This window comes from Pseudomonadota bacterium (assembly GCA_022572885.1).
In the GTDB taxonomy this organism is placed as follows: domain Bacteria; phylum Pseudomonadota; class Gammaproteobacteria; order Steroidobacterales; family MnTg04; genus MnTg04.
The window spans coordinates 1-57,671 of record JACZVC010000008.1; the positions used below are offsets into that span (position 1 = coordinate 1).

45 protein-coding genes, 2 tRNA genes and 2 pseudogenes (1 of these 49 running past the window's edge) are annotated in these 57,671 nt (G+C 54.4%); 18 read left to right on the plus strand and 31 right to left on the minus strand.

Annotated features, from left to right (window positions below):
- The coding region (gene deoD, locus IIA05_04260; GenBank protein ID MCH9026318.1) for a purine-nucleoside phosphorylase at positions 1-201 on the minus strand (201 nt) is incomplete at its 3' end.
- A gap of 343 nt (positions 202-544) precedes the next feature.
- On the opposite strand from deoD, the gene IIA05_04265 reads away from it, so the two are divergent.
- Together IIA05_04265 and IIA05_04270 are read left to right on the plus strand one after the other, a co-directional pair.
- The gene (locus IIA05_04265; protein MCH9026319.1) at positions 545-2,893 is read left to right on the plus strand and encodes a TonB-dependent receptor; all 2,349 of its coding nucleotides are present in this window, start codon (positions 545-547) and stop codon (positions 2,891-2,893) included.
- Positions 2,894-3,051: 158 nt separating this feature from the next.
- Positions 3,052-4,449, plus strand: a complete 1,398-nt coding sequence (locus IIA05_04270; protein MCH9026320.1) for an amidohydrolase — start codon at positions 3,052-3,054, stop codon at positions 4,447-4,449.
- Here the strand turns inward: IIA05_04270 and IIA05_04275 are convergent.
- A complete protein-coding gene (locus IIA05_04275) occupies positions 4,446-5,660 on the minus strand; it encodes a phosphopentomutase (GenBank protein MCH9026321.1) in 1,215 nt (404 codons plus the stop codon). The genes IIA05_04270 and IIA05_04275 overlap by 4 nt on opposite strands.
- Positions 5,661-5,693: 33 nt before the next feature.
- Entirely contained in the window at positions 5,694-6,923 is a 1,230-nt protein-coding gene (locus IIA05_04280; protein ID MCH9026322.1) for a NupC/NupG family nucleoside CNT transporter, read from the minus strand.
- Positions 6,924-7,033: 110 nt separating this feature from the next.
- Here IIA05_04280 and IIA05_04285 point away from each other — a divergent pair, with 110 nt between their 5' ends.
- Positions 7,034-7,213, plus strand: coding sequence for a DUF1427 family protein (locus tag IIA05_04285; GenBank protein MCH9026323.1), 180 nt, complete (start codon positions 7,034-7,036; stop codon positions 7,211-7,213).
- Entirely contained in the window at positions 7,210-7,371 is a 162-nt protein-coding gene (locus IIA05_04290; protein ID MCH9026324.1) for a DUF1427 family protein, read from the plus strand. Before IIA05_04285 ends, IIA05_04290 begins: the two co-directional genes overlap by 4 nt.
- A gap of 121 nt (positions 7,372-7,492) precedes the next feature.
- Here the strand turns inward: IIA05_04290 and IIA05_04295 are convergent, their stop codons facing one another.
- Positions 7,493-7,957 carry a cytochrome c5 family protein gene (locus IIA05_04295; GenBank protein ID MCH9026325.1) on the minus strand — a complete coding sequence of 155 codons (465 nt, stop codon included), beginning with the start codon at positions 7,955-7,957 and terminating at the stop codon, positions 7,493-7,495.
- 153 nt (positions 7,958-8,110) lie between these two features.
- A complete protein-coding gene (cyoE, locus tag IIA05_04300; GenBank protein ID MCH9026326.1) occupies positions 8,111-8,977 on the minus strand; it encodes a protoheme IX farnesyltransferase in 867 nt (288 codons plus the stop codon).
- Between the two features lie 118 nt (positions 8,978-9,095).
- Between cyoE and IIA05_04305 the strand changes: the two genes are divergently transcribed.
- From IIA05_04305 to IIA05_04330, 6 genes are all read left to right on the plus strand, one after another.
- The gene (locus IIA05_04305) at positions 9,096-9,848 is read left to right on the plus strand and encodes a hypothetical protein (protein MCH9026327.1); all 753 of its coding nucleotides are present in this window, start codon (positions 9,096-9,098) and stop codon (positions 9,846-9,848) included.
- A 33-nt stretch (positions 9,849-9,881) separates the two neighbouring features.
- A complete protein-coding gene (gene coxB, locus IIA05_04310) occupies positions 9,882-11,234 on the plus strand; it encodes a cytochrome c oxidase subunit II (GenBank protein ID MCH9026328.1) in 1,353 nt (450 codons plus the stop codon).
- A gap of 73 nt (positions 11,235-11,307) precedes the next feature.
- Complete coding sequence (locus IIA05_04315) at positions 11,308-13,056, plus strand: cbb3-type cytochrome c oxidase subunit I (protein MCH9026329.1); 1,749 nt, start codon at positions 11,308-11,310, stop codon at positions 13,054-13,056.
- Between the two features lie 3 nt (positions 13,057-13,059).
- On the plus strand, positions 13,060-13,719 hold the full coding sequence (locus tag IIA05_04320) for a cytochrome c oxidase subunit 3 (protein ID MCH9026330.1): 660 nt from the start codon (positions 13,060-13,062) through the stop codon (positions 13,717-13,719).
- 14 nt (positions 13,720-13,733) lie between these two features.
- Complete coding sequence (locus IIA05_04325; GenBank protein MCH9026331.1) at positions 13,734-14,426, plus strand: heme-copper oxidase subunit III family protein; 693 nt, start codon at positions 13,734-13,736, stop codon at positions 14,424-14,426.
- 9 nt (positions 14,427-14,435) lie between these two features.
- Positions 14,436-14,753 carry a cytochrome C oxidase subunit IV family protein gene (locus IIA05_04330; GenBank protein MCH9026332.1) on the plus strand — a complete coding sequence of 106 codons (318 nt, stop codon included), beginning with the start codon at positions 14,436-14,438 and terminating at the stop codon, positions 14,751-14,753.
- A 31-nt stretch (positions 14,754-14,784) separates the two neighbouring features.
- Here the strand turns inward: IIA05_04330 and IIA05_04335 are convergent, their stop codons facing one another.
- Genes IIA05_04335 through IIA05_04345 form a run of 3 tightly spaced genes read right to left on the minus strand, consistent with a single transcriptional unit; the run spans position 14,785 to position 17,740 of the window.
- Entirely contained in the window at positions 14,785-15,474 is a 690-nt protein-coding gene (locus tag IIA05_04335; GenBank protein ID MCH9026333.1) for a copper oxidase, read from the minus strand.
- Positions 15,474-17,147: a multicopper oxidase domain-containing protein gene (locus IIA05_04340; protein ID MCH9026334.1), complete on the minus strand. Its 1,674-nt coding sequence runs from the start codon at positions 17,145-17,147 to the stop codon at positions 15,474-15,476. The genes IIA05_04335 and IIA05_04340 overlap by 1 nt, the downstream gene beginning before the upstream one ends.
- 5 nt (positions 17,148-17,152) lie before the next feature.
- Entirely contained in the window at positions 17,153-17,740 is a 588-nt protein-coding gene (locus IIA05_04345) for a hypothetical protein (GenBank protein ID MCH9026335.1), read from the minus strand.
- Between the two features lie 436 nt (positions 17,741-18,176).
- Here IIA05_04345 and IIA05_04350 point away from each other — a divergent pair, with 436 nt between their 5' ends.
- From IIA05_04350 to IIA05_04360, 3 genes are all read left to right on the plus strand, one after another.
- Positions 18,177-19,925 carry a pyrroloquinoline quinone-dependent dehydrogenase gene (locus tag IIA05_04350; GenBank protein MCH9026336.1) on the plus strand — a complete coding sequence of 583 codons (1,749 nt, stop codon included), beginning with the start codon at positions 18,177-18,179 and terminating at the stop codon, positions 19,923-19,925.
- A 90-nt stretch (positions 19,926-20,015) separates the two neighbouring features.
- Positions 20,016-20,092 (plus strand) — tRNA-Arg (locus IIA05_04355).
- Between the two features lie 600 nt (positions 20,093-20,692).
- Entirely contained in the window at positions 20,693-21,934 is a 1,242-nt protein-coding gene (locus IIA05_04360; GenBank protein ID MCH9026337.1) for a hypothetical protein, read from the plus strand.
- Positions 21,935-22,485: 551 nt separating this feature from the next.
- Here the strand turns inward: IIA05_04360 and IIA05_04365 are convergent.
- From IIA05_04365 to IIA05_04395, 7 genes are all read right to left on the minus strand, one after another.
- Positions 22,486-23,169 (minus strand): hypothetical protein, encoded by a 684-nt coding sequence (locus tag IIA05_04365; protein MCH9026338.1) that lies wholly within the window; start codon positions 23,167-23,169, stop codon positions 22,486-22,488.
- Positions 23,150-23,995 (minus strand): DNA-protecting protein DprA, encoded by an 846-nt coding sequence (locus IIA05_04370; protein MCH9026339.1) that lies wholly within the window; start codon positions 23,993-23,995, stop codon positions 23,150-23,152. The genes IIA05_04365 and IIA05_04370 overlap by 20 nt, the downstream gene beginning before the upstream one ends.
- A gap of 174 nt (positions 23,996-24,169) precedes the next feature.
- Positions 24,170-24,646 (minus strand): terminase small subunit, encoded by a 477-nt coding sequence (locus tag IIA05_04375; GenBank protein ID MCH9026340.1) that lies wholly within the window; start codon positions 24,644-24,646, stop codon positions 24,170-24,172.
- A gap of 724 nt (positions 24,647-25,370) precedes the next feature.
- Positions 25,371-25,988, minus strand: coding sequence for a hypothetical protein (locus IIA05_04380; GenBank protein ID MCH9026341.1), 618 nt, complete (start codon positions 25,986-25,988; stop codon positions 25,371-25,373).
- A gap of 551 nt (positions 25,989-26,539) precedes the next feature.
- On the minus strand, positions 26,540-27,397 hold the full coding sequence (locus IIA05_04385; GenBank protein MCH9026342.1) for a hypothetical protein: 858 nt from the start codon (positions 27,395-27,397) through the stop codon (positions 26,540-26,542).
- Between the two features lie 72 nt (positions 27,398-27,469).
- Entirely contained in the window at positions 27,470-28,297 is an 828-nt protein-coding gene (locus tag IIA05_04390) for a hypothetical protein (protein ID MCH9026343.1), read from the minus strand.
- Between the two features lie 2 nt (positions 28,298-28,299).
- Entirely contained in the window at positions 28,300-28,953 is a 654-nt protein-coding gene (locus IIA05_04395; GenBank protein MCH9026344.1) for a hypothetical protein, read from the minus strand.
- Between the two features lie 230 nt (positions 28,954-29,183).
- On the opposite strand from IIA05_04395, the gene IIA05_04400 reads away from it, so the two are divergent.
- Complete coding sequence (locus IIA05_04400; GenBank protein ID MCH9026345.1) at positions 29,184-33,515, plus strand: hypothetical protein; 4,332 nt, start codon at positions 29,184-29,186, stop codon at positions 33,513-33,515.
- Here IIA05_04400 and IIA05_04405 read toward each other — a convergent pair.
- Genes IIA05_04405 through IIA05_04420 form a run of 4 tightly spaced genes read right to left on the minus strand, consistent with a single transcriptional unit; the run spans position 33,512 to position 42,477 of the window.
- Entirely contained in the window at positions 33,512-37,567 is a 4,056-nt protein-coding gene (locus IIA05_04405; protein ID MCH9026346.1) for a DEAD/DEAH box helicase family protein, read from the minus strand. The genes IIA05_04400 and IIA05_04405 overlap by 4 nt on opposite strands.
- Complete coding sequence (locus IIA05_04410; protein MCH9026347.1) at positions 37,560-38,960, minus strand: restriction endonuclease subunit S; 1,401 nt, start codon at positions 38,958-38,960, stop codon at positions 37,560-37,562. Before IIA05_04410 ends, IIA05_04405 begins: the two co-directional genes overlap by 8 nt.
- The gene (locus IIA05_04415) at positions 38,960-40,081 is read right to left on the minus strand and encodes a DUF4062 domain-containing protein (GenBank protein ID MCH9026348.1); all 1,122 of its coding nucleotides are present in this window, start codon (positions 40,079-40,081) and stop codon (positions 38,960-38,962) included. The genes IIA05_04410 and IIA05_04415 overlap by 1 nt, the downstream gene beginning before the upstream one ends.
- A gap of 2 nt (positions 40,082-40,083) precedes the next feature.
- Entirely contained in the window at positions 40,084-42,477 is a 2,394-nt protein-coding gene (locus IIA05_04420) for an SAM-dependent DNA methyltransferase (GenBank protein MCH9026349.1), read from the minus strand.
- 512 nt (positions 42,478-42,989) lie between these two features.
- Here IIA05_04420 and IIA05_04425 point away from each other — a divergent pair.
- Together IIA05_04425 and IIA05_04430 are read left to right on the plus strand one after the other, a co-directional pair.
- A pseudogene (locus IIA05_04425) lies at positions 42,990-43,217 on the plus strand (hypothetical protein).
- A gap of 23 nt (positions 43,218-43,240) precedes the next feature.
- The gene (locus IIA05_04430; protein ID MCH9026350.1) at positions 43,241-44,323 is read left to right on the plus strand and encodes a tyrosine-type recombinase/integrase; all 1,083 of its coding nucleotides are present in this window, start codon (positions 43,241-43,243) and stop codon (positions 44,321-44,323) included.
- 67 nt (positions 44,324-44,390) lie between these two features.
- Here IIA05_04430 and IIA05_04435 read toward each other — a convergent pair.
- Positions 44,391-44,466, minus strand: a tRNA-Phe gene (locus tag IIA05_04435).
- Positions 44,467-44,719: 253 nt separating this feature from the next.
- On the opposite strand from IIA05_04435, the gene IIA05_04440 reads away from it, so the two are divergent.
- Positions 44,720-46,000, plus strand: coding sequence for an ergothioneine biosynthesis protein EgtB (locus tag IIA05_04440; GenBank protein MCH9026351.1), 1,281 nt, complete (start codon positions 44,720-44,722; stop codon positions 45,998-46,000).
- Positions 45,997-46,971, plus strand: coding sequence for an L-histidine N(alpha)-methyltransferase (gene egtD / locus IIA05_04445; protein MCH9026352.1), 975 nt, complete (start codon positions 45,997-45,999; stop codon positions 46,969-46,971). Before IIA05_04440 ends, egtD begins: the two co-directional genes overlap by 4 nt.
- Positions 46,972-46,983: 12 nt before the next feature.
- On the opposite strand, the gene IIA05_04450 is transcribed toward egtD, so the two are convergent.
- The 11 genes and pseudogenes from IIA05_04450 to IIA05_04500 all read right to left on the minus strand — a co-directional run.
- The gene (locus tag IIA05_04450; GenBank protein ID MCH9026353.1) at positions 46,984-47,265 is read right to left on the minus strand and encodes an oxidative damage protection protein; all 282 of its coding nucleotides are present in this window, start codon (positions 47,263-47,265) and stop codon (positions 46,984-46,986) included.
- Positions 47,265-48,344: an A/G-specific adenine glycosylase gene (gene mutY, locus IIA05_04455; GenBank protein MCH9026354.1), complete on the minus strand. Its 1,080-nt coding sequence runs from the start codon at positions 48,342-48,344 to the stop codon at positions 47,265-47,267. The genes IIA05_04450 and mutY overlap by 1 nt, the downstream gene beginning before the upstream one ends.
- Entirely contained in the window at positions 48,334-48,951 is a 618-nt protein-coding gene (locus IIA05_04460; GenBank protein ID MCH9026355.1) for an SRPBCC family protein, read from the minus strand. Before IIA05_04460 ends, mutY begins: the two co-directional genes overlap by 11 nt.
- The gene (locus IIA05_04465) at positions 48,948-51,116 is read right to left on the minus strand and encodes an AsmA family protein (GenBank protein ID MCH9026356.1); all 2,169 of its coding nucleotides are present in this window, start codon (positions 51,114-51,116) and stop codon (positions 48,948-48,950) included. Before IIA05_04465 ends, IIA05_04460 begins: the two co-directional genes overlap by 4 nt.
- Before the next feature lie 151 nt (positions 51,117-51,267).
- Positions 51,268-53,088 (minus strand): hypothetical protein, encoded by a 1,821-nt coding sequence (locus IIA05_04470; protein ID MCH9026357.1) that lies wholly within the window; start codon positions 53,086-53,088, stop codon positions 51,268-51,270.
- Between the two features lie 86 nt (positions 53,089-53,174).
- Entirely contained in the window at positions 53,175-54,059 is an 885-nt protein-coding gene (locus tag IIA05_04475; GenBank protein ID MCH9026358.1) for a DUF4097 family beta strand repeat protein, read from the minus strand.
- Complete coding sequence (locus tag IIA05_04480) at positions 54,056-54,658, minus strand: hypothetical protein (protein ID MCH9026359.1); 603 nt, start codon at positions 54,656-54,658, stop codon at positions 54,056-54,058. Before IIA05_04480 ends, IIA05_04475 begins: the two co-directional genes overlap by 4 nt.
- A gap of 1 nt (position 54,659) precedes the next feature.
- Positions 54,660-55,196 carry a sigma-70 family RNA polymerase sigma factor gene (locus IIA05_04485; protein ID MCH9026360.1) on the minus strand — a complete coding sequence of 179 codons (537 nt, stop codon included), beginning with the start codon at positions 55,194-55,196 and terminating at the stop codon, positions 54,660-54,662.
- A gap of 139 nt (positions 55,197-55,335) precedes the next feature.
- Positions 55,336-56,550, minus strand: coding sequence for an EAL domain-containing response regulator (locus IIA05_04490; protein MCH9026361.1), 1,215 nt, complete (start codon positions 56,548-56,550; stop codon positions 55,336-55,338).
- Positions 56,551-56,695: 145 nt separating this feature from the next.
- Positions 56,696-57,343 (minus strand): annotated as a pseudogene (locus tag IIA05_04495) (response regulator transcription factor).
- On the minus strand, positions 57,339-57,671 hold the 3' portion of the coding sequence (locus IIA05_04500; protein ID MCH9026362.1) for a PAS domain S-box protein. 936 nt of this gene lie beyond the right edge of the window; the window shows 333 of its 1,269 coding nt (coding positions 937-1,269); its start codon lies off the right edge, out of view — the gene reads right to left on this strand; its stop codon occupies positions 57,339-57,341. The pseudogene IIA05_04495 and the gene IIA05_04500 overlap by 5 nt, the downstream one beginning before the upstream one ends.

The following is a 57,671-nucleotide window of genomic DNA, read 5'->3' on the forward strand; positions in this document are numbered from 1 at the left end:
TATGCCCATGCCATGGGCCATGACCGATACATCCATCCCCTGGTATTTACCGGTGAAACCCCACATGTTGCGTACGTCGTTGACCCGGCGGGCATCGTCGAGGAAGTTTTCGGCGATATATTTTGCCCGCAAAGGATCGCCCGGCATCAGGATGGTCGGCGCAAAGTCGCCGGGCTCGGCATTAATGTGTTTGGTTGCCATGTTGAACCGATCTCAGGGTGAATGGGTTGCTCCTGTCCTGCGCTTCGCCGAAAACGAGACTAAGGGTCTGAATTTCATAATAAAACACCCTCGCAGACCAGAATCGCAGGGCAGCCAATTGTACACAAAGACGCTTTTGTTTGTAGCGGGCGCGCCTGAGGGCTTTGCGGGTCGTGGTCACAACGGGCAAAGTCACGCCGGCCTGTATCTTGCAACAGGCTTGAATCCGGTAATTTCCTTCACCCGGGAAGGCTGATACCGGGTTTTCCAAGTTGCGCTATCCGGCGTTTTTGCTATGCTGTGAGTACCAAAAAGAACATCCATTTTCAGGGGAAAAATAATGATCAGGGCAATCAGAAGATCAGTTTTCTGCGTGTTTGTTTCTGCTGTGGCGGTGAGTTTTGCCAGCAGCCCGGCCGTTGCTCAGGATGAGGAAGGAGGCGCTACCGAGCGCTTGCTGCCGGAGGTCGTGGTTACCGCACAAAAACGCGAGCAAAACATCCAGGATGTGCCGATTTCGGTATCGACGCTGAGCGGCGATGAGCTTGCTGCAATCAATTCAGCGGGCGCGGATATTCGGGCTTTATCGAACCGGGTACCCAGCCTGCAGATCGAGTCGTCATTCGGGCGGACCTTTCCACGCTTTTATATACGCGGTCTGGGTAATACCGATTTCGACCTGAACTCTTCGCAGCCGGTTTCGCTGGTCTATGACGAGGTGGTCCTGGAAAACCCGATCGTCAAGGGTTTCCCGATGTTCGACATGGATCGCGTCGAAGTGCTGCGCGGCCCGCAGGGCACGTTGTTCGGACGAAATACGCCGGCCGGCATCGTCAAGTTCGAATCGGTCAAGCCCTCCCAGGACCAGGACGGGTATGCGCGGTTTTCCTATGGAACCGATGCCCAGATAGACTTCGAAGGAGCTTTTGGGGGAGCGTTATCGGACACCACGTCGGCCCGTATCTCAGTCCTTTACACCGAACGTGACGACTGGGTAGATAACACCTTTACCGGCCAGTCCGACGCACTCGGCGGTTACGATGAACTGGCGGTTCGCGCCCAGTTGCTGATCGAGCCGAGCGATGATTTCAGCGCGCTGCTCAATGTGCATTCGCGCAACCTGAACGGTACGGCACGTCTGTTCCGCGCCAATATTATTAACCCCGGAACAAACGACCTGGTCTCCGGGTTTACCCCCGACACCGGGTTTGACCGCGACTCAATCAGCATCGATGGCGAGAACTTCCAGGACCTGGACGCCTTCGGCGCATCGGCGAAGCTGGTATGGGATCTTGGGACGACCACGCTGACCTCGGTCACCGGTTACGAGAGCGTCGAATTGTTTAGCCGCGGCGACATCGATGGCGGTTTTGGCGCGTCTTTCTTACCATCATCCGGCCCCGGCTTTATTCCGTTTTCCGCGGAAAGCGCTGACGGTATCCCGAATCTGGACCAGTTCAGCCAGGAATTCCGGCTCTCAAGCAACGATTGGGACAAGGGAGTCTGGCAGGCCGGCTTCTATTATTTTACTGAAGACATCGATATTGAGAGCTTTTCCTACGATACCTTGTTTGGGGGTGTCGACTGCTCGCAATTCGGTGAGACCTTTTGCGATGGCTACGCAACGCAGTCGCAGGAAACCGACGCCTGGGCGATATTTGCTTCGGTTGATCTCGCGATCTCTGATGTTTGGTCGGTCGCCGGTGGACTGCGTTACTCGGATGACCAAAAAGACTTCGTGGCCCAACGGTTTCTACCCCTGGGCTTCAACGCCGCCATGTTCGGAACCATGCCGACCGGTCCGATTCCACGAAAAACGGATGACAACGTGATCACCTGGGATATCAGCACGACCTATGCTGTCAATGATCATGTCAACTTTTACAGCAGGCTCGCAAAAGGCTTCCGTGCACCGAGCATCCAGGGCCGCGTATTGTTTAACAACGATATCGACGGTACCGACCCGGCCATCGATGGTGTTTCGGTGGCGAAAAGCGAAGAAATCATCTCGATTGAGGCCGGGTTCAAGACCGAATCGGTTGATGGCCGTATGCGCTTCAACATCAACGGCTTTTATTTCGTGGTCGACGACCAGCAGGTTACGGCCGTCGGTGGCGCAATCAACATCAATACCTTGTTCAATGTCGATAAGACGATCGGCTATGGGTTTGAGGGCGATCTGCAATTTGTGCCGAATGACAACTGGAGTTTCAGTGCCGGCATCAGCTACAACAACACCGAGATCGATGACCCGAACCTGACCGTTACTCCTTGTGGCGCACCGTTTATTCTTTGTACGGTTCTCGATCCGTTGGTCGCAGGACCGGGCGGGAGCATGCTTGCGGCTATCGATGGCAACAGCCTGCCACAGGCGCCCGAGTGGGTAATCAGCGGGACCGCACGGTATTCGGCTCCGATGGCGAACGGCGAATTCTATGTCCTGCTCGACGGTTCGTATCGCAGCGACATAATTTTCACCCTGTATGAATCGGCGGAATTCAGCAGCGATTCTCTGGTGAATCTGGGCTTGCGTGCGGGATACGTCGTCAACGACGGCCAATATGAGTTTGCTGTCTTTGGCCGCAACATCACCGACGAAGTGGAACTGGTTGGCGGCATCGACTTTAATAACCTGACCGGTTTCGTCAACGCTCCGCGGACCTGGGGTGTGGAGGTTATTACGCGCTTCTAGTCAATTATCAAGTAGTAGACGATGGCAAAAGGCCCGGCCCGAACAGCCGGGCCTTTTTTTGATTCCATCGCGTGCTTTTGCTTGCAACGGCAACCGGTATAATTGAGCAGGTGTCAACCAATGAAAAGAGTGAATAGACCATGAAAGGAAAGAATCAAATGCCGGCAATTTTTCTGTTTCTTTTGGCGGTGCTCACAATACCGACTGCCTGTGCCAGCGATTCGCAAAAGGTCGACCTGATCATCAGGGGTGACCACGTCCTGACCATGGACCCTGATCAGACGGTGATCACCGACGGCGCCGTGGCAGTCAACGACGGCATCATCGTCGCCATCGGTCCGGCCGAGGGGATCATGGCCAGCTACCAGGCCAAAGAGCTGCTGGATGGCACCGGCAAGATCGTGATGCCGGGCCTGATCAACGGGCACTCTCATGCCGCAATGACCTTGCTCAGGGGCATTGCCGACGACCTCGAACTGATGGAGTGGCTGACCCAATATATTTTCCCGGCCGAAAACCGCTTCGTCGATGCAGCATTCGTTCGTCTCGGTACCGAGCTGGCCTGCTGGGAGATGTTGCGCGGCGGTACCACGACGTTCGTGGACATGTATTACTTCCCGGACAGCGTTGCCGAGGCCGTGGAGACCTGCGGAATGCGAGCGGTCATCGTGCCATCGACGATAGATCAGAAAAGCCCGGACGCCGAGAACGGCGAGCAGTCCTTGCGCCAGGCGGTCGATTTCGTGCAGCGGTGGCGGGGCAGGAACAACCGGATTATTCCGATTATCGGCACCCATTCCGTCTATACAGTCTCACCCGAGAATCTCGTGCAGGTGCGGGCCGAGGCCAAAAAGCTCGGCGTTGCGGTCGGCATCCACCTGGAGGAGTCGCCATTCGAGATCGATATCACCCGGGAAAATCACGATATGACCCCGGTCGAATTGCTCGATTCGCTGGGGTTTTTCGATGGCCCCACCATAGGCGCGCACGTGGTCTGGCCCAGCGAGACGGATATTGCGGTGCTGGTGGAAAAGAATATCGGCGTCATTCATAACCCCACGTCGAATATGAAGACTTCAGCAGGCGTTTCCCCGGTGGTCGAGATGCTGGCGGCCGGTGTTAAAGTCGGTCTGGGCACCGACGGCGCCGCCAGCAACAACGATCTCGATATGTGGGAGGAAATGCGCCTGGCCGCTTTCCTGCAAAAAGTCAGCACCATGGACCCGAAAGCCTTGCCGGCGTCCGCGGTCTTGCAGATGGCCACCAGCGGCGGTGCGCAGGCGATCGGGCTGGGCGCTGAAATCGGTTCGCTGACGGTCGGCCGCAGAGCGGACCTGATCCAGGTCAGCTTTGCCGATGTCCACTTCGTGCCCACTTACGATATCGTTTCTCACCTGGTCTACGTAGCTGACGAGCAGGATGTCGAATCAGTCATCGTCGATGGCAAAATTGTCGTCAAAGACAAGCAGGTTCTGACCGTAGATACAAAGCGCGTCCGCGCCGAAGCCAATGCGCTGGCCGCAAGAATACAGGCGGCCCTGGCGGCAAATCCCTAGCCCAGAAAACTGGCGCCATACTCCATCGGGGAAAGATCGAAGTACGCGGCCAGGCTTTGCCCGATATCGGCAAAGGTCTCCCGGCGGCCCAAAGAGCCTGGCTGCACAGCGTTGCCATAGACCAGTACCGGTATATGCTCACGGGTATGGTTAGTGCCCGGCCAGGTCGGGTCGCAGCCGTGGTCGGCGCTGATGATCAGCAGGTCCTCGTCGCCCAATACGGCGAACAAGTCCGGCAGCCGTGAATCGAAATACTCGAGCGCGTTCGCATAACCGAGCACATCCCGCCGGTGGCCGTAGAGCATGTCGAAGTCCACGAAATTGGTGAACACGATGGACCGGTCGGGAGCCGAGGCGAGCGCGGCCAGCGTGGTATCGAATAAGGCGGCATTGCCGTTGGCCTTGAGCTTTTGGGTGATCCCCCGGTGCGCAAAAATATCTGCTATTTTGCCGACGCTGATGACTTCGCCGCCGGATTCCACCAATTTATCCAGGACCGTCGGCGCCGGTGGCGGCACGGAAAAATCACGGCGATTACCGGTACGCTCAAAACTGTCTTTGTCATCGCCGACGAAGGGTCGTGCTATCACTCGCCCGATGTTGTAGTCGTCCACCAGTTTCCGGGCGATTTTTGACAATGCCAGCAATCGATCGAGACCGAAAGACTCCTCATGGCAGGCGATCTGGAACACGCTGTCGGTCGAGGCATAAACGATCGGTTTGCCCGTTCGCATATGTTCCGTGCCCAATTCCGCGATAATCACGGTGCCCGATGCGTGACAGTTGCCCAAAACACCGGGTAGGTCAGCCTGTTCGATCAGTTTTTCCAGCAGTTCGGGCGGAAAAGTATGCTCGCGTTCCGTGAAATACCCCCAGTCGAACAACACCGGCACGCCGGCCATTTCCCAGTGCCCGCTCGGCGTGTCCTTACCGGTGCTCAGTTCGGCCGCATGGCCATAGGCGCCAATGATTTCGATATCGCGGTCGAGGCCGGCCGGAAATTCGCCGCAACTTTCCTTGCTTGCGTGCAGCAGGCCCAGGCGCGAAAGATTGGGCAGGACCAGTGCTCCGCGCGAGTCGCCGGCCAACCCGCGGGCGCAATGTTCCGCGATATGGCCGAAGGTATTGGCACCGCTGTCGCCGAAGCTTTCAGCATCCTCGGTCTCGCCGATGCCGAAAGAATCCATAATCAGGATGATGGCTCTTTTCATTTTCGTGACCCGCGGTCCTGAACCGTTGTCAGGTCACATCCCTTGCAGCGACAGGAAGAAACCGGCGAGCGCGGCATTCATCAGGTTTGCCAGCATGCCTGCGACAACCGCCATTAAACCCAGCCGGGCAATATCGTGGCGGCGTTTCGGCACGATACTCCCGAGCCCGCCCATCAGTATGGCGATGGACGACAGGTTGGCGAAGCCGCACAGGGCAAACGTCACAATGGCTTGGGTGTGTACGGACAAAGTGTCCTTGATCTGCACAAAGTTCACATAGGCATAGAATTCGTTGATGACAAATTTCTGCCCGATCAGGTTTCCTGCTACGACCGCCTCCGACCATGGCACGCCGAGTACGAAGGCAAGCGGCGCGAATAACTGGCCAAGGAAAAATTGTAGGGTGATGTCCTGATAGCCAAACAAACCGGCGACGCCGGAAATCAGGCCATTGAGCAATGCGATCATCGCCACGAAGGCCAGCAGCATCGCGCCCACATTCAGTGCCAGTTTAAGCCCGATCAGTGCGCCGCTGCCGACCGCATCGAAAATGTTGACCGGTTTATCCTCGTCTTTCTCGGGTTCGATCTTCGCATCTGCTGCCCGATCATCCGTTTCCGGCTTGATGATCTTGGCCATCAACAGGCCGCCAGGCGCCGCCATGAAGCTGGCCGTGATCAGGTAATTGAGATCGACGCCCATGGACGCGTAGGCCGCCATGACGGCACCGGCAATGGTGGCGCAGCCGCCGGTCATCACGGCGAACAACTCGGACTCCGACATGTTGGCGAGATATGGCTTGACCACCAGGGGCGCTTCGGTGTGGCCGACAAAAATATTGGATGCCGCCGACATGGATTCGGTACGACTGGTCTGCAGCAGGCGATGAAGACCGCCGCCGACAAAGGCGACTACTTTTTGCATGATCCCCAGGTAATAAAGCGTCGACATCAATGCCGAAAAGAAAACGATTACCGGTAAGACATTCAGTGCAATCGTAAAACCCAGGCTTTCTTTTGCCCGTGTCCCAAAAACAAATTCAGTGCCCGCGTTCCCATAATCGATGACATGCTGCACACCAGATACCACGCCACTGAGTAAATCCCTGCCCGCGGGAAAATACAGAATCAGCGCAGCGATGGTCGCCTGCAAGGAGAAAGCGAGCACGATCGTTCGATAATTGATTTTCTTGCGGTTATTGGAAAGCAGCATCGCTAGCGCGATGAGAACCATCATTCCGACCAGGCTCATGAGTATCGGCATTGGAGAATCTCTGTAACGCAGGGTCATGGTAATTTACTATCAATTGCCACGCGTTTGCACTCAGTGTGTGAATTTATAGGAAAAAAAGGCGTTTCGCCGGGAGAGAAGCAATGAAAATGGTGATCGGATCCTTATTGGCGTTTGCAATCGGAGCCCTGTGCAAGGTCACAGGCGTACCGGTGCCGGCGCCGCCGGCCATTATGGGTGCGCTGCTGGTGTTCTCGATGACCAGTGGCTATGTGCTGGCCGGGCGCTATGCCCGCGCCAGGCAAGAAGGAGACCCGTCATGATTCCATCCGCTATCGGTCTGATCCTGGGCATGGGTATCGGGATCGCTTGCTACTGGTTCGATATTCCGCCCCCGGCGCCGCCAAAGCTTGCCGGCGCACTGCTGGTGATTGCGATGACCGCGGGATTTGTTGCTACCGATTTGTTGATCGGTGGGTGAAGTAGTCCGGACTGGCAGAGACTTTCGATAGCCAGGCCTGGCGGGATTGGCTGAGAATTCCATGTATCGTCCAGGCAGAAAAAAGGCGCCAGCGGCGCCTTTTTTGCAATCCACCGCGAGCTCAATGATACAGGCGCGCCATGTAATCCACGGCCGCTTTGACATCATCGTCGCTCAGGCTCATCGCGCCACCCTTTGGCGGCATCATCCCGGTATCGCCCTGGTAGCCATTAATCGCATGCTCGTACAATGTCGGCAGGCCCTGGTCTATACGCGGTGCCCAGGCGTCGTGGTCACCGACTTTCGGCGCGCCGGCAATGCCGATACCATGACAGGCGATGCAACTGGTGTTGTAAATATCTTCACCGGACGTTGCAGCGGCAACCGGTTCCGGCTCCCGCGCCACGGCCCCATCGGACTGGCCGGCGATGGCAACCCGGGCGACCGGCGCAATACGCTTGGCCAGTTCTGCCTGGTAAGTCGGATCTTCCATCACGAAAACATTTTGGGTTTCCTCAATAATTGCCTGCGCCACAAAAAAAATAACAAAAGTGAATACAACCAGCAGGCCGAGAACCAAACCCATTTTATCGAAGAATTTGCGGTCGTGGCTCACAGCGCTGCTCCTGATTCCGGTGCGTAAATGGGCGCGCGAAGTATACTGGCAAGGCCGGCCGCTATAAAGGAAGGCGCTTGATATCGCCCGGTTTAATCATCCGCGCGCCACTGCATGTGGCGTTTATGCGAGAAAGAGCCTATCCAGAATGGCCGCCGTGAGCAGTAGACCCAACTGCACGATCGATGCGGCGAATGTTCGCCAACTTTGCGAAACACTGGGTTGGATCACGAGGCGTATGCTTGCAGCAATGAAAAACGTGCCGCCAGCGGCGGCGCCCAATAAGTAGATCCACCCCAAACCGAACCACACAAGTGTAAGGGATAATGTCACCATGGCCACCGTATGGGCGAGAATCGCCCGAGTTGCGGTGCTTTCGGTGACTACCACCGGCAACATCGGAATTTCCGCTGCCGCATAGTCCTTTTTACAGGCGAGGGCTAACGCCCAGAAATGTGGTGGTGTCCATAAGAACAGCACGGTTGCCAGTATGATTGGAGCTGGCGCGAGGGAGGAATCCACCGCGGCTGCGCCCGCCATAACCGCAAAACTGCCCGAGAGACCCCCAATCACGATATTGAGCCAGGTGCGGCGCTTCAGCCACACGGTGTAAACCACACCATAGGTGAAAGCACCGAGAAATATGTACGCGCCAGCGATTATGTTGGTTGCCAGCGTCGCTGCCACCAGCCCCACGAACAAGACCAAACCAATCGATCCCAGCCAGTAGCCATCGGCCTTAAATCGCCCGGTCACGAACGGTCGCTGCTGGGTCCGCGTCATCTGCGCGTCGATATCGCGCTCGTACAGCTGGTTGAACGCTCCAGCGCTGGCCGAGGACAACAGCACCCCGAGCCCGAGTACCAGTACCTGCCAAGGGGACAACCCGCTACCCGGGCTGACGGCAATGCCTGCAAGCGCGCATGCCATGATCAAGAACCCCAGTCGTACCTTTGCGGTGGCGTAAATCAGCTTTAGCGTTTGAATCATCGAAAAATCAATGTTATGGCGAAAGTGCTGGGACGTTACCAGAGCATCGCGACATTATAACTCAAACGGGAAATACGCAGAGATTCCACTTTGGAGGCGGATACTTGCGGTGTGGCCGGTGGCCATGCACCGGATTGGCAAGGAGCCGCAATCCGGCCGCGGCGAGTCACGGAACATTACGACAACCGGCGAGGGTGAGGCTGCTCAAGCAATCGAAATCCGCTGGCTGCGGCGCCACGGTCCTGCGCATAAGGTCAGGGTACGTGGTTTATCGCACCGTGTGCTAGTATTTCATCGAGTTGGCCGATCTGCCAGCTCGGGGGGGGAAATGATGAAATGTTTGTATTACCTCGCGCCCACGCTGGTCAGTAGCCACAACATTTCTGATGATTTACATGAGGCTGGCATTGATGACTGGTTCTTTCACATTCTAAGTAAAGACGAAGCCGGGCTAAAAAAAGAAAAATTACATTCCAGTAACTATATCGAAACATTAGATATTATTCGCGACGGAGTGATAGGCGCGAATCTGGGCTTTATCATCGGAGCAATAGTTGCCGCTGTGTTTATGTACTTCGAGCCATTTGGCCCGGACAGGCCAACTTACATTTATTTTATTTTTGCCGCTTTTGTAACACTGTTTGGTGCCTGGGTAGGTGGTTTGACGGGTATCGACAACGAGAACGCCAAGCTGCGCAGATTCCACGACGACATCGAAGCCGGCAAATATCTGATTTTAATTTACGCCCGGAAAATGCACGAAGAGACGATCAGAGCAATGATGGGTAATAAGCATACGGAAGCTTCGCTGGTCGGGGTTGACACGCATTTCATCAATCCGTTTAGTCGCGTGCGGCGCCGCCGGAAATAATGAATTCTTGGCCCACATGAAAGGCGCTAGGGTATGGCATTAGCAATTGTTCTGGCTTTACTGGTTATCGGGTCTGTCATATTCCACTTCTGGAGCCCATGGTGGTTTACACCGGTAGCGTCGAACTGGGGATCGATAGACGACACAGTAGAAATCACCTTTTGGATCACCGGGATTGTCTTTGTCGCGATCAATTTATTTTTGGCCTACGCGGTTTTCCGCTACCGCAAAAAGAAGGGGTCGAAGGCACACTACGAACCGGAAAATACCAAGCTTGAGATCTGGCTTACGGTAATTACCACTGTCGGGGTGGTTATATTGCTGGCGCCGGGCCTGATTGTCTGGGCAAAATTTGTCAACGTCCCCGAAGGTGCGGCGGAGGTTGAGGTCATTGGTCAACAGTGGCATTGGAGCTATCGTTTTCCAGGAGTAGACGGCGAGTTCGGCACTATCGATCCTAAGCTTTATAGCTTCGATAACCCCTTCGGCATGAATCCTGACGATCCCAACGGTCAGGACGATATTTTGGTATCGAGTCAGGAAGTACACTTGCCGATAGACGAGCCGGTTAAAATTCTGCTCCGTTCCAAAGACGTGCTGCATAACTTCACCGTGGCGCAATTCCGGGTCAAGATGGATATGGTGCCGGGTCTGGTCACTTACATGTGGTTTACCCCCACTCGAACCGGAACATTCGACGTGCTTTGCGAAGAATTGTGTGGTGTGGCGCATTACGCCATGCGTGGGCGAGTCGTGGTGGATGAAGCGGACGCGTTCCAAGCGTGGCTGAGCGGCCACCCCACCTACGCCGAGACCCTGATTAAGACACCGGCTGATGCCCATGCGGGCCAGGCCTTGTATGCGGTGTGCAGCGCTTGCCATGGACCAGACGGGGGCGGCAATGCAGCGTTGAACGCACCGAAATTGGCCGGTCAACATGCTTGGTACCTCGAGCGTCAATTGAACAACTACAAAGCGGGCGCCCGCGGCACGCACGAAGACGATGTTTTTGGCAGGCAGATGGCGCCCATGGCCGCAACTTTGGTTGATGACGCCGCGATTGCGAACGTAATCGCCTATATCGATACGCTTCCGGATGATGCCGCCCCGGCCACCGTGACCGGGGATGCCAGGAGGGGCAAAAAACTTTATATGACCTGTGCCGCCTGTCACGCGCCTGATGCGAGCGGTATTTGGTCGCAGAAAGCTCCTCGCTTAGCCGGTATGAGTGACTGGTATATGAGCAATCAAATCAAGAACTTCAAACAAGGTATACGTGGCACCCATCTAAAAGACACCTATGGCGGGCAGATGGCGTTGATGGCGAGGATGTTGCGTAACGAAAAGGACATAAATGATGTCATTGCCTACATCAATACTTTGTGACGGCCGCCGGGAATGGAATGATGATATTCCGATCAGCAACGCGCATTGAGAAAATAGACTAGAGGTTTTTCTGATGGAACATGTAGCAATCGCCGACCAGGTGCACGAGCTTCACCACCCGAAAAGCTGGTTTACAACCTATATCTGGAGCCAGGACCACAAGGTCATTGCCGTTCAGTACACCATCACCGCAGTCAGCGTCGGTTTGGTCGCCCTGGGCATGTCGTTATTGATGCGTCTGCAACTGGGGTTCCCAGACACCTTCTCTTTGATTGCGCCATACGAGTATTACCAGTATGTAACCATGCACGGCATGATCATGGTCATATACCTGCTCACCGCACTGTTTCTCGGAGGCTTTGGGAACTACCTGATCCCGCTGATGCTGGGTGCCCGCGACATGGTTTTCCCGTACTTAAACATGCTGAGTTTCTGGGTGTATTTGCTCGCGGTCATCGTTTTAATGGCGAGTTTTTTCATACCGGGCGGACCAACCGGCGCCGGTTGGACCCTGTACCCGCCACAGGCCATTTTGACAGGCACGCCGGGCGCCGACGGCGGCATTTTCCTGATGCTTGTTTCTCTTGCGATTTTCATTATTGCGTTCACCATGGGCGGGCTGAACTACGTGGTGACTGTGCTGCAGGCGCGTACCCGCGGCATGACCCTGATGCGCATGCCGCTAACCATTTGGGCAATTTTCACCGCCACCGTTCTTGGCCTCCTCGCGTTCCCGGCTTTATTCGTCAGCGCGGTAATGATGTCGTTTGATATGAAGCTTGGCACCAGCTTTTTTATGCCCGCGATTTTGTCCATGGGTGAAACGCTCGATCACGACGGTGGCAGCCCGATATTGTTTCAACACTTGTTCTGGTTTTTTGGTCATCCCGAGGTTTACATCGTCGCGTTGCCAGCCTTCGGTCTGGTTTCGGATGTGCTCAGTTGCCATGCCAGGAAAAATATATTTGGTTATCGGATGATGGTATGGGCGATCCTGGCGATCGGCAGCATCAGCTTTGTCGTGTGGGCCCACCACATGTACGTCAGTGGTATGAACCCCTATTTTGGCTTCTTCTTTGCGACCACGACACTAATTATCGCGATCCCGACGGCCATCAAGGTATACAACTGGGTGCTGACCCTTTGGCGGGGGAACATCCACCTCACCGTCCCGATGCTGTTTGCGATCGCCTTCATTTTTACCTTTATTCACGGCGGACTGACTGGCCTGTTTCTGGGTAACGTGATTGTGGATATCCCGCTTTCAGATACCTATTTCGTTGTGGCTCATTTTCATATGGTAATGGGTGTGTCGCCGGTGCTGGTTGTATTCGCCGCGCTCTACCATTGGTTTCCAAAAATCACCGGAAAGATGTTTAACAAAACTCTGGGCATGATCCATTTCTGGCTAACTTTCCTCGGCACTTATGCGATCTACCTGCCGATGCACTATCTTGGCTTTTTGGGCGTGCCACGCCGCTACTACGCCCTGGGAAGCACCGACTTTATCCCCGAGTCGGTCCAAACGCTGAATGCAGGCATTACCGTGGCGGCCTTGATCGTTGGCACGGCCCAGCTCGTGTTTATCGTCAATATGATCTGGAGCCTGAGCAAAGGCAAGAAAGCCGAGTCCAATCCGTGGGGAGCTACGACTCTGGAATGGCAGACCCCCGATACCCCTCCCAAGCACGGTAACTGGGGTCCCACACTGCCGGTGGTTCATCGCTGGGCTTACGATTACAGCGTACCTGGTGCCAAGCGGGACTTCATTCCGCAAAACGAGCCCGATGAAGAAGCGGGCACGAGCGGTAGCCGGGACTGAGTTGTGATTGTCACACTAGCGTTCCTGGTGGTAGTCGCCATCATCGTCGTGTGGTGGTTGCTGCCGCAAAACCTGACCGCCAAACCATGGCTGGCGCATGGCCCCATCGAGGACCCCGGACCGGAACGCGATTTCGCAACGGCAAAAATCGGTCTGTGGGTGTTCCTTGCGGTAGTCAGTTCAGTGTTCGCCTTGTTCGTCAGCGCCTATTCGATACGCATGGAGCTTGCCGATTGGAATCCGCTGCCGGATCCCAGATTGTTGTGGATCAATACGGGCGTGTTGTTATTGAGCAGCGCTGCCTTTCAACTTGCACGTAACGCTACTCAAAGAGAACAACTGCACGGCGTGAGGACCAGTCTCATAGCAGCGGGTATCCTTACATTTGCATTTCTGGCTGGGCAGCTATTGGCGTGGCGACAGTTAAACGCCAGCGGCTATTTCATATATGCTAACCCGGCCAATGCGTTCTTTTACTTGATTACCGCCCTGCATGGCTTGCACCTGCTGGGTGGTTTGTGGGTGTGGAGCAGGACCACTTACAAGGTATTTGGCGGTGCTGACGCGAGCAAAATAGCCCTAAGCGTGGAGCTGTGTACCATTTACTGGCACTATTTATTGTTGGTTTGGTTGGCGTTGTTTGGTTTGCTGTTGTCCACGTAGAAGGATAAACGCGTATGGCACAAGATGCCCTAACAAGTACAGGTGAATCTATCGCCGTGCCAGATGGCCTGGCTGGGGTAGCTTCCGATTGGTCCGCGGATAAGGAAGCCTTCGGTGTCCCTTGGGGCAAGGCGATGATGTGGATATTCCTGGTCAGCGATACCTTCATCTTTGCCAGCTTCCTGACCGGCTACATGACGGTGCGGATATCTACCACCGTGCCGTGGCCAAACACTAGCGAGGTCTTCGCTCTCACGATTGCCGGCCAGCATATTCCCCTCGTCCTGATCGCCATCATGACCTTCGTTTTGATTACCAGCAGCGGAACCATGGCCATGGCCGTTAATTTTGGTTACCGTGGCGATCGCAAAAAAACCGCCATGTTGATGATGGCCACCGCCGTTCTTGGCGCAATGTTTGTCAGCATGCAGGCATTCGAATGGACCAAACTGATCATGGAAGGCGTGCGGCCCTGGGGTAATCCCTTTGGGGCTGCGCAATTTGGTTCGACATTTTTTATGATTACCGGCTTCCACGGCCTGCATGTGTCAGTAGGGGTAATCTACCTGAGCATCGTCGCTTTTAAAGTCTGGAGGGGTGACTACGCGCGGAAAGGCAACTACCAGATTGTGGAAATCACGGGGCTTTACTGGCATTTCGTTGACCTGGTCTGGATATTTATCTTCGCACTCTTCTATCTGTGGTAGGGGGAAAACATGGCGCACGCAGAAGGGCAACAACATCCGATTAAGATTTATTTGTGGATCTGGCTATTGCTGTTTGTTCTCAGCGCGTTCTCCTATATGGTGGACTACCTGCAAATCCAGGGATATCTCCGCTGGACTTTGATCCTCATATTTATGTTTTTGAAGGCAGGCCTGATCGTCTCCGTCTTTATGCACATGGCCTGGGAGCGGCTTGCATTGGTCTACGCCATCCTGGTGCCGCCCCTTTGCTTGTTCGTATTGGTCGGCCTGATGGCCACCGAAGCTGACTATACTTTCCTGACGCGGCTGGCGTTCTTTGCGAAGTAAATCGTTAGTAACCCAGGTTGTGATCAGCCTGTCAAAAGATTCTCTTCCGCAACAACAGGAGCGTGGTCAGCACAAAGGCGGCGACGGCGGACAGGCCCACGTACCACTCGATTTCTTCAGGCACATAGGCGTCAGCAATGAAATTGCCGCTGACACCTGGAATACTCCACAGATCCCCACTGCCACGGCCAACTTTTAGCTGGCCTTTCATGCCTTTCTCCATGTGTTGTGCGACATCACAATGCACCAGGTAGGTCTGGTGATCGCTCGGCACGATGAACGTACCCGTTCGACTGTGACCACCGGCAGCTTCCAGGTGAAACATGCCGCCCGGGTAAAGATACCTGGGCAGACCGTGGATCATCCATTGGTGCCTTACTTGATCCTTGTTGACAAGAGTTATCGTCACCCGGCTGCAAGGTTCCACCAGGAATTCGTGCTGGCTAAAGCCATACACGGTCCCTGGATTATCGGTTGCGAATTCGGTGCCGGCGGAGACTGTAAATTCATAATCGGGGCCGAATTGCTTGCAGTCGCGAGGCAACACATCGGTGTTGCTGTTCATCACGACGCCGCCATTATCCAGGGTCATATTGTGCTGGTGAGCGGAGTGTTGCGCAGTCTGCGCTGGGCCGGGTTGCTGTGAAGCTCCCGCCGCCATTGCGACGCAGCCGAGGATTACCGCTAGAAACGCACTGCCGGTGTTTGCAGATCCCAGCATCACCAACGCTCAGGATGTCTGGACGCCACAAGGACCAGCGAGAAGACTGCACCGAGGGCGATGGCAAACCCCAGCAGCCGCACAATCATCCAGCCATCCATCCTGGGCTCAGAGAACAAACCCGGCGCGTAGCTCTCCCATACAGGTGTTTGTCTGCGGTAATACGCTTCGGTGAAGTAAGGCTGCCAATTCACGCCGTAAGTCTTCGGCCAGCCATCGTCCTGGAGGTAGTCCTCGTAAACGATTGCGCTGATATTGCCGCCGGGTCCTATACCATCAGTGGTAACCCCCCTGCTTTGATGGTCGTGAAATAGCCACACCCCACTGCCGTAGGAATTCAGGCCATCGTTTGTGGTCACCAAGCTTAGATCGAGGCGCTGTGCAGTGGCGATCCAGACCACGTCTCGGGTAATCCGTGAGGCGGGCTCGACGGCGATGCCGTCACGGTGGGTAATGGTGACGGTGTGCCCATGCGTATGTAAAGCAATCCCGTTACTGCCACCGTTGGCCACGCGGAGTTTAATGCGTTCATCGGGTCGTGCGATTACCAGGGATTCCCTGAAAGTGTAAGGAAAGGACCGGCCATTGAGCACGAAGTAGTCGCTGGTTGCATCGGTGACGTCGTAGCGTCGATGCATTGATTCGGTAATCAGGCGCGGGTCGTTGAAACGCTGAATGCGGTTATTGAGATCGCTGTCTATGTCCATATAATGCAGGTCGTACTCCCTGTCAAATTGTTCCTTGACGGCCTGCGAAGGCACGCGGACATGGCCAGCGCCTATATTCAGTGTTTGTAACCAGTTATTCGGACGGTTTTCTTCAACAACAAATAGTCCCTGTAGCCCCATCATGACATGGACATGGGGCTGCACATGGCAGTGATAAAATTTGGTACCCGCCGTGCGCGGATTTAGATCATAGGTTCGTGCCTGACCCGGCAAGACGGGCACTTCACTCGTAAAGGGCACGCCATCGTTGCCTTCGCCGGAAGCGTCACGGAAGGAATGATCCACGCCGTGAAAATGCAGGGTATGGGGCATGTAATGACCATTTTCCAAGGTTATCCGGACCTGATCGCCTTGCTCGATTCGAATTACCGGGGAAGGCAACCGTAGCAATGCACGTGCCTTTAGCGACTGAAAATTTTCCGTGTCCATACCAAAATGCTTGGGTACAAACACCCAGAAACCCGGCTTGATACCAGGCGCAATGGCGAATTGAGTCACCGGTTGTTGCAACTCCGGGGACCCGCCATTCAACTCCACGACTTCAAGCCGGATGTGAATTTCATCGGGATCGCCATCGCCATCCAGGTCACGCCCTTTCACCACCGCATCAGGCGTCAAGCCACTTTTCATCAGCGTCTGATGAGACACATTGTTGGTGCCACGCACGAATGCGGCGATCGCGTGGGGATTATCGGCAACACAGGTGGGTGAACGACGTATCTCAACGCCCTCGATGGTTTGCGCGTCCCGCCAGCCCAACACATCGGTGGGGCACGGCTCTTCCCCCGTCTCGCCCGCCGGCGGCCTCGATTCTGGCAGAGGTCTGTAACTACTTACTCCAAACCACTGGGCAAACTGAAGGCGCAGAGACTTCGGATACCACTGTGGCGGGAAACACAGCAGTGCGACCAGAACTGATATCAACAACCACCAACGAGTACGCATGGTTACTACCTCATACGAGCAGCCTTGGCGCGCCAGCGGGCGAAACCACCGCTCATAACCCAATAATTGATTTGCACAAGAATTACCAAACCGATAAACAGTGGCAGATATCCAAAGCCCGTGCCGCCTACTTCAAAAGGGAATACTGCCCGGTAGATTTTGCCTTTGGTCGGGTGCTTTGTTGTTACGATGCCGATGTAATTGCCTGGTTCTTCAAAGGTATATTCCACCGTAAATACTGCATTAGGCCGTTTTACGGGAGGTTGATAAAAGACCGTCTGACGTTCGAGGTATTCGCTTTGGGCAATATCCTCCCATTTCGCAAAACGACCGAGATCTTTTATATCCCGAATAATCCGGAAGTCCAGCGGCATCTCTTTCAGGCTGTTATGCAGGTAGTCAAGCACGAACACAGTGCCGGTTACATCTGGAATATCCTCACAATACTCCTTATTTGCCCTCGTTTCTGGCTGGTAGATGGTGAAGTGTGCCTGGAAGAAATCGATTTGAATGATGCACAAATCGTCCTCAGAAGAGACCCCTCCATGTGCTGCCGCTTTCAGGCAAAAACACAGCGCGCCCAGCAGGGGCAACCAGCGAGCGTTGTGCGAGGATAGTAGATTGCAGCGCATATAATTTACAGGCTCCATCGCCCTGAACCGCCGGCCTAAGGGAGCGGGGAATTTTTACTGGCATCTATAACTACATAACTTCACGCCGGCACCACTCTCAACCGGCGCCAATTTCATCACGAATATGGCGCGCGAATTATACCGGCAAGGCCGGCCGCCTTAAAGGGAGGCGCTTGATTTCGGCAGGTCCTGGGTTAGAGTGACTGAACGGTGGGAGGTAGATATGTGCCGATTACTGATCGTAGTTGTTTTTTTGTATGCCGGAGTCGCTAACACAGAAGGTAGCTGGCCATATTACGGTAATGACGCTGGTGGCAGTCGATACTCGCCTCTGACCCAAATCGACGCAGCTAGGCTCGACCAACTCGAGATCGCCTGGCAATTCCGTACTGGGGAAATGGGCCAGAACGCCAGGCAGGGAGACCGGCTCACCTTTCAGGCTACGCCAGTGCTTTGGGACGGCAAGCTCTTTCTAAGCACCGCTTTTGGTGAGGCAATTGCTGTCGACGCCGCAACTGGTAAAGAGGTCTGGCGTTTCAATTCCGACGTTCCGCGCGACATGCGTTTCGGGGAAGTTGCGTCGCGTGGGGTCACGATCTGGGAAGACGACATCACGAATCCATCTTCCGAATGCGCAGCCCGTGTCTTCATGGGAAATATCCTTGGCCAGCTTTATGCCCTGGACGCCAGGACCGGCTTGCCCTGTGAGGATTTTGGCGAACAGGGCATGGTTGACATGCGCCAGGGCGCGCGCTCAAAAAAAGCAGGAAACTACACGATAACCTCGCCACCTGCCTTGGCCGGGGAACGCCTGATCGTCGGCTCTGCGATCGGCGATAACAGTGCAGTTGATTTGGCGCGCGGTATCGTTCGTGCGCTGGATGTGCGCAGCGGAGAAGTGCTGTGGACCTGGGACCCGATTCCGACCGACCCCGATGATCCGGCGTTTTCGACATGGGAAACCGGAGTCAAAGAAACCGGTGGCGCCAATGCCTGGCCGCCGCTGTCCGTGGATCCCGAAAACGGGCTGGTTTTTGTTCCGACAGGATCGCCGTCGCCTGATTTTTACGGGGGCGAGCGCATTGGTGATGGTGTTTACGCCAATTCCATCGTGGCTTTGAGTATCGATAGCGGGGAAGTGGTCTGGTACCGCCAGCTTGTGCACCATGACGTCTGGGACTATGACCTGCCAGCCCAGCCGTTGCTGATTGACCTGCAAAAAGACGAACAAAACATTCCGGTTGTGGTGCAGACGACCAAGATGGGAATGGTGTTTGTCTTCAACCGAATCAATGGCGAGCCGGTATTTCCGATTGAAGAAAGAGCTGTCCCACAAGAAGGAGTAGAAGGCGAACATCTCTCACCCACCCAACCGTTTTCGTCACTGCCGCCACTGGTCAGCCACGAAGCGATTACCAAAGACGATGCCTGGGGCCTGTTGTTCTTTGACAAACGGTCTTGCGCCAGAAAACTTGAGCAATTCCGTTCCGAAGGAATATTTACCCCTCCCAGTTTGCAGGGAACGATGATGAATCCCGGCTATGCGGGTGGATCAAACTGGGGTGGGCTGGCCTGGGATCCGAATCAACAGATTATTGTCGCCACGGTCATGGAGCTACCATTGTGGGTCAGGTTGACACCCAGAGAAGAAGCGATACGACTTCAGGAGCTCGGCGAGCTTGACCGGGAAGGGTTGTCTCCCATGAGTGGCACACCCTATGTTATGAATCGCGGATTGGTTGAGTCACCGCTTGGCGTGCCCTGCACTAAACCCCCATGGGGAAGCCTCGTCGCGATGGACCTGGGCAAAGGCGAAATTATCTGGAAAAAACCACTGGGGACGATTGAAGATGTGGCGCCGGCCATCGTGCCGAATCTTGAGCTAGGGACACCCCTGATTGGTGGCGCCATCATTACTGCTTCCGGTCTGGTCTTTGTCGGGGCCGCGTCGGACAATTATCTGCGCGCGATTGACCTGAACACCGGTGAGGAGCTTTGGAAGGGACGACTGCCCGCCGGCGGCCAGGCGACGCCAATGACGTACGAGTTAAATGGGCGCCAGTTTGTGGTTATCGCCGCCGGTGGACACGGAGCGTATGGCACTACACGCGGCGATTACCTGGTGGCTTTCTCGCTGGGTGATTGAAAGTTCTGGCACTGGAAAGTGAGTGAATGCCTCTCGAATAGACGGGTCGAAAGAATCAGGGCTTGCTGGTATCCTTTGCGACCTTATTAAGCGCCCGTAGCTCAGTTGGATAGAGTACTGCCCTCCGAAGGCAGGGGTCACAGGTTCGAATCCTGTCGGGCGCGCCAATTAAAACAGCGGGTTAAGCTGCGTTTTGCAGCGTAAGAACACCTGATACGGAACACGTACGGAAATGCTTCCGGAGACCAGCTCTCTGCCTCAGTCGCCTGATTGGCGAACGGCCGGAGGGTATTACGCCCCTCACGGCGGTAACAGGGATTCAAGTCTCCTAGGGAGTACCATATTTATCAATCACTTAGCGAAAATTCTGTCCTTGAAAGAATGTTTTCCCAAACGGCTCCCAAAAGGAGAGACGCTATGTCTATCATTATCAATCTAAGGAAATTTGTATCGCGGTATGTACACGAGAACGCGGCTCCCGAGTTATACCTCGACACGATTCGCGTGAAATAGGGCGGGTTGGGGCGCTGCCAAGAATGTCCGCTTACTGTTGGTCGATAGCAAACAGTCGCCAAAAAGCTACCTTGGCCGACTAATCACACTTTACGAGCATCATATTCAATTTGGACCAGCGTAAAATCCAGAGTTGGGCGCTCAGTGGGCGCGGTAGAGCAGAGGATTGGATCGGGGGGAGCAATGACGAACGGGAAGGCCTACCTTGAGCTCTCAGGAGAGTGCACTTCTCATTGGTCGTCGTAGCCGTCGGTTTGGCGCTGACCATTGTAATGAGTCGACCCGCCGAGATCTCGCGGGCGATAGACGATTTCGAGAAGATTCAACGAGTCATTTCCTTGTGGAGCGGTACGTGGCTGCAGAATTATGCATTCGCGAAGTTTCCGGAACTCCAAGATGTTAGTTATCTGCCAACGGAGGCACAACTTAAGTTCAGTAGTCCTTGGTTAGGCAAACGTAGTGAGTCGCTCGCCGTGCCAGTTCGTTTAAAGATAATACCTGGCATCGTCGCTCGCTCAAGCTCCGGCGAACTCGGTGTATACGAGGGCCTAGGGTATTTCTCAACGCTCGCGTCTTTTCGCCGCCTGTGGGACGGTCTTGGCGAGAGTTTGGACCTTCTCTCACCATCCGAAGGATCCCTGATAGGAAGCAATTTCCAAGTCGCTCTCTGGGAACAAGAAGGAGACCAAGACATTGAAGAGATGCTGTATGGCGAAGTTGTAGAAGCGAGCGATACGGAGGTTGCGGGTGGTCCGTCGGAATTGATCTTGTCGATTACTCATGCTGGATACTCCACTCCCAGGATGCGGGGCTCACACAAACCGATGGTCAGCGGCGTCTACCTAGTTGCCAGTGTCACACGATGGGTCGACGCCGACGATCGCTGGATCTCCGCTCTGCTGGGTTCGAACGCTCCCGCATTTGGCGACGTACTCATTCCAATTCAGGCCTATCGGACCCGATCGATACACGGGCAGGCAGCGCTGAGCGAGTTCTTCGGCGTCGACTTCGAGCGTTATGGATCCTTTGCTGAAGCATTTCGCGAACTCGATGGCTTCACGAGCGAGATCGGGGATGTCCGGCTGGACAGCGTTGCGCGAGTGTTGGAGAATGAACGGAAACGGACGTCCGAGTCGTTCCAAGCCTTCGGTTTGAAGGTGCCGGCGGCGGAGCTATATAGATGGGGCTCGCCCCTGCTTGTCGTGATTCAACTCTATTTCCTTCTCCACCTGAACGCCTTGACGAGCGCGGTGGCTGCTAGCGAGAGGCGATCCGTGCCTTGGATCGGAATATACAACAATCGGTTGTCGCGAACGGTCACGGTCACATCGGCCGTGATGCTCCCGTTGGCGGTTGTCGTTGTACTCCAATTGGATGGTTGGTCCTCTCACTGGTTGGGATGGCTGTTGAATGGCACGCTAGTGGCCGCAAGCACAACTATTGGGGGCTTCACGGCAGCAGCCCTACACAAGATCCACCAAGAGTCAGCGTCGTAGGGAATCGGGCGGGACCTCTGCTCACAAGCTTGTGATTTCGCTCTTTCATGCGGTGCAGACCAGCTTAGGCTCCCCATATCTAAGCGATAACGCTAGGCCAGAGTCCAAATTAGCGCATGTCCGTTCAGCTTCGAAAGCGGAATTTTAGCGAGGTCCCTCGGTCCAGCCTGCAACCGAAGTCGGGATGCATCGCCCGTTCGCAACGGGCCGTGAACAAAATGATCCACATCGATTGATTGATATTTGCGGCGCGCCAACGCGTTACCGACTTTTTATCTACAACGCATATTGCTCAAATGAACGGATTTTAAGTCGTTCCTGCGCTGTTTTTCAGCGTTTCTAACGATACCAGAATCGTTATCTAACTTACTGACACAACAAGCAATTGGAGTGGTTTCCTACTTCTCTCTTGCCTTGGTTGTTTGAGGCTCGTTTTGGGTGAGTGTGGCCCAAATTTGGACCATTTCATTGAAAAGTTCAGTTCCGGTAGCTTGTCTGTAACGGAATTTTTGTGAATTATAAAAACTCAATGCGTCAAGCTCGTCAATTGGCTAAACCTCCTCGATGTCTTCGAATTCCGCTAACGGGTCGGCATGTATGCAGCGAGCAACGAAAATACCTAAGATATGCACCTTAGGTAGCTGGTGCTTGATGAGATTGGCGCAGCATTTGAAGTGCTTTCCTGTGGTGAGGACGTCGTCAAATAGTACGATTCCTTTTGACCGTACGTCTTTCGCATTGAGCAGGTCTATATCAATTTCTAAGATCTCGGACAGCCGGTTTGGACTTATTCGATCATGGTCGCGGTGATGGTCAGCGTTAACGCTTTCGGTCTGCCGTATCATCTGCCGAATATCGGCGTCGAAACCATCAAATGCCTCTGTGAGCGTCTGAGTCAATCGAGGGTCATAGTCGGCATGGCCTTCCGCCTTTGAGCACGGAATTGGCACCCAGGTGTATGACTCAATATCGTGCTGCTTGATAGATCTTCGGAGCCCTTGAGCGATCAACCTAATCGCTTGCTTCTTGTAACGTCTACGATAGATATTATTTGCAATTGCGGACGGTTTGGCCTTGAAATTGAAAATCAATTGGTTTGTAGGGCCGCCGCTATAACCTTGCCCACCGAAATACTCGCCAAAGTAAATACAGCGATCATCATCCGTTAAGTAGTAGTGACTACCTCGGCTGGTTTCGTCTATCCATGTTAACCGGCTAGGTAGCGAGGTGCTCATGGATTTCGTCGAACTCACGAACACGAATAGCGCCACGCTCTAAAAACTTAGCGGGCCAATCCAGTTTTGGATCGCGAAAGCAACTGTCAAGAATGAACAGTTTTCGCTCTTGCAAAATCGCGTGTCGTGCCTGAACCAAGGTACCAGAAGTGTTGCCAGCCTCGACAATTACCGTGGCGTCGGTAAGGGCGGACATAGTGATATTTCGCTCTGGAAAGAAAAGCCGGTTCCCGCGCCAGGTCTGACGAGAGTACCGAACGATTGGGATTTGACTGATGAGCAAGTATTGATCGGCGATGCGGCGCTGAAGATCCGCATTGTCGGCTGGGTATGACGATGTAATCGGCGTACCCAGCACTGCGATGGTTTGGCCGTCCGACTCGATCGCCGTTTCGTGAGCTATCGTATCGATTCCTGCTGCAAGACCGGACACAATAGTAAAGTCGTTTTCAACAAACTTCATCACCAGCTTTTCCGCGCGTCGCCGACCATCATCGGATGGCTTACGGGTTCCTACAATCGCGACGCAACGCGTTGAGGTGATATCCCAATTTCCCTGGAAATACAGCAGTTCGACGGGGTGTGCAGCATCGCGGAGCTTCGGCGGATATTCCCCGGCCCCATGAACCCGAACACCGAAATGTTTGATCCCAAACTCGCGTATTGAACCGATAGCAAGGCGCGAAAATTTCTGAGCTTCCGCCTCAGACACAAAATCAGACGGCACTGCGTCGGAATGGTCCCGGAATATATCGGCCAATGTCTTGAAAGATGTGCCCTCCCGTGCCCAAAGCGCCTCGTATGCGCCAAGTTCCCGGGCTGGCATTACCGCTCGGGCTCTAAAGTCCGGAGAGGCCGCCTGAGAAATCAGATCACTAATTTTGTCCCACTCCCAGAGTTGTCCAATCAGTACTGTATAGAATCACAGTATAACGATTTACAAAGTGTTTCGATACTAGGCAAAGTCCCAAGCCTAGACTTTTCTTCTCCTGCCCGCATCCTATTTGCGATTGCTGCCGAGCTTATCGGCGAGCGTCGTCAACGCCTGGTCAACCTCATCAGCGAGAATCGCTTTGATCGCCGTGATTTTCTTGACTCCGATCACCATCGGCGCAACCCGAGAGATCATTTGCTTGAGCCTGGTCCGGATCTCGATCGATGCCGCCGTGACCTGGCGCTCAAATTCGTCAAGATCTCCGACCTGGCCGCGAGCCTTTGCCGCGTCCAGCTCGGCAATGATCGTCTCGGCCCGGAGCTTGCGCTTTCGCAGCTCGTTGATATCCGTCTCGCGAACATCGCCGATCGCCTCTTTCACGGCCTCATCGATTCGCCATTGAGCAACCTCGGCCGTGTTTAATTGCCACTCGATGCCCTTCGCTCGATTCGCTCTCGCGATGTACGGACAACCACGGCGAACCATAGACAGCAACGTATTGCGCTGAACTCCGATGATCCGCGCAAGCTCGGCGAGACTCACAATTTGTCCCTTGTCAGCCATTGAGGGTGATCATCATCAATCCACTTTCCAGCGCAAAAAAAAACATGAAACTCTGCGCTGCTGCGTACCCACAATGCCGCCACCGCCGAGGTAGGACCCGAAAGATTCTAGTCGATATGCTAAATGTCATTGTTCAGTCTCAGTTCTACAGGCAATGTCGTGTCAGATCGAAATAGAATGCTGCCTTCGCCGGAATAAGTAGTTCAATCAATCCGAAGTTTACCGCGGCGACAGATACATGCCGGCTGTTCTATCAAAAATCTCCGAAACGACAAATTTCTTTAGAAATGCCCTAAGCGTCTGAGGCGCATTTGACAGTTATTTTCTACGCTGATGCCGTACCACCAACACACGGATTTTCAGTCGCGAGTTGGTTCGCCTGAGGCTATATATTTCAATGAGTTACCGGGGCGCCCGTTGCCCAATTCGCACTACAATGCATAACGATGCAGAGCTAGTTCACGCAAAATTCACGCGGCGCTAAGACTGCGTTAGCGCACTGCTATTGCTCCTCGGATTCCAGATCACCAAGTCTTACTGACGCGAATTTTCCTTCGCGCTTCTTAAACTCGCCAAGGTGGCAAAATGGAGGTGCCTAACGTCGATGTTAAGCACCTCCTCTCCTTGCCCGGCCGCGCCTATCCAAGCTCTGCAATGCCTGGCCAAGCCGATCCTGGCCTTTGCAGGCCGAACCCAGCGAAACCTAGTGTGCGCTTACCTCTTCAACTGTGAAGCGGCCGAAGTCCCCAGACTTCTCGGGCCGCCAATCTCCTATTCCGATGATCCGCCCGGCGGTCTCTAGCCATCGCACAATGTCGCTCGCATTTGCCTGTGAAGTGTCATAGTGAATATCGACTTCCGCAGACCAGTCGTGAAACTGGGGCCGAGTTCTCATCACGCGCGATGAAGCTATTTTGACCGACACGCGGTGAACATTCTGTGTATCTCCGTCGCCCCAAAGCTCGTCCAAATTATTTCCCGACGCGTTGTGCTCAAGAACTGGAGAGCCTCGGACGAAGGTACCGCCTCTAGCTTGTGGACCACTTTTCTCTTTTTTCGCGCCACCAATTAGCGCCGCTTTGATCGACTCGGCTGGAAGTATCACGTTCTCGTCTTTATCGACATACAAACTTCCTCGCCATTCGAGAAAAGCCATTTGAAGTAGATCTGCGTCGGTCTTCTTGCGTTTGCCGCTTATCTCCTTTATCGCCTTGGCGGTCGGATTTAGCGGATCTGATAATCGTGCAGAGTGCTGCAAGAGCGGCGTTACTCCATTGAGTCTTAAACGTACCGCCTCCAGCGTATTTGGTTGTGATGTCATGAATTTTCTCCTAAGTTTTTATAGCTTTCAAAAGTGAAGTCTCTTGTGCGTTGGCACAAAAGTTGCGAGAGATTCTTGGTGCGGTGTTGTTCCTATTTCATTTCGCACGAACGGAACGAACGAGTCCGACGAATCTGGTATTGCGTAAACTGGAATTAGTGACGAAGCAGCATGTCGAGCGCGTCGGACGTCATTGGTATGAAGGTCGTGGCAACGGATACAGAGAATAACGACCTCGTCTAAATGTTCAGCGCCCCAGTTGTCATAGTGCCGGTGGTGGCACTCCAGTGCGTATCCATCTTTTTCTGTTCGCCAGCACGTCCTGCATGCGTGGCGATCCCGCTCAAGGGCCGCGCCGCGTATGACACTCCAATGTCTTGGATTTGGATAGTTCGAGCGCGGTCGAGCAATTCGATGGCCGTTGGCCACGTAGCCATTGTTTGAAAATGTAGACATGGTGAACTCCTTGGTCGTTGGACGGACTGGCGTCCTAAGGAGATCAGTATATGTGGTGGGTAGAGTTCGATGGTGTAGAAACCGTCCCGGGAAAACTAGGTTTTTGCGGGACGTTTAAGCTTTAGATACTTTTGAGCGCTCGGTGGAAACGAATCCAGAAAATCTTGAGCAGCATTGTCCGTAAGCCAACAAGTCGCAGAACTGGCTAACTCATCCGAGTGTTTATCCAGCGCCTTACGAACGAGGTCGGGGAATTTGGATCTGGATTTGTAATTATTGACCAGGGTTTTTGGCATGTGCTCTAGATTGTACTTCTCGATCACGGCGTTTGCGGCCTTCGTTTGTGAAACGCCAAACTCCTCTACTAGCGTCTTCATATCCAGATTGATTCGAGCGCCATCAAGTTGCCGGGTGTGTTCTTGAAGTGGCGATGTCGAACCGCTGCCCTTTGCCTGCAGTTTCAGTCGCGCCGCAACCAATTCGGGATCTCGGTCGTTCAAAATCTTGCTGAAAGCTTCCGCCAATGGATCAAGAATCCATTGGCCTGGCGCAACGCCGTTCTCGACCAAAATGACGAACGCATCGAGCAACATGGGCATGTTGCCACTTACACTGTGCTGATACCTCAACTCGTCATACTCGAACCAGTCCTCGAATTCGAGCGCTTCTGCCGTTATACAGGGAAGCGGCTCGTCTGCCATACACTCGACGATTCGCTTTAAGTGCTCGATTGCTGATTCAAGTTCTCGACGTTTCTGTTCGCCGTATTGTTCACAGTCCAGCGACTCAACCACGTCGCTAAGCGCTTTTTGCGCCCTGGAGCGAAGTAGCGGGCGCTCACGTTCATTGTAAGTGCGCAGAGCCTCGTTGGCATCCTCGACTTCGTCACATGGCTCGAATGGTTCGTTTCCATTTGACGGTTGGCGATCGTCGGACTTATTGGAATTGGACATTTGACACCAGTTCACCTTTGAGAAGACTAAATGATCCGTTCACTTCGTAGCATTCCCTCAGTGCCTCCAGAATCATAGTTCCCACCGTTGGGATCCCTTGATCAGCTTGTGGGTCCAGCGCACCACTGGCTCGTCCGCATTAATAACGTACTCCTGTGCTCGCGGATAGGACTGAAAGTAATCCTCCTTCCATGAATTATCTGTGTGGTAGCTAATCTGCAGATGCCGAAACAACTTGGGATCGAGGGACCATCTGCTTCGCGAGAAACCCAACTTGGTCAAAATAAGCGCGTCCCTAAATTTGAAGACGCCGGCGCCTTGAACTCCCGCATCGCTACCAAGCGACTTGCTTGCAACGTAAATTACATTTGTTGGCTTCGCCAATCGTTTCTGATTCGCGTGAGGATGATCCTGGAGCCACTCCGGCAGGTCGACCAGATTATTCGCACAAATAATGTCGCCCACCTGAAGATATCCATAGATCGCATGATATTCGGGGCAATCCGTTCGAAATCGCAAACGACTGTCGATCTCCTCAGTATGCCGAAACCACCCATAGAATAAGAACAAATCGCCAACCTGAACGCCCTGGTTTCTTAGATGGCCAGAGGCGGAGCCTATCTGACCTAACGAGGGCAACCATCCGGCCCCTCTCTTTCGCGCACCTGCAATCAGATCTGGATCGGCGTGGGCTCCTTTGCCACCAATCTTCGCCCCGGCGTCCAATTCACCAATGATGCCAGCAATTGTCCTCCCACCCGGTGCTGGTAACGAATCATAGTCAATAGAGTCCAGATCGCTTGGAATTGGCAGACTGATCATAGTGCCATCTGGGAGTATGGGGTTGGCGTGGCCTCCCACACTGCTGTCAAATCCTTTGCGACTCAGGATGACTTTCAAGTTTAGCCACTCCAGCTATCATCATCTGGCCAATCGTGTGGTGGCGCAATGACCTGTATGCCGTCAGCTTGTTCGAATACGTAGTCGACGAGAAGTTGAACCTTCTCCTGATCGTGTGTTGGCGCGCCATAAGGGGATACGCCGTTTGGCACCGCTGGCCGCAATTCAACGGGAATATGCAGCGCTTCTCGACCGAAATACACGAATCGTTTCCCGATGAGGACGAACTCACCATTGACGTCGCGCTTTCTCGCATCGCCGACGCGACATTTGCTAGAACCATCCCAATGGTGCGGATTACGCTGTTGCTCAAAGTCGGAGGGCAGCACTGCGCCCGGTAGCCGTGGTTTATAGATATTGTCGCCGGCTCGGCGCACTGCCAGCTCTGAATCTGGGCTCGATCTCTTGTCGGCGAATCGGTCGTCCTCAAAGTAATCCGCGATACTAAGCTTCTCACCGACGTGCATGATATAGATCAGTCTTTCCCCTCCTGGTCGATCGCCACATAGACTCGTGGATGTAAATCCGGCGATCCAATCCCCCTCGACCCTTTTTTGGCGCATTTTCGGCTTGCAGGTCGCGAGTGTCAGAAAACTCCAGAACGGATTCGGTGCGAAACCAGTGTCGTGAGTCAACTTATAAGAGTAGAGCGACATCTATCGATTACCCAGTGATCAATCGTCCCATATTCACGCTACAATACTCCGATTCCAAGTAATAATGCGTGGCACGTTTCAAGATATCACTGCGAATCAGGACGAAGCGTAGTCAGCACATTTTGGGGCTTGCGCCTGCATTTAGTCGCTCGCATTAGTAAGATTTTGACGGGCATCTTTACCGAATCTGTGGCTGAGAAACCGATGTATAGGATGTAAGCTCCGACCTAATGACAGATTATCTCGATTTGGGCCGTCAATTCATGCCATTCCAGGACGAAGAGTCTTGGGAGGTGCAGTATCAGTCTTTCTTGTCCGATGAGTTCTATGGTTGTGAGGGCTGGCCGAGCCTGCTTGAGAACAAGCGCATAGTAATACTGGCGGAAGCAGGCGCAGGAAAGACCGCAGAAATGCGCGAGAAAGCTATGGCGCTAGTCCATGCCGGGTCAACCGCGTTTTTCGCGACAGTCAACGAACTTGCAGTAGCTCCGTTTTCGGACTCTCTTTTTACAGCCAAAGAGAAACAGCGGTTTCATGACTGGCTCAATGGCAATTGCGAAGCAATTTTCTTTCTGGACTCCGTCGACGAAGCACGCTTGTCAGGCCGTAGTTTGCGAAGCGCATTGTCTCGGCTTGCTAATGACATAGAAGGGCACGCCGCCCGTGCCACGATTTTGATTTCGTGCCGCGTCAGCGACTGGCGGGCGACACAAGATCTAAACACAGTAAAGGAGATTCTCTGTAAGCCGTCAGAGGTTCCGTCCGAAGATTGGCCTTTGCCGCCGGGCGGCGATGACGAGGCATTATATGCGCCACTTTTCTCGGACACCCGAGAGGCCGAAGAAAATGAAGAGCAAACAACGCCGATAAGTTACGAGCTCCATGTGGTAGCGCTTGCCCCGCTAACCTTGAAGCAAGCTAAGCGCTTGGCGGAATTCGTCGGCGTGTCAAATTCAGAAGAGTTCATCCAAGCAGTACGGGATGCGGACGCTGAGGATCTTGTTAACCGACCTCAAGACTTGCTCAATTTGGCCAGCCTTTGGCGGGATAGAACATCTGTCGGATCAAAGTACGAAATTTTGAAGTGGTCGATCGTCCAACGACTTCGCGAGACAAACTTAGATCTTAGCGCGATAGATGCTCTGTCCGAAGAAAGCGCACATGTTGGCGCGAAAGCTGTTGCAGCCGCTCTAACTTTCGGACAGAGGCGTTTCATTGCCTGGCCTTTGGATACGCCGACGAGCGCCGCCGACGCTCTTTCGTTGAACCCGCAAGATGTACTTCAAGACTGGAGTGGACAACTTCAAAAAACGTTGCTTAATCGTGCCCTGTTCGATCCAGCTTCTCATGGGCGTGTACGGTTCCATCATCGGTCTGTACAAGAGTTGCTATGCGCGGAATGGCTATGCGATCAATTGAGCGCCGGCTGCCCTATACGACGAATATGGGCGTTGCTTGCCGAAGAAAAGTACGGAAGTGTTCGCATCCGTCCGGCTATGCGTCCGGTTACCGCGTGGCTAGCCCAACTTAACACTCACATCCGCCATTTAGTATTGCGAGTTTCGCCTGATCTGCTAATCGAAGGAGGCGATCCAGAACTGCTTCCGATCGCAGCACGCGAGACTGTTCTAGCAAAGTTCGCGGAGACCTATCGCGGGCGAAACGATGCTGGCGTAAGCATCGATATCGATCAGATTGAACGGCTAGCTGATCCGGTGCTGGCCAAAAAGATCAGGGCGTTATGGAACGAGGGTGCCAAAGACGGGGAATTGCGGGAGTTACTATTGCGAATTATCTGGATTGGTAAGATCAAAGCTTGTAGCGACATCGCGCTACGTTCCGCAATGAGCAGATGGGGATACTACGAACGCTTGCTGGGTGCCAAGGCAATTGCTGAGTTCGGCAATTCGAGTCAACGACGAAAACTTGCGGACCATCTGATCAAATATGCCAGAACTTATCCGAAAAAGGCCTTCGCGGAAGCTCTACAGGCCGTCTTTCCATCGACACTTACTATTGATGAGCTTGAAGAACTGATCCGGAAATCTCCGCCAGACAACATGAAGGCCATTCATTCTGGTTTGTACTATGGGCTCACAACAATCGTACAAAGTGCTTATTTGCCAGACAAAGAGGGACTTGTAATTCTCCTTCAAAATCTTGCTATGGAAAAGCCGTGGATAGATCAACGTTATAGACACTTCTCCAAGCGATTCACAGGCGTGCGAGCACCACTAGCAGATCTCTGTGCTCGATTGATTCGAGACGCAGATAGTGCAGAGGTGACCGAAAGAGTTGCTGAAGCGACTCGTTTAGTCGGCCGAATATCGGCTCACTCCGGTGAGTTTCAGATAGAAAAGTCCGCCGAACGTCTTTCGAAAGCTGTGTCCAACAATAGCGCGGTTAACCGCCAATTGTATTGGAGTGCCGTTAAAGAGCAGCGAGCGAAAAACGTCGACCTTTGGGGGCATTTGGCCGTCAACCCGTATGGCGAGCTGTGGCGAATTCAAGAGAAGGATCTTGACTGGCTATTATCTGACCTGATGACTCGGACTCATTCCAATGACAAAACGATGGCACTTGGTGCTTCACTGCAGGCTTGGAATGCGAGCGGTCGAGACCCAAAAATACTCGAGAAAATCCAAGGCGCTGTAGCCGGATCGGCCGAACTTGAGAGCCAGCTTGAGAGCACGCTCAACCCGCCGGCTCGCGAAGAAGAAGAATGGGAAAGAGAACATGCGGAACAAACTGCCGAGTTAAAGGCGCGTCGCGAAGCGGATCGTTCGAAAGTTAAAGAAAGCTGGAGGGAGTTCCGAGATCGTCTCGTCTCCGATCCAACAAGGCTAGCCGATGGAAAAGCGGTCAATGATCTGTATCACCTTGCGCGATGGCTCGGGCTTCGCAACCGTCGTGATTCATATTCGCTCTCGGATTGGCAGTCTCTTGCATCGGCGTTTTCGCCTGAGGTGGCCGAATCTGCTCGACTTGGATTTATTGCGTACTGGCGCACCTATGATCCAGGAGTGGCGAAAGCGCGCAAGAGCTCAACGCCAGTATTAGCCTTAATCGCATTGATCGGATTGGAGATCGAGTCCAAAGAAAGTCCCAATTTCCTGACAGGTTGCACAAAAGATGAAGTTGCCTGTGCGACTGTGCTAGCACTATATGAAATGAATGGATTTCCTGACTGGGCACCCAATCTGTGGATTAGCCAGCCCAAAACTGCAGAACGTGTCTTGCGCAATGAAGCGCGATGGGAGCTCGCTAGGACTGCGAGGCAAGGCGCTGCGCACCATGTCATCGCTATTTTTGCCTACGCAGAAGAGCCGTTCCGGTCTTTGGCCGCAAACTGGATGTTGTGCGAGCTAGAGGAAAAAACGCCAAGAAACGATGCCGCGCTGTCACGAGCGCTGGACGTTATCGCGGGCGCGGAAAGAGACTTCACTAGTCGTTTAGCGTTACTAGCAGCGTCTAGATTTGGATCAGAGCGCAGAATTTCGCGCCGTCTAGTATGGCTCGCGATTTGGTTGGGAGTGGATTCTAATTCGGCGCTCGATCATTTGGATTTATGGATCAAGAAGCAAAGGGCGAAATCGAAACAAGACGATCTCGTGATGAATCTCTTAAACGGTATGTTTGATAGCGGAGTCTATCGATTCGGCTCACAGTATCGCGATTTTGCCAAATTCGAATCTGTCACGCGTCTACTACGAATCGCGTATGCACACGTTCGGCGAGACGACGATAGGGAACATGAGGGGTCGTATTCACCAAACGCCCGCGACAACGCAGAACAAGCTCGTAGCAATCTTCTTGGCATTCTTCTGGAGATTCCCGGCGAACAGACCTACTGGCAGCTTATCGAGATGAGCGAGGAGCCGAACTTTGAAACAGTAAGTGAGCGGTTTCGAGTCTTGGCAGACCGTCGCGCAACTGCGGATGCCGACCTGGTGCCCTGGAAGCCTGCCGATGTCGTACGATTCCAAAGAGACTTCGAACGGGCTCCATCGACACTGGAAGATTTGCACCAAGTCGTTCTCGACCGACTTTGGGACATTGAAGACGAAATGCAAGTCGGCCGGTTCAGTGGCAAAGCCGCGTTGCGACAGGACCACCTAGAGCGAGCGGAGGAAAGGGTAGTCCAGCTTGGCATAGCAGAGCAGTTGCGCCTGCGTGCAAGTGGCGCCTATTCGTTGGAGCGGGAACCCGAACTGGAGTCACACGATGAACCGGATATTAGTATACAAAGAGCGGGGATCGAGGAGGCCCTTCCCGTTGAGATCAAAGTTGCAGATAGTTGGTCATGTACTCAGCTAACCGAAGCAATATCTGGCCAACTGATTGGCCAATACATGCGACCACGATCAGCGACTTGCGGGCATCTTGTCATTACGCACCACGGCAAGAAGCGCTACTGGCGTCCCGGTAAAGGGTGTCCCCAATTAGACTTTCCACGCCTTGTGCAGTCCCTTCAAGCGAAGGCAGATGAGTTTGCTAATGCCGATTCCGACATCGATCGAGTATCGGTTACGGGCATCGATCTAACTGAATCGCTAAATTAGCCGGCTTCAGCGTTTTGATTCTTCAATAATTTCTCAAACCAAACGACCGCCGCCTCGCCCTCCTTCTTAACGACCTCGTCTATAGTACGACTGTGTCGAATTACATTTCGCAATTCAGCCATTTGGCCTAATCGCTTTTGCAAAACCAACTTTTGCCCGAGCTTGGGCTCGAATCTCGGCCAAAGATCCTTGCTCACTATCGCCGCCTCTAGCTCCCTCAAATCGAAAAACTCCAAGACAGATTCAGTAGTTTGATAATCTTCGCGTTTCTTCGTGGCGTCTTTCTTCAATAACCCGGCAATTCGCTCGTTAGCTTTTTCAACGACGTGGTTCGGAAAAGACTTCGGATCCGGCCCGATCGATTCTGCAATCAATTTTCTCAGCGACAGCTCAACACTCTCGATCGATTCATCGAGATGCCGGACGGAGACTTCCTGATATCCCGAGTCCTCGTAGGTCAGCCCAAACACAGTATCTGTCAGCCAATGCCTGAATGACTCGTTATCCTGAAACTGCTTGAACAACTGCGCATCGTCCGAGAATAGCGCCGTTACAACTTGCTTGAGCGCCTTATCATGCTCAATTCGCGCATTCTGCTTATCCGAATGCTTCTTGGCATTTTGGTAGGCTTGATCGGCGGACACCCTACGCGGTAACTCATCGATGATGCGCTGCTCCATACGCTCTATGTCATCAAATAGCCCGCCAAACTGGTCGTTGAACGACTTGATAATATTTGACAGGCGGTCCATCTCCGGCTCGGCTACTCGTCCGCCACCGGATGTCGGCACTGGCCCGATTTCCGCGTCCTCGTCGGGCAATGCTATGGCCATAGTTGCTTTTTTCTCGGCTCGATAGCTGTCCATATCGATCGCCTCGAGAATACCTTTCGAGAGATCCTCTTCAATTGGCGCTGGAAGTTTCGGTATTAGGAAATTGAGAAAAATTGAGAGCTTCTCCCAGTCCTGCAAACCATAGTCCAATATTGTTGCAAGGAAATCGTATGTTCTAGTAAATGCCTTGGCCTTGCCTTTGAAATCAACCTGGCCGTCCTCATCCAGGTCGGTAACGTATACCGCAACACACGCATCCAATATCGGGTCGAGCATATCGCGATCGGCACCTCCTAAGTAGCGCTCCACCACCGTGTCAATCTGCAGCTGCGCATATACCTGGTAAGCATCTAAATCAGCTTTCAAAGAGTGTAGTTTGTCAGGGTCAGTCTCTTTGCTAAGTATGGTGGTCCGATAGTAATCTGCGAAGGAGTCTTCGATCGTGTCCGTATCGTTCTGGAAATCCAAAACGAAGACGTCGTGTTTCTTCGGATGGGATCGATTAAGGCGCGAAAGCGTCTGTACCGCCTTGATCCCAGATAACATCTTGTCGACGTACATCGTATGCAGCAGCGGCTCGTCATAACCCATCTGGAATTTATCGGCACAGACAAGGAAGCGATACGGGTCTTCCTGAATCCTGTCAGGAATGTCGTTACTGGAAAAACTATTTAGCTTTGCTTCGGTAACCTTTTCGCCCTTGTAGACCGGTTCTCCCGAGAAGGCGACGATCGCCTTATACGGGCTCTTATTTGTCTCCAAGTATTGTTGAATGGCGAAGTAATACTTTATCGCTCGTTGAATACCGTCAGTGACTACCATCGCCCTTGCTTGCCCGCCAATCTTTCGCTGCCCAATCACCTGCTCTACAAAGTGATCGACCATGATTTCCGCTTTCTCTCGGATGGCTGTTTCGTGGCCTTCAACGTAGCGGCGCAGCTTCTTGCGCGCCTTTTTCACATCGAATTCAGGGTCGCCCTCAATCGTTTTAGCTAATCGATAGTAACTCTTGACCGGCGTGTAATACTTCAAGACATCAAGAATGAATCCTTCCTGGATTGCCTGTTTCATGGTGTAACTGTGGAAGGGTCTATGCTTGATTTCGTCGCCCACGCGATACGGAATACCGAACAACTGCAAGGTCTTGTTTTTCGGCGTCGCCGTGAAAGCGAAGTAGCTGGCATTCGTAAGCAATTTCCGCGATTCAATAATCTTATTGATTTTGTCCTCTGTTGTTTCTTCCTCCTCGGCCGGCCTTTCGTCCGCTAATGCCATATTCATTTTGGCTGCTGTACGCCCGCCTTGGCTCGAATGAGCTTCGTCAATAATGATCGCGAATCGCTTGCCGCGATGTTCCTCGCCGATTGTATCCAGTACGAACGGGAAGGTTTGTACTGTTGATATGACGATTTTCTTGCCGTCTTTGAGGTATTTCGCCAATTGCTTGGTCTTGGAGGCGCCGTCACCCTCCTTCACCGCGCCGATGATCGAAGAAACCTGTGCGAAGGCTTTGATGGTCTCGCGAATCTGCTTATCGAGAATCCGCCGATCTGTAATGACGATGATGGTGTCGAATACATCAGCGCCTGCTTGGCGCAGCCCGATTAGCTGATGCGCCAGCCAGGCGATCGAGTTGGACTTGCCGCTGCCGGCTGAATGCTGGACCAGGTACCGCTTACCTGCGCCACTCCATGCCGCGTCGGCCAGCAGCTTGCGAACGACATCGAGCTGTTGGTATCTGGGGAATATTTGTACTCGTTTCTTTTTGCCCGTCTTTTCATTCTTTTCTTCCACGATCTGTGCGTAGTTCTCAAGGATATCGGTCAAACCACCGGGCGTAAGGATTCGCCGCCACAGGTAGTCGGTTTTGATTCCATAGGGATTCGGTGGGTTACCCGCCCCGTGATTCCAACCCTGGTTGAACGGCAAGAACCACGAGGCTTTTGCCATCCCTTTGGTGCCCTTCAGGTGTGTGCACATCCGCACTTCGTGGTCATCCATTGCGAAATGCACGACGCAGCGCCCAAAAAGGAATAGTGTCTCTCGCGGGTCACGATCGCGTTTGTATTGTTCCTCTGCATCTTCGGCGGTTTGCTTCGTGAGGCTGTTCTTTAGCTCGAAGGTCGCTACGGGCAAACCGTTGATAAACAGCCCCAGATCCAATGCGCGCTTTGTTTCTTCTCGGCTATACCGCAGTTGACGGGTATTGCTGAATCGATTGAGCGCGTGGCGCTCGACGGCACGCTCATTCTCGGGGGACGGCGTACCATAAAAGAGATCTACGTGATGCTTGCCGTGACTCACTCCTTTACGCAGCACGTCTATGCTGCCGCGCCGAGTGATCTCGCCCTGGAGCCGCGAGAGAAACTTCCTGCGCACCGGGCCATCGATGCGCAGTTCTAGCGCCTCGACAAGATTTTCCTGGGTCGCCTCGACGAAACACGCCAACTGCTCCAGATCGAGCGCGAATTCGCGATCGTAATCCGTGTTCTTGCCTTCGATCCACCCGAACGCCAGCATCGAGTCAAAAATCAACGACTCGAGGCCTTCTTCTTTAACGTTGGTCACCGGCGGTCGGTCGGCAGGCGTTGGTCGCGCTGTTTCAATTAACTTGATGCCGCCCTCAGGTCCAAATCGGGTTATCGCCTTCGCATCATCGCGGATAACTTCATGAATTCGCTCCAATGGCACCGAGAACTCGTCGAGAAAAGCCGCAAGCCGCGGATCTTCTGATTGAAAGCCCAGAATCACTTTTTCAGCCGCACCGCGTGGCATTTCCAACCGAATCAAAGAGCTGTTCGTTGGCGCCACAGTGACAACTCTAACCTCTGAGATATGTACATCGGAGTAGGCCGCCATCATGCGTACAAGCCGGGCACGTTCCGCATCAGTCATCGAATCGACAGGTGCGGCGGCAATCAAGTCAATCATTGCCTTTTGGTCAGCCGAAACCGGAGGCAGCCGATCACGCTCTAATGCGCACGGCGACTCCTTGAATCGACGCAGCTGGGATTCTGGCCAGTTCTCAGAATGTGAACGCGTATGACAGTTGGCACACAGCACGACCAAGTTCTCGAAGCTATGATCTTTTGTCTTGGACCAGCGAATAATGTGGGCCTTCTCGAGCGCAACCGGCTCACAGCAGCACGCACATCGATAACGGCACTCGAACATCAAGTCGCGCTGGATAGCCGCAGGGATGGCAGGGCGATTACTCATCCACTTCCTCCATATCAAATTCGTCTCCCAACTCGTCGCCAAGTCCATCGGCGCCAGCGATCAAGGCCTCAGGTGTGGGCAGTTCCGGCAACTGTGCCGCAGCGGCACGAACATCCAGCTTGCCAGTGACGATATCGGACGTAAGCCGCGCGCTATATTCTTGCATCAAGGCGATTTCTCTATTGGCCCGATCAATTGCTGCAGTTGGAATTGCAGTTTCATTATTCACGAAGTCTACAATTTCTCGCTGCTCGTCTTTTGGAGGAATGACGATTGGTATTTTGAAAAACTCTTTAGGATAGAGGCGAAGACGGGAAGCCCTAATACCTGTGGAACGAGTTATATAATTTGCTTTGTAAGGCTCAGTACGCAGGAGCAAATCGCCATAGTCGTCAACCAACCGCTTCGGCTCTCTTTGACGATAAACAGCATAAGCTGGGCTTATGACTCCCTCGTGCTTAGAAAAGCCTAGCGCGGCCATCCAAGCCCACATAGTGTTAATCGCGAGATCGCCGGGCCGACATATCTTGTGCCCCACATTTGATTCGGCCTTGAACATTGTTATGTTCTTCTCGCTTCTCGGCGTAACTCCCGTTAGATGGGAAACCGACAGCATTTCCTCACGACCGGTTTTCGAGCGCTCATCAATTTCCTTGAAAACGTTTTTTGCGCGCCTTATATCCCAGTGCTCGGGAATGTCACCAAGCCACTTAACGCCCGAGGACTTGAGCTTGACGTTAGGGTCCAGGCCGCGAGTAACGGCTCGCTGGACAATGCTCTGCTTTTGCTCGTTCAGCAGCCCAATGAGTCGCCGCTTGGCGCGAATGAAACTATCAATCTTTTGGTTTGCATGACCCAGAAAATTAACGATATCTGATTGTTCATCAGGAGGCGGAAGAATTGCGCCTATAACTTTGAAGTGCTCTGGCCGGAGACTCCACATATCAGACGAAATACCATACGACCATCGTTCTGCTTCTTTAGCAAATCCTGGCGTGCGATAGAGGTGATGAAAATACCACGGGTTAACCGCATGTCGAGGCCGGACAACAATGTAGGCGGGACTAATAATTCCTCTCAACTCCGAGGCACCCAACGCCCCTTGCCACGCTCGCATCTTGTTGTATGCAAGCTCGCCCGGCCGCACAAGCTTATACTTGGACTTATTAGTATTCGAACTATCTTTCTTAGAAGTGCCAGCCAGAAGCTCTCTTTGCTTGATAATTCCGCGACCAATAGTTACAGATAGCATCTCTTCTTCTGGGTGATTCTGATCTTTCACCTCATCAAATAAAGCCCGATTGGGTAATAGAGACCAATGAATTGGTACTCGACCGAGCCATTTCTGACCAGAATCTTTGTACTCGGAGTACGGTTTGAGGTTTCTAATCATCACTTCGCCTCTTTTGCGATGGCACGCACAATCCGCGCTCTTGCCATCGCCCGCTCTGCCATAAGCGATTCTTCACCCGTCTGGTTTAGCCATTCGAAAAAGCGTTGAACTCCGTGGCGCGTGTTCGCCTCGTCGCGACAGTTGGTGATGAATACGAACTGCACTTTCTGCACAGGGTCGGCCACAAAAACACCGAACGGTGCTGTGACAACTGTTGCATCCGGAAAGCCCAGCAGTTTCATCGCCTGCCCTTCGGTCGCATTCTTGTTACAGGCAATGACATGCACCGGGCCACCCCGCTTGCCGGCCAACGCATCGGCGAGCAGATGGTCACGAAGGAATGGTTGCCCGACCATCTCCCTAGCTGCACCTACAGAAAGAGAAGCCGGTATTGCGTGAGGCTCGACAAGAATGTCTCGCCCATCGACTTGAGCAAACACTTTCTTACCATCTTCCTCCGATCCGCTACGGGCAAGCATTGAATCCCGTAGCACACGAACCATCTCGGCCTGACGAGTGGCGAAGTCGAGCCGCGTCCAATCCAGCGCCGCACCGCTGTGAAACTTCCCTTTGGATGCTTCGCGGACGCCCGATTGCGTTAATGAGACGATGGCTTCATGAAGCGCCTCCTGAACACGCTTTTTGAGGTCTTTTACTGTCTTAACCGTCCCGCCGCGAAACAGGCTTTGCTGTGCCACGTAATCCTGAAAGCGTTGGTTGCGACTGCCTTCTGCGGTCTTTTTAGTCAGAATGTTGTCGAGCCCGATCAAACGTACTTTGGCCGGTGCGATGGACAAACCCGTCATCAGCTCCGCATGGCAAATACCTATATCGCCGGCACCATCGGCCCAGCCGGCATTGCCGTTGCTGATGACGATCAGGACATCACAATCTTTAACCGCTTGCAGGCAGACATCCCAGGAATCCCAGGTGCCGCCCTTCGGCGGTGTTTCTTCGTTGATCCAGACTTCGAAAGGCTTCTTGCCCAGCAGCTCTATCGCTTCGATGTCCTTTTTGAGCTCTTTGCGTATGGCGGACAAGTCCGTCTTTTTCTGGCCGGCCGGAAAGGGATCGACACAGCGGCTGGAGATCATGACGCGAAGTTTAGAAGATGCCGCCATCGCTATTTCTCGCTTCCAGTAATCTCGCCGAGCAACCCTTCGGTTTCCTGTTCCAGAGCGAGGATGTCGGCACTGATTTCTTCAAGGCTGCGCAACACTGGCGGCTTGTAGAAGTGCCGGGTGAAGCTGATCTCGTAACCAATTTTGGTATCACCCTCGACAATCCAGGCGTCTGGTATGTAGGGCAGCACCTCGCGCCGAATGAATGACTCGATGCCTTGTTTTGTTGTGGCTTCCGTTGGCAGTTCGCCTGGCAGGCCGGACGCGGGTGCTTCGAGAAAGGGAATCTGCTCATGGTCGCGCAGTTCGCTGTCTGGCTCGTATTCAACCACGCATTGCTCGCCATTAAGCTCCACCTCGTAAAGGCCGCGGAGTGGATCCGGTTCAAAAATAGCCCCTTTCTTGCCTTCGCCGGCTTTATGGATCTTCTTGATCACGCAGGGCGCACCCTCGACCCGCCAACTCACAGCGTTGATTATCGCCTTGAGATCGGCCGCGCCGAGTTTGATATCGAGTTTCTTAAGCGCCGCTTTAACTGATTTAATAAAGACGTTGTGATCCTCGAACAAGCTATCGCCAATCTCCGCACGCAGTCGACCACCAATGTCAAGGAGCTTGGCATCACGCTTCCACGTTTCTTCTTTAAATAATTTCTTTTTCTTAGCGGCGGTCAAACCCTTCTTCGATGACTTAGCTTCACCTTCTTCGTCGGCTTCATCATCCTCTTCTTTGCCCCAGTTCTCGACCAACTCTTTCAGTTGCTTACGTATGGTGGCGGGTTTATCGAACAGCGGCTCGCCCAGCTCATCATAGAGGGCTGCGCGAATCTCCTCATCACCAGAGGCGAAGCGGAGGCCCTCGATAGCTTTGCGGCTGAACTGGCTATGCAGGCGCAGCGGGCGTTCAACCTTGACCTTCCAGTAGCCGAACTCGGCATTCGGAAATATCTTCGATTGCTCAGTCTCGGCAAAATCAATAAAAGTATCGCAAACTTGCTTGATATTGGCGGGTGATAACTCGCAGTTTTTCTTACCCATGTTCTTGCGCAAGGGCTCGAACCATTCGGTGCCGTCGATGAGCTGGACTTTGCCCTTGCGCTCGTCGGGCTTGCGGTTGGTCAGTACCCAGACGTAAGTGGCGAGTGGGGTGTTATAGAACATATTCTGTGGCAGCGCGACGATGGCTTCCAGCCAGTCATTTTCAATGATCCACCGCCGAATGTTGCTCTCGCCCTGCCCGGCATCGCCGGTAAAGAGCGACGAGCCGTTATGGACTTCGGCGATGCGGCTGCCCAGCGGGGTGTCGTGCTTCATTTTGCTCAGCATGTTCGCTAGGAACATCATTTGCCCATCGCTCGAGCGAGTGACAAGAGAGTATTCGGAGTCGCCCGCATGGCTGATAACGAAGCGCGGGTCAGCCAACTCCTTTTTGCCACCCATTTTCTCGAGATCGACCTTCCAACTCTTGCCGTACGGTGGATTAGCCAGCATGAAATCGAACTCGCGGGAGCGGTAGGCATCGTTCGACAAGGTTGAATGCGCCGGTCCGCCAACTATGTTATCGGCCGCGTCGCCTTCTCCCTTCAGCAGCAGGTCTGCCTTGCAGATCGCGTAGGTCTCGGCAGAAATCTCCTGACCGTATAGATGAGTAGCAACTTGCTTGCCATGGTCTTTGGCGATCTGCTGCAAAGTTTCCTCAGCAACGGTGAGCATACCGCCAGTGCCGCAGGCGCAGTCGTAGAGGAGGTAGGTGCCAGATTCGACCTCGTTGGCAATAGGCAGAAACATTAGGTTTGTCATCAGGCGCACCGCATCTCGGGGTGTCCAGTGTTCCCCGGCTTCCTCGTTATTCTCCTCGTTAAAACGACGAACCAGTTCCTCAAACATCGTGCCCATCGAATGATTGTCGAGCGCCGGCAAATCGCCGACCGCCTCAGGCGTTAGATTGATGTCTTTATCAAGAAACTTCTCGATGAGCGGCCCGAGCAAATCGCCTTTCGATAAACGAGGAATCTGATTACGAAACTCGAAATTGGTCAGAATATCTTGGACGTTCGGGGAGAAACCATCGAGGTATGCCTCAAAATCATCCTTTAGCTTTTGTTCGGTGCCTCGAGACTTAAGGTCCCGAAGCAGGAATGGCGAAGTATTGTAGAAAGCCTGGCCGGCAGCTGCTCGTAAAGCATCGTCTTGATTCGCGACCTTCTCGCGATCAAGCGCTTTTTTCATATCGAGCACATCTTGTTTGGTTGGCTCGAGAACCGCATCGAGTCGACGCAGGACCGTCATCGGCAATATCACATCTCGATACTTGCCTCGGTTATAGACGTCTCGCAGGAGGTCGTCGGCGATACTCCAGATGAAGTTGGTAAGCCAGTTGAGTTGATTTTGATCCATGCTTCTCGACAATATCGCTGTTCGAATGTTGAGCTATTGTGCCACAGAGTTAGTTGGACTTTGTGCCGTAGATACTTAATCGCCGCCGGCTTGTCGGGCGGGGAGCCGGCAACCTCAACCTAACGTTTCTCATCGTGCAAATTCAACTGACCAGAGCCGCACGATATGCGTTGAACTTTGAGAAGAGCAGCTTTTGTAAATGCATGCATCGACACCCCGCGGCTTTTTCGCGCATTTCTCAACAAGTTTCTTCAATTTCGTTCGCATTGCGAAATAATTTTCACAATTTTCGGCGTCCGAAAGCGGCAAAAACTATTGTTCTTCGCGATGTTGATAAGCATGATAAGCGAATATCAATCACTTAGGCAGTTTTCACCTTATCAATTCCTTATCACCACCCTTATCAAGGCCTTATCAACACCCTTATCATTTTCGCCGAAGAGCCTGAGTCCAGACTCTGTTTACCCTCCTTGGTCGATTGACTCGGCGGCGCTCATCACTAATCTGATCGCATGACCACCCCAGAATCCAGCCAAGCTAAGCGAGGAACATCTCGGTTCCTACCGAGGTTCATCCGCCTTCGTGACGCGCCGGAATACCTGGGCATGGATCGCAATCGGTTCAACCGGTCGGTGCGACCGCTTCTGGTTGCCATACCCATTGGCACCCAAGGCATCGCGTTCGACCGGCTTGATCTCGATGACTGGGCAGACCAATATAAGTCCCGCAACGGGCGTCCCGGTCTGCCGAAAGGAGACAGGATATGGGACGCAAAAGAACGCCAGGGCTCGTCAAGAGACAAGGGCTTTGGCACATCGACAAACGCATCGGCGGGCGGCGTGTTTGCCAAAGCACTGGAACAGATCAACTTGAAGAAGCAGAGCTGTTCCTCGCGAGGCAAATCGACGAAACCCGGCAAGCGCAAGTCTACGGCGTTCGGCCAGCGAGGCCATTCGAGTTAGCGGCGGCAAAGTTTGTTCGCGAGAACCAGCACAAGCGCACGATTCGAAATGACATCGCTCAGCTGAAACGGCTGTTGCCCTGGATAGGGTCGGTTCCTCTGAATCGAATTCACATCGGGACAATGCAGCCGTGGATCGAACACCGACGTAAAGAGGGAGTAGCCACTGGAACCATTAACCACGGGCTTAAAGTCGTTCGACGAATCCTGAACCTCGCACAAAGTGAGTGGCTGGATGAGAACGGACTGACCTGGCTCGCGGCAGCACCGAAGATCAAACTGTTACCCGATACCAGCAAGCGGCAACCATATCCGCTGAACTGGGACGAACAGCAGCAATTGTTCTCGGCGCTCCCGGCGCATCTTGCAGAAATGGCATTGTTCGCAGTCAATACCGGCTGCCGCGATGCCGAAATCTGCAACCTGCGATGGTACTGGGAGGTAAAGGTGCCAACCCTCGACACGTTTGTGTTTATCGTGCCGGGAGAGTTCGTCAAGAATGGAGACGACAGGCTGGTGGTTCTAAATAACATTGCCAAATCAGTCGTGAATGCACGCCGGGGAAAACATCCGACGCATGTGTTTGCCTACAAGGGCAAACCGGTCACAAGGATGCTGAACAGCTCCTGGTGCCGAGTCAGGAAGAACTTAGGCTTGAGACAGGTAAGAGTGCATGACCTGAAGCACACTTTTGGCCGGAGGCTGCGTGCCGCCGGAGTGAGCTTCGAGGATCGGCAGGACTTACTAGGTCATCGTTCCGGGCGAATAACGACACACTACTCGGCTGCAGAGCTCTCACAGCTCATTGAAGCGGCAAACAGTGTGTGTGAAAGAAGCGGTAACAAGCCCGAATTGGTGGTTTTGCGGCGCCTAAGTATCAGTTAGGGTCACGCAAAACTCACGCACGGGGTTTTTAAGGAAAGCTTGAAAACGACGTAAGTCGTTGAAAAAATGGTGGCCAGAGGCAGAATCGAACTGCCGACACGCGGATTTTCAGTCCGCTGCTCTACCAACTGAGCTATCTGGCCATGTTTGGTACTTTTCTTCAATTACAGGTGCGGATTTTCAGTCCTTGCCTACCTTGTCGCTTTGCGACCCCGCTACCTGGCCGATACCGGCTCGATATTTGGCCTTTTTTGGCCCTAAAAGAGGCGCGTATTAAACGCGAGCACCCGTTCTGAGTCAAGAAACAACGGGGTTTGCGGGAGGGTGTCATCCTTTGGCTTTGACAGCGCTTTGCGGCAATCGGTACCCTATGTGGCCTGAAATCCGGATCGGATCATGAATTCCCCGCAACCACAGCAGCAACCGGCCGCCGAAACGGGTTCCCTGGCGAGCCGATATCGTCGAATCCGGCGCCAGACCGAGAAGCTGGTCGAGCCTCTGGCGCCCGAGGACACGGTCGTCCAGAGCATGCCCGATGTCAGCCCGTCGAAGTGGCATCTGGCCCATACGAGCTGGCTTTTCGAGCATTTTGTCCTCGGCCCGAACCTGCCCGGCTACAAGGAATTCCATCCGCAGTTTCATTACCTGTTCAATTCCTATTATTACACGGCCGGCGACATGCACCCGCGGCCGGAGCGTGGCCTGCTATCGCGACCGACGCTGGCTGAAATACTCGCTTACCGCCACCATGTGGACTGTCATTTGCTGGAGCTGCTCGAAAAGCAGGGCGACGATGGCGAGTTGGCTTTCCTGATCGAACTGGGGCTCAACCACGAGCAGCAGCATCAGGAACTGATCCTGACCGATATCAAACATGTGCTGTCCTGCAACCCGTTAAAACCGGCGTATCGCGAAATGAAGCTCGAACAATGCCCCGCCCCGCCCGCGCTCAGCTATCTGCAGATTCCCTCGGGTACTGTCGAAACTGGTGCGGCCGGCACCGGCTTTTGTTTCGACAACGAAACGCCGAGGCATGAGGAACTGTTGTATGGCGGCAGCCTGGCCAGCCGCCTGATTAGCAACGCGGAGTTTCGGGAGTTTATCGACGACAACGGCTATCGGACACCCGAGCTTTGGCTGTCGGACGGTTGGGCTGCGGTTCAACAGCAACAATGGGCGCATCCGCTTTATTGGTCCACTGACCTGGAGACCGAATTCACACTGCACGGCGAACAAGCGCTGGACCCGAACCGGCCGGTCTGTCATATCAGTTTGTACGAGGCCGACGCTTTCGCCCGCTGGGCCGGCGCTCGCCTGCCCCGGGAAGCGGAATGGGAAAGCATTGCCGCCGGTCAAGACTTAGCCGGCAATTTTTATAATGAGAGCATCGATCAGCCGTTGCACCCGGTTTCCGTTTCCGGTCCCGGCATGCAACAAATGTTTGGCGATGCCTGGGAGTGGACCGCTTCCGCATACGCCCCCTACCCTGGCTTCAAACCGCTGCAAGGGACGCTCGGTGAATACAATGGCAAGTTCATGTGCAACCAGCAGGTGCTGCGCGGCGGCTCCTGCGTGACGCCGGTGGGGCACATCCGCGCCAGCTATCGCAACTTTTTTTACCCGAGTTCCCGCTGGCAATTCAGCGGCATTCGTCTTGCCCGGGATGAAAATGCATGAGTGCGCCGGCCCAAAAACACATAAGCTTGGTCGACTACCACCCGCCAAGCGGCGACATTACTCAGGAAGTGCTGGCAAGCCTGGCACAGCCGCAGAAACGCCTGTCGCCGAAGTGGTTTTACGACGAAAAAGGATCGCGATTGTTCGACCGGATCACGAAGCTGCCCGAGTACTACCCGACCCGCACCGAACTTGGTATTTTGAATACTCATATCGGTGAGATGGCTGACTTGATCGGCAGTCGTGCCGCGATTGTGGAATTCGGCGCCGGCTCGAGCGTCAAGATCCGGATATTGCTCGACAACCTCGAAACACCCGCCGCCTTTATTCCGGTCGATATTTCCGGCGAGCATCTGCTGGATGCGGCGCGGCAACTCGCGATGGATTATCCGGACCTGGAAATCCTGCCGGTCTGCGCCGACTTTACTCAGCCGTTCGACCTGCCCGTACCGGTGGCGGCGGTAAATCGCAACCTGGTGTTCTTCCCGGGTTCGACGATCGGCAATTTCAGTCTCGGGCAGGCCAGACAGTTACTCAAGGTCATAGCGATGGAAGCTGGCGCCGGTGGCGGCCTGCTGATTGGTGTGGATCTTAAAAAAGACCGCGCCACACTGGAAAGTGCGTACAACGATGAGGCCGGCGTAACCGCGGATTTCAACCTGAACCTGCTGGTTCGACTGAACCGGGAAATTGGCGCCGGTTTCGACCTCCGCCAGTTCAAGCACCGCGCCATCTACAACCAACACAAGGGCCGGATCGAGATGCACCTGGTCAGCGAAAAAAACCAGTCGGTCAACATTGCCGGTCAAACTATCGACTTTGCGGCTGGCGAGCACATCCTGACCGAATGCTCGCACAAGTATGAGTTACGGGAATTTGCGGATCTGGCCGGCGAGGCGGGTTTCGATGTTCGCAAGGTCTGGACCGACCCGGAGCGGATGTTCAGCGTGCAGTATCTCGAACTTGCTTAGGGAAGTTCTGATCTATTCTGATTTCGAATCGGGTTCGACAAATCCCTTCGGCCGCTCCGAACCCTCGCCAAAAAAGAATTTCTCCATCTCCGTTTCCAGAAACTTGCGCGCTTCAGGCCGCATCGCGACCAGCCGGTATTCGTTGATCAGCATGGTCTGATGATCCCTCCATTCCTGCCAGGCTTGCCTGGAAACGTTGTCAAAAATCCGCTTGCCAAGATCTCCCGGCCACGGTGACGAATCCAGCCCTTCGGCCTCTTTTTTCAAACGAACACACTGGACCATGCGTGACATCAGTGTCTCTCCCCGCAGTTTGCGTATCGTGCCATCAATTTGCCGACCGGCGCAGCCATCCCGATCGGCTGCGACGCGTCGCAGTTATACCAGACATTTTGCCGCTCATCCATGACCGCGTCGGCAACCCCGCTCGGTACGACATCCAGCAATATTGGCCGGATGTTCATGTCGAAATGGGTCAGGCTGTGTTTGATCTGCTCCAGCGCCTGACTGTGTTCTACCCGGCAGGACAACCGGGCCTGGCACCAGTTCGCCGCCTCGCTTTCCCGGTCGATCTCCGGGAAGCTCCACAGGCCGCCCCAGATGCCCCTCGGCGGACGCCGCTCCAGATACACCGAGCCATCCGCCAGGCGTGCAATCAACATGATGACATCGCATCGCCTTTTTTTGCCGGCCGGCTTTCGCCCGGGACAGGCGAGCTGGCGCCCGCTCGCTCTCGCCTGGCAACCGAGCGCCACCGGGCAGGCAGCACAATCGGGCCGCCGCCTGCAAACCGTGGCTCCCAGATCCATGATGGCCTGCGTATACAGGCTGATGTCCCGACCCGGCAAATGTCGTTCTGCCAGCGCCCAAAGTTCGCCGAGTACCGCGGACTTGCCTGGCCAGCCATCGATCTCGTGGTAGCGCGCCAATACTCTTTTCACATTGCCATCGAGAATCGGGCAACGCTGTCCGGACGACAGGGCCAGGATCGCACCCGCGGTAGAGCGACCGATACCGGGAAGCCGCGTTAGCTTATCCAGCGAGACCGGCAGTTCGCCGCCGTGTTCTTGCATGACCAGCCTTGCCGCGGCATGCAGGTTTCTGGCACGCGCGTAATAGCCCAGACCGGACCAGCAATGTAATACCTGGTCCTGCGTCGCCTCGGCCAGCATCGCGACACTGGCAAACTTTTGCACAAAATCGTTGAAGTAGGGAATCACGGTGCCAACCTGGGTTTGCTGAAGCATGATTTCCGATACCCAGACCCGATACGGCGTCGGGTCGGTCTGCCAGGGCAGGTCCTTGCGGCCATTTTCTTCATACCAGCCCAGTAGCTGACTGGCGAAGATATCCGCTGCCTTGCTATTGCTCATAGTCTGAGCGGCGTTTGCGCTTGCGCTTGAGCGGCGGGGGTTCTTCGGCGCTCAACCCGGCCGCGATCCGCGCATAATACTCGACGCGCAATATCGCTCGCCGACCGCCTTGTCGCATCACCTTTTTGATCATCATCGGCCCAAAGACCGGCGGCACCCAGAAATCCGGGTCGAGTTCCTGACGAAATTCGATGAGCGTGCCGTTATCCTGCTCACTCAAGCGCCACTCGGATAGCCCGCGGACGAGGTTACTGCGTTCGGGTATGGCGATAGCGGTAATATGGTGGAGCGGCTCCAGTTCAAGCCGCTCGACCTTTTCAATTTTTCCGCAGAACAAAAAGACGCACTTCCTGGTCAGCGTATAAACCAGCGGCGTTCCGTCTTCGGCCGGTTCCAGAATTCGGCTGTCCACTATATAGCTCGAGAGGCGGTCTAATTGATCGTAGTCAACCAGCACATCGTAGACCTGGCTTATCGGCGCATCGACATAGCCTGCCAAGTCTACGAAAAAAACGCCCCCCGATTTCCAAACATCAAGCTTGCGAATTTCGGCGGCGTTCGCCGAAAACGCAAAAAAAACAAGCCATGTCAGAAAAACTTTTCTCATCCGCCACCGAACAGATCCTTGAGTTTGTCCTTGATTTTTTCTTCGATGTCTTCCTTGAGTTGCTCTTCCGGATCTTTCGGTTGCTGATCCGGGTTTTCGGGGTCGGCAGCGCCCTCCGGCGTATCCGGGTCAGCCCCCAGGAGACGCCCCAGGCCCAGTTTCTCCAGCAGTTTTTCTTTGGCTTTTTCTTTCAGCAGGTCGACGAAATCCGGTTGTATGCCTGGATCGTCCAGGGTACCGGTGATCTTCAGCGGGATTCGCTTGCCTGCGATGTCTTTGGTCAAACGGTCGGCCAGCAACTCGGGATCGCTGCGCACCACTGCAACCAGCTTGAGGTTGATTTCCGAACTCGCCAGGTCAATCGTACCGCCACCGCTCAGAGTCAGAAACGGCAGCTCGGCGACCAGGTCGTTCGTGGTCATGACGCCTTCACTGACCGTTGCCGTTGCTTGCATACGGGAAAATACCGTGCGGTTTTCCGTGGGCGCCGCCGGTGGCGCCTGGCGTTTGAAAATCGCCAGCGCCTTGCGAATCTCGTACCAGATGTTGGCGCCTTCCCAGGCACCGTCATTGATCGCCAGGCCAATATCACCGGTCAGCCGGCGGCTGACCTGGCCGCTGGTCCGGCCTTCTCCGCTTAGCCTGACATGGCCTGCGGCGGTTCCCGACAAGGCTGCGCCATCGAACAGGTCGGCTGCCATTTTCTCAAACTGGATGCCCTCAATTTTCTCGTTGATCGACAACACCGGCAGATCGGCGGAGCCATCCAGCCGGATATCGCCGCTATAGGTGCCGCCGTAGAACAAAGCCGACACTGGGTAAAGGCGCAAGCGCCTGTTTTTCACCGTTACCCCCGCAACCATGTCGGTAAACGTCATGCCAACCGAAAGCACCGAACCAATCGTAAACTGTCCCTCGATATCCAGTCCTTCGAGCATAGCCACCGGCAATTCGATGTTGGTCTCGCCGAGTGGCACCCCCTGCGTTGTAGTGTCGGACACTGGCTCGAAGTAACGATCCACTTCGATCCGGTCCAGGCTGAGTTCGAAATCGATGGCGGGCCGGTCGAAATTTCGCACCGTCAGTTCGCCACTCAACTGGCTTTGGTCCAGGCGCATATCGATTTCTTTGAGCGCCAGCGACCGGCTGTTCCCACTGAACTTCAGCTCTCCCCGCGCCCGGGTCAGGGCGTCGGGGTCCGCAGTTTCGGGTATATCCATGCGTAGTTGCGTGAACAATTCGCGCGGTGAAAAATCGCTGATTCGAATCTGCCCGCTGTACCCGGGCTCATCGATAATGCCGGTCGCCGCCAACGCGCCGCTTAGCTGCAGGCCCATCATCGACAGCTCGAAACTGTCCGCGCTCAAAGTCTGTGCGTCCAGGTCCGAACGGATTTCCGGAACCTTCAGGCTCATCCGCTGACTGCCGCCGGGCAAATCCGGCGCAGCAATTTCCGCCTGCACAACGAGATCGGCAAAATTGAACTGGTTCTTTGCCAGGTTTGCATCGATGACAGTCCGCGCTTCCACCTTGGCGCTCCGCCCGGCGAGCACATCATCCAGGCGCATCGTCAGTTCGACCGGTACCGGCCGGTTGCCACCGATTGCGCCAGACTCCAGCGAAAACTCACTGAGCGTGTAATGAGCGCTCGTCGACGCGTTCCGGTAATCGATCAGTGCGTTGCGGATGGTCAACCCGGCGATACCCCGGCCGTCAAAACCGATCGCCCCATCCTCTTCCGATCCGGCATCAGTATCTTCTGTCTCCAGCAGATCCTGCCAATTGTTCCGTCCGTTCACCTTGACCGACAGGTTCAGCACGAAATCGTCCAGCGTCACCCGGCCCACCTCGATTTTCTTCTTTAACAAGGGCATCAGGCGCACGCCCAGGCTTAGCTGTCCGATCTCGGCAAAGGGCTCAGCGGGAAACCCCGGTGCGTTGCCTAGCCGGAGCTGGCTGACTTCGACCGCGAGCCATGGAAACACCGAAAAATCCAGGTCGCCGGCGATGGTCAGCTCGCGCCCGGTTTTTTCCAGCACTGCGTCACCGATCGCCTGTTTCAGGTCATCCTTGTCAAACAGGAGAGGCAGCGACAACGCCGCCAGGACCAGTAAAACGATAAAGGCGCCAACAGCGCCGGCCAGGATTTTGATTAATTTTGCCATCAATGGGTCTCTTTCACTGTTCGATTCGCAGACAACGTCAAGGTTGCATCGATATCGAGGGGCAATGGTACAGCGATGCGCCCGGCAGGTGCGAGACCCGCGCTGATAATCGGTGGCGATTCGATACGGCCTGGCGGCGAGAAAACCCGGATCAGCTGCAAGTGATCCCATCGACGCTGGCCCGACACATTTCGGACCAGCCATAGCGTTGCCAGTAATCCACCAGGCCAATCGAATCCAGAATCTCAGGGAACCGGGCCTGGGCCCTGAGCGCGGCGCTCTCCGGTGACCATATCAACGGCAGGTCGAGTTGCATCGGGTTGGTTTCGACGATCCGCCGGGCAACGGCCAACGCACGCGCCGGCCCGCCGAAATAGACATACATCCTGAATTGTTCGCGTAACGGTACCTGGTCACCCGCCTGGTCGACCTTTTGCAAGAGTTCCATCGCGACCGCCGGATCGGTGATCGCCTGGATGGCCAGGCGCTGAAACTGATCCGGCGCCTGATCACCCTGAACCGAAAAACTGCTGGCAAACAGACGCTGGGCCTCATCCAGTTCATCCCGGCGCGCGTGGATCAGAACGCGTGGCAGCACACCGACACTAGCCGCAAGACCCAGGCGTTCTGCTTCGTCGGCGTAGAACAACGCCTTTTCATTGTCTGCCATGGCCATGTATACGCTGGCCAGGTGGCTATTGATGATCGGTGAATTCGGTTCCAGCCTGTGTGCTTCCAGGGCTTGCTCGAGCGCTTTCGGCAAGCGGCCTGTACGCATAAGCAGGAACGAATACCACTGGTGAGTGGTCGCGTCATCGGGGTCGAGCGAGATCGCGTTGAAAAAATCGGCTTCGGCATCCGACCATTTCATCCCGGTCACATTGATCAGCGCCAACACCGCATGCGCTTCCGCCAGCGTCGCGTCCAGCGCCAGCGCCTTGTAGACCGCCTCCTGCGCCAGCTTGTTGCCCTCCTCCTCCGGGAGCTCCGAATAGCCTGGAAGCACCACATAGGCCGCGGCAAGACCTGACGCGGCGCGAGCATAACTGGGGTCCAGCGCGAGGGCTTTCTGGAACAACTCGATGCTGTCGGTCAGGGACCGCCCGCCCCGCTGGCGCCATTTGTGCCGCGCTTCCAGATAATATTTGTAAGCCTGCAAGTCGCCCGTCGGCGGCGCATTCAGCGTGGCGGCAAGCACCGGCTGTTGTTCACCGACGAACTGGATTTTGAGCGCATCGACAATTTTTCGCGAAATATCATCCTGGACCTCGAAAATATCCTTGAGTTCCCGATCATAGGTTTCCGACCAAAGATGAAATCCGTTGCTGACGTCTATCAACTGCGCCGTAATCCTAATTCGGTTATCGCCCGACCAGCGCACGCTGCCTTCCAGCACCGTATTGACACCCAGCTTTCTGCCGACCTCCCGCGCGTCTACCTTTTCACCACGAAAAGCAAATGACGAGGTCCGGGCCGCAACCTGCAGGTTCGGAATCTTGGCGAGCAGGTTGAGCAGTTCCTCCGATATCCCGTCGCTGAAGTAATCGTTTCCGGGATCGTTGCTGATGTTTTCGAAGGGCAGAACCGCGATTGAGTTTGAGCGGTCGTCGGCGATCCAGTCATAGCCTTTCAATCCAAAGTGATACAGGGCCAGGGTCAGCAACGCGGTTCCCGTGACCAGAAGTGCCGTGTAAACAGCACGCCCGCGACCACTCTCCACTTCACGCTGACTTTCGGCCTCGGCCGTCGTGCGCACAACGCCACCCGGCCCGATATCGAAAACCCAGGCCAGGATCATGGCGACGGGGAACCCGATTATAAGAAGGACCACCACGACAGTGATGGCCCAGTCCGGCACGAACAGCGCCGGGAAAACAGTCGCTGAGACTTCAGTAATGAACCAGGAGGCAACCCCGTACATGGCGGCAACGCGAAAAACCCGCCGCCGTTTGAGTTCTGCCATCAAGGCCATCGAGTCTCACCGTTATGGTCTGCAACCTCCGCGCTATTATTGCATGAACCACCCCAAAAGCCGGGCCAGCGTCGGCCAGGAGTCCATTATTTTTTACACAGGGTCACGTCGCCGTTTAATGTCTTGATGCGAATCTCGCCATTACCGTCGCCCGCGGTGAAATTCAGCTCCCGGCCAGGCGCGTACTTACTGGTTCGCCTCGCTTCCGGACCGAAACAATTGTCGATATCACCGTTAAAGGTCTCGATTTCGATTTCGGCGCTCACCGGCCCGTGAAACATGAGGATCGCATCTCCGTTGATACTCTCGATCATCACCCGGGCTCCTTTTGCCAGCTTGCCGGAAACCTCCATGTCACCGGTCGTCGACCGTACGCGGACGTCATTAATGTCTCCGAGCTCAAGATCCAGATCGCCGCTGACAGACTGCACTTCGATTTTACCGGACACATTTTCAATATCGGCATTACCACTGACCAGGTTGATGGTGACCATGCCCGCGTGGCCGTGACCGGTTACATTTGCATCGCCGCTGATCGACCGGACATACAGGTCATTACCCCAAATCTGGGTATCCACCGTACCGCTGACGCTTTCCAGGCGTTGCTTGCCATGCACATTGCCGACCTCGATATCCGCGCTAACCGTGATGACCTGGATTTCACTCATCCGCGGCAACCAGATTTCGAGATCGGTGCCACGGACCCTGCGGTTCCTGCCTTTCTCGATTTCGACCCGAATCTCAACATCAGAACCATCTCGCTCAAATATAAGTTCCTTGGTTCCCTTGCCAAGTTCACCGGTTACCCTGACTTCTTTCCGATCCCAGCCATGAATAACGACCGTGCCGGCAATATTGGATACCAATACGTCGCCATCAGCGTCCGCGGCCAGCGTCCGGTCAAACTCTTCCCCTGCCAACGCAACGGATGACAACAACAGTCCGGCGAAAAAGATAATCCACTTGTTCATGATTCGGTCCTCCGGGCCTTTACGGCCGCGGTAATTTGATTCAGATCGTCGAGCAGCATCAGTTCTCTTTGATACATAGTCAGCAACAACTGTTGCAGAAATACATTGCCCGGATCGCCGGTCAGCTCCTGGCTGATATCCTGGAGCGCCCGCTGGATCGCCAGCAGATCGCTGGCCACTTTCTGCCGCGTCTCTTCGGGCAGCAACAAAATCTGTTTTTCCAGTGCTTGCACCAGCTCGGCGCGGTCTTGCAAATAGCGTGCACCTGGCACCTGCGTTTCGTCATAACTGGCCGGCAAAATCACCGGCCCAACCAGTGCAGTGAACTCACCATTGAGTGCCAGCGCCCTCTGTCGGCTCTCGCTCTGTGTTATCCACCAGCTGGTCGCCAGCGAGGAAACAACCACCAGGGAAGCCGCGATTGCCAGGCGTACAAATAACGCCTGCCGGCTATCTCGAGCTTTTGGTTCGCGACCGGTCGCGATCGCCCGACCGATATTCAGCCAGAGATCGTTTTTCGGCGGTATTTCAATGGGCAACTCGTGCAATGCCTTATCCAGCCTTGCATCTGCATCCGTATTTTCGTGTCTTGTGCTCATCTCAACTATCCAATTGATCTTTCAGTAATCGCCTGGCCCTGTGTAACTGCGCCTTGCTCGTTCCCACGGCTATTCCCAACATGCTGGAGGCTTCTTCGTGACTGAAACCGCTAACGCCGCAAAGCAACAGGACATCCCGTGCCCCTTCCGGTAGTCTGGCGATCGCATTTTCGATATCGAACCCCGCGCTGTCCGGGGCCGGCGACGAAGCACCGGCCATCTGCCCGGCAAGCAACTCAAGATGCGCCCCGCGGCGCCGGCTGCTGCGTTTGTGGCCCAAAACCTGGTTGACCGCAATACGATGGATCCAGGTCCCGAATGCACTTTGTCCACGAAACTCAGGCAATTTACGCCAGGCGCGGATGAATGCTTCCTGGACACAATCGTCCGCCAGCGCCGGCTCACCGGTCATCCTCAGGCAAAGCGCGTAAACCCGGCCAACATGCTGGCGGTAAAGTATCTCGAATGCGGCGTGTTCTCCTTCCCGGGCACGAACCACGAGATTCTTTTCCGTCTGTCTTGAGTCCGGGTCAGTCATCGATGTGGCCGCCAGACTGACACCCATACACGCTCCAGCCGTTGTTTACTGGGTTTTTGACGCCGGTGGACATGCAAGGGTTTAAAAGGCGAGGGTTGGGGACTATTTAAAATAAGGCAGGCTTGACCCTGGTGTACCGTCAGCCCGCCATCGACCACTGTTCGCGGATCTTCTTCTCCTGCTCCTCGACGTGTTTCGACCAGCGTGCAAGAAAACGATAGGCGCGGTCTTTCGGCAGCGGTTTGCAGACGTAATATCCCTGGGCGATATCACAGCCGACCGAGCGCAGGAAATTCAGGGTTGGTTCTGATTCCACACCTTCGGCGCAGACATTCAGCCCAAGCGCATGGGCCAGGTTGACAACAGCGGCAACCACGGCCCTGGCCTCCTCACTGCGCCGAACCTCGAGGATGAAACTGGTGTCTACCTTGACTTCGGAAAAGGGCATCCGGTAAAGCATCAGTAATGGCGACGAAGCAGTACCAAAATTGTCCAGACAAAGCTCGACCCCCTTTGCTCGCAATCGCTTGAGGATGACCAGGCTCTGCTCGGCATCTGTCATCGCCGAAGTTTCCGACAGCTCGAGCATCAGGCGGTCGGCTGGAACGTCGTAACGCGACAGCAATTCCTCGACCATGTCGGGGAAATCGTCTTCCACCAACTGGCGGGCCGACACATTGACACCGACATTGACCTCCTCGCCTTTTTCCGCCCACGCGGCATTTGCTTCAAGCACTTGCTCCAACACGCAGCGGGACAATTCACCGGACAGACCGAGTTCCTCGGCCTTCGCCAGGAACGACCCCGGCATCATCAAACCCTGGACCGGATGCTGCCACCTCACGAAGGCTTCCGCACCACACATATAGATGGGACCGGTCAGGCGCAGACGCGCCTTCGGCTGGTAATGCACCACCATCTGGCCGTCGTCCATGGCCTTCATTATCAGCTCTTTGGTCAGCCGCATTTCACCGCCGGGCACAGCCGTCAGCAGCGTTTCCAGATCATCCAGCATGACTGGCTTGGCCAGGCTGCCAGCCATCCGAAGCCCCAGGCTGCGCCCCAGTTTTTCGGCCGATTTCAACACCCGGTCATCCAGACCGCTGATCAGAAGGACCGCAGCCTGGCACTCCTCGTCCGCGAGATACCGAATCAGCTGGATGCCATCAGCGTCTGGCATCTGCAGATCCATGACGATATAGCTCGGGTCGAACTCCTGTACCGCCCGCCTGAAATGATCCGCATCTTTGGCCAGCCTGACCTCAAACCCCTGCCCACGCCCGACCTCGCCGATAAAGCGCATTATTTCCGCTTCATCGTCAATTACCAGCAGCCGTTTTTCGGGTTTGCTCAAGGTTTCTCCATGTATGCACGGACCATCCGCCTGAAGCTAAGCGCAGCGGAGCGAAAAGTGCAAGAAATTCGTTTATTTCCGCAACCCCTGGGAGCCAATCGAACCACCCTTGCCAGCGGCCGCTACCTGACCGCCAGGCCTGATCTCAGCTATCGACAGAAATCAGCCCTTCACGAATCGCATAGCGAGTCAGATCGGCCAGGGTATTCAATGCAAGCTTTTTCATGATATTGCTGCGGTGCGTCTCAATTGTCTTGGCGCTGACGTGCAGCAATTCTCCTACCTGGGCAGTTTTCTTTCCTTCCGCCAGCAATTGCAAAACCTCTCGCTCGCGACCGGTCAATAACTCTGGCAGCGAAGGCTCGCCATCGCTGAGCAGTGCCTCGAGCTGGTCTTTGTATTTGTCCCGGAGCACCTTGCTGAGATAAATCCCACCACCGGTCACGGTGGTTATGGCCAATTCCAACTCCTCGACAGCATTTTCCTTCAGAACGTAGCCACGAGCTCCGGCACGCATCATTGCCGCTATATAGCGCCGGTCATCGTGCATGGTTAGCGCAATGACCGGCAATTTCGGATGCAATTTGTGCAATTTGCGAGTGGCATCGATGCCATTCAGCTCCGGCATCGCAATATCGATAATCACCAGGTCCGGCTCAAGTCGACGGACCATTCGTTCGACCTTACGACCCGAGTTCGCCATGCCCACCACATCGAACTTGTCCCCCCTCTCCAGCAGGACACGCAAGCCCTCGTTGCAAATCTGGTGATCATCCGCCAACAGTATCTTAAGGGGCACTGGACTCACCCCGCTCACCCAACGGGATACAGATACCGACCGTGGAACCTTGTCCGGGCTCGCTATCGATATTCAATTCGCCATCCAGCGGTTTCAGTCTTTCGCGAATACTGAACAAACCGAATCCCGGCCTGACGGCGCTCATACTAAAACCGCAGCCATTGTCTTTTACATCGACGCACAACATGCCGCCGTTTTCAGCAATACTGACGGTCGCCGATTTCGCCCCGGAGTGCTTGGTTACGTTGACCAATAGCTCCCTGACAAGCTGATACATCGTCACCCGCAAATCAAGATCGAGCAATAACTCACCACCCACGAC

Excerpts from the sequence above, each read along its gene's own strand:
- IIA05_04270 (MCH9026320.1), top strand. The coding sequence starts at position 3,052 with ATGCCGGCAATTTTTCTGTTTCTTTTGGCGGTGCTCACAATACCGACT.
- IIA05_04275 (MCH9026321.1), bottom strand. The coding sequence starts at position 5,660 with ATGAAAAGAGCCATCATCCTGATTATGGATTCTTTCGGCATCGGCGAG.
- IIA05_04280 (MCH9026322.1), bottom strand. The coding sequence starts at position 6,923 with ATGCCGATACTCATGAGCCTGGTCGGAATGATGGTTCTCATCGCGCTA.
- IIA05_04285 (MCH9026323.1), top strand. The coding sequence starts at position 7,034 with ATGAAAATGGTGATCGGATCCTTATTGGCGTTTGCAATCGGAGCCCTG.
- IIA05_04290 (MCH9026324.1), top strand. The coding sequence starts at position 7,210 with ATGATTCCATCCGCTATCGGTCTGATCCTGGGCATGGGTATCGGGATC.
- IIA05_04295 (MCH9026325.1), bottom strand. The coding sequence starts at position 7,957 with ATGGGTTTGGTTCTCGGCCTGCTGGTTGTATTCACTTTTGTTATTTTT.
- cyoE (MCH9026326.1), bottom strand. The coding sequence starts at position 8,977 with ATGATTCAAACGCTAAAGCTGATTTACGCCACCGCAAAGGTACGACTG.
- coxB (MCH9026328.1), top strand. The coding sequence starts at position 9,882 with ATGGCATTAGCAATTGTTCTGGCTTTACTGGTTATCGGGTCTGTCATA.
- IIA05_04315 (MCH9026329.1), top strand. The coding sequence starts at position 11,308 with ATGGAACATGTAGCAATCGCCGACCAGGTGCACGAGCTTCACCACCCG.
- IIA05_04325 (MCH9026331.1), top strand. The coding sequence starts at position 13,734 with ATGGCACAAGATGCCCTAACAAGTACAGGTGAATCTATCGCCGTGCCA.
- IIA05_04330 (MCH9026332.1), top strand. The coding sequence starts at position 14,436 with ATGGCGCACGCAGAAGGGCAACAACATCCGATTAAGATTTATTTGTGG.
- IIA05_04335 (MCH9026333.1), bottom strand. The coding sequence starts at position 15,474 with ATGCTGGGATCTGCAAACACCGGCAGTGCGTTTCTAGCGGTAATCCTC.
- IIA05_04340 (MCH9026334.1), bottom strand. The coding sequence starts at position 17,147 with ATGCGTACTCGTTGGTGGTTGTTGATATCAGTTCTGGTCGCACTGCTG.
- IIA05_04350 (MCH9026336.1), top strand. The coding sequence starts at position 18,177 with ATGGGCCAGAACGCCAGGCAGGGAGACCGGCTCACCTTTCAGGCTACG.
- IIA05_04365 (MCH9026338.1), bottom strand. The coding sequence starts at position 23,169 with ATGAGCACCTCGCTACCTAGCCGGTTAACATGGATAGACGAAACCAGC.
- IIA05_04370 (MCH9026339.1), bottom strand. The coding sequence starts at position 23,995 with ATGCCAGCCCGGGAACTTGGCGCATACGAGGCGCTTTGGGCACGGGAG.
- IIA05_04380 (MCH9026341.1), bottom strand. The coding sequence starts at position 25,988 with ATGACATCACAACCAAATACGCTGGAGGCGGTACGTTTAAGACTCAAT.
- IIA05_04385 (MCH9026342.1), bottom strand. The coding sequence starts at position 27,397 with ATGTCCAATTCCAATAAGTCCGACGATCGCCAACCGTCAAATGGAAAC.
- IIA05_04395 (MCH9026344.1), bottom strand. The coding sequence starts at position 28,953 with ATGTCGCTCTACTCTTATAAGTTGACTCACGACACTGGTTTCGCACCG.
- IIA05_04400 (MCH9026345.1), top strand. The coding sequence starts at position 29,184 with ATGACAGATTATCTCGATTTGGGCCGTCAATTCATGCCATTCCAGGAC.
- IIA05_04405 (MCH9026346.1), bottom strand. The coding sequence starts at position 37,567 with ATGAGTAATCGCCCTGCCATCCCTGCGGCTATCCAGCGCGACTTGATG.
- IIA05_04410 (MCH9026347.1), bottom strand. The coding sequence starts at position 38,960 with ATGATTAGAAACCTCAAACCGTACTCCGAGTACAAAGATTCTGGTCAG.
- IIA05_04415 (MCH9026348.1), bottom strand. The coding sequence starts at position 40,081 with ATGGCGGCATCTTCTAAACTTCGCGTCATGATCTCCAGCCGCTGTGTC.
- IIA05_04420 (MCH9026349.1), bottom strand. The coding sequence starts at position 42,477 with ATGGATCAAAATCAACTCAACTGGCTTACCAACTTCATCTGGAGTATC.
- IIA05_04430 (MCH9026350.1), top strand. The coding sequence starts at position 43,241 with ATGGGACGCAAAAGAACGCCAGGGCTCGTCAAGAGACAAGGGCTTTGG.
- IIA05_04440 (MCH9026351.1), top strand. The coding sequence starts at position 44,720 with ATGAATTCCCCGCAACCACAGCAGCAACCGGCCGCCGAAACGGGTTCC.
- egtD (MCH9026352.1), top strand. The coding sequence starts at position 45,997 with ATGAGTGCGCCGGCCCAAAAACACATAAGCTTGGTCGACTACCACCCG.
- IIA05_04450 (MCH9026353.1), bottom strand. The coding sequence starts at position 47,265 with ATGTCACGCATGGTCCAGTGTGTTCGTTTGAAAAAAGAGGCCGAAGGG.
- mutY (MCH9026354.1), bottom strand. The coding sequence starts at position 48,344 with ATGAGCAATAGCAAGGCAGCGGATATCTTCGCCAGTCAGCTACTGGGC.
- IIA05_04460 (MCH9026355.1), bottom strand. The coding sequence starts at position 48,951 with ATGAGAAAAGTTTTTCTGACATGGCTTGTTTTTTTTGCGTTTTCGGCG.
- IIA05_04465 (MCH9026356.1), bottom strand. The coding sequence starts at position 51,116 with ATGGCAAAATTAATCAAAATCCTGGCCGGCGCTGTTGGCGCCTTTATC.
- IIA05_04470 (MCH9026357.1), bottom strand. The coding sequence starts at position 53,088 with ATGGCCTTGATGGCAGAACTCAAACGGCGGCGGGTTTTTCGCGTTGCC.
- IIA05_04475 (MCH9026358.1), bottom strand. The coding sequence starts at position 54,059 with ATGAACAAGTGGATTATCTTTTTCGCCGGACTGTTGTTGTCATCCGTT.
- IIA05_04480 (MCH9026359.1), bottom strand. The coding sequence starts at position 54,658 with ATGAGCACAAGACACGAAAATACGGATGCAGATGCAAGGCTGGATAAG.
- IIA05_04485 (MCH9026360.1), bottom strand. The coding sequence starts at position 55,196 with ATGACTGACCCGGACTCAAGACAGACGGAAAAGAATCTCGTGGTTCGT.